General features: G+C 72.1%; 47 protein-coding genes, 1 tRNA gene and 2 pseudogenes. 15 read left to right on the top strand and 35 right to left on the bottom strand.

Annotated elements, in window-relative coordinates; all coding sequences use genetic code 11:
* The 6 genes and pseudogenes from MNZ29_RS10970 to MNZ29_RS10945 all read right to left on the bottom strand — a co-directional run.
* Nucleotides 1-273 (bottom strand): annotated as a pseudogene (locus tag MNZ29_RS10970) (penicillin-binding protein activator); the annotation flags it as partial.
* 208 nt (nucleotides 274-481) lie between these two features.
* Nucleotides 482-1612 carry a molecular chaperone DnaJ gene (dnaJ, locus tag MNZ29_RS10965; protein ID WP_242334227.1) on the bottom strand — a complete coding sequence of 377 codons (1131 nt, stop codon included), beginning with the start codon at nucleotides 1610-1612 and terminating at the stop codon, nucleotides 482-484.
* Nucleotides 1613-1770: 158 nt separating this feature from the next.
* Nucleotides 1771-3597, bottom strand: a complete 1827-nt coding sequence (dnaK, locus tag MNZ29_RS10960) for a molecular chaperone DnaK (protein ID WP_242334224.1) — start codon at nucleotides 3595-3597, stop codon at nucleotides 1771-1773.
* 7 nt (nucleotides 3598-3604) lie between these two features.
* Nucleotides 3605-4276 (bottom strand): nucleotide exchange factor GrpE, encoded by a 672-nt coding sequence (locus MNZ29_RS10955; protein ID WP_242355188.1) that lies wholly within the window; start codon nucleotides 4274-4276, stop codon nucleotides 3605-3607.
* A gap of 158 nt (nucleotides 4277-4434) precedes the next feature.
* Nucleotides 4435-5496, bottom strand: coding sequence for a heat-inducible transcriptional repressor HrcA (gene hrcA, locus MNZ29_RS10950; protein ID WP_242334218.1), 1062 nt, complete (start codon nucleotides 5494-5496; stop codon nucleotides 4435-4437).
* A gap of 10 nt (nucleotides 5497-5506) precedes the next feature.
* The gene (locus tag MNZ29_RS10945) at nucleotides 5507-6217 is read right to left on the bottom strand and encodes a tetratricopeptide repeat protein (RefSeq protein WP_242355186.1); all 711 of its coding nucleotides are present in this window, start codon (nucleotides 6215-6217) and stop codon (nucleotides 5507-5509) included.
* Between the two features lie 325 nt (nucleotides 6218-6542).
* Between MNZ29_RS10945 and MNZ29_RS10940 the strand changes: the two genes are divergently transcribed.
* The 5 genes from MNZ29_RS10940 to pdxA all read left to right on the top strand — a co-directional run bounded on the left by MNZ29_RS10940 (nucleotide 6543) and on the right by pdxA (nucleotide 14745).
* Entirely contained in the window at nucleotides 6543-10382 is a 3840-nt protein-coding gene (locus tag MNZ29_RS10940; RefSeq protein WP_242355184.1) for a transcription-repair coupling factor, read from the top strand.
* A gap of 268 nt (nucleotides 10383-10650) precedes the next feature.
* The gene (locus MNZ29_RS10935; RefSeq protein ID WP_242355182.1) at nucleotides 10651-11655 is read left to right on the top strand and encodes a peptidyl-prolyl cis-trans isomerase; all 1005 of its coding nucleotides are present in this window, start codon (nucleotides 10651-10653) and stop codon (nucleotides 11653-11655) included.
* A 2-nt stretch (nucleotides 11656-11657) separates the two neighbouring features.
* On the top strand, nucleotides 11658-12611 hold the full coding sequence (locus MNZ29_RS10930) for a peptidyl-prolyl cis-trans isomerase (RefSeq protein ID WP_242355180.1): 954 nt from the start codon (nucleotides 11658-11660) through the stop codon (nucleotides 12609-12611).
* Entirely contained in the window at nucleotides 12608-13627 is a 1020-nt protein-coding gene (locus MNZ29_RS10925) for a peptidylprolyl isomerase (RefSeq protein WP_242355179.1), read from the top strand. The genes MNZ29_RS10930 and MNZ29_RS10925 overlap by 4 nt, the downstream gene beginning before the upstream one ends.
* A 134-nt stretch (nucleotides 13628-13761) precedes the next feature.
* A complete protein-coding gene (gene pdxA, locus MNZ29_RS10920; RefSeq protein WP_242355177.1) occupies nucleotides 13762-14745 on the top strand; it encodes a 4-hydroxythreonine-4-phosphate dehydrogenase PdxA in 984 nt (327 codons plus the stop codon).
* Here pdxA and ychF read toward each other — a convergent pair whose 3' ends face one another.
* The 15 genes from ychF to atpH all read right to left on the bottom strand — a co-directional run bounded on the left by ychF (nucleotide 14746) and on the right by atpH (nucleotide 29862).
* Nucleotides 14746-15858 carry a redox-regulated ATPase YchF gene (gene ychF, locus MNZ29_RS10915; protein ID WP_242334198.1) on the bottom strand — a complete coding sequence of 371 codons (1113 nt, stop codon included), beginning with the start codon at nucleotides 15856-15858 and terminating at the stop codon, nucleotides 14746-14748.
* 85 nt (nucleotides 15859-15943) lie between these two features.
* Entirely contained in the window at nucleotides 15944-16477 is a 534-nt protein-coding gene (gene atpF / locus MNZ29_RS10910) for a F0F1 ATP synthase subunit B (protein WP_242355175.1), read from the bottom strand.
* Between the two features lie 53 nt (nucleotides 16478-16530).
* A complete protein-coding gene (gene atpE / locus MNZ29_RS10905; RefSeq protein WP_242334192.1) occupies nucleotides 16531-16761 on the bottom strand; it encodes an ATP synthase F0 subunit C in 231 nt (76 codons plus the stop codon).
* 73 nt (nucleotides 16762-16834) lie between these two features.
* The gene (atpB, locus tag MNZ29_RS10900; RefSeq protein WP_242334190.1) at nucleotides 16835-17929 is read right to left on the bottom strand and encodes a F0F1 ATP synthase subunit A; all 1095 of its coding nucleotides are present in this window, start codon (nucleotides 17927-17929) and stop codon (nucleotides 16835-16837) included.
* Entirely contained in the window at nucleotides 17926-18294 is a 369-nt protein-coding gene (locus MNZ29_RS10895) for a hypothetical protein (RefSeq protein WP_242334187.1), read from the bottom strand. The genes atpB and MNZ29_RS10895 overlap by 4 nt, the downstream gene beginning before the upstream one ends.
* Nucleotides 18291-18554 (bottom strand): AtpZ/AtpI family protein, encoded by a 264-nt coding sequence (locus MNZ29_RS10890; RefSeq protein ID WP_242355173.1) that lies wholly within the window; start codon nucleotides 18552-18554, stop codon nucleotides 18291-18293. The genes MNZ29_RS10895 and MNZ29_RS10890 overlap by 4 nt, the downstream gene beginning before the upstream one ends.
* Nucleotides 18555-18703: 149 nt before the next feature.
* Nucleotides 18704-19834: an aminotransferase class V-fold PLP-dependent enzyme gene (locus MNZ29_RS10885; RefSeq protein ID WP_242355172.1), complete on the bottom strand. Its 1131-nt coding sequence runs from the start codon at nucleotides 19832-19834 to the stop codon at nucleotides 18704-18706.
* The gene (hemL, locus tag MNZ29_RS10880; protein ID WP_242355170.1) at nucleotides 19835-21124 is read right to left on the bottom strand and encodes a glutamate-1-semialdehyde 2,1-aminomutase; all 1290 of its coding nucleotides are present in this window, start codon (nucleotides 21122-21124) and stop codon (nucleotides 19835-19837) included.
* A 17-nt stretch (nucleotides 21125-21141) separates the two neighbouring features.
* Nucleotides 21142-21981, bottom strand: a complete 840-nt coding sequence (locus MNZ29_RS10875; protein WP_242334175.1) for a tetratricopeptide repeat protein — start codon at nucleotides 21979-21981, stop codon at nucleotides 21142-21144.
* Nucleotides 21978-24686 carry a DNA gyrase subunit A gene (gene gyrA / locus MNZ29_RS10870; RefSeq protein ID WP_255821338.1) on the bottom strand — a complete coding sequence of 903 codons (2709 nt, stop codon included), beginning with the start codon at nucleotides 24684-24686 and terminating at the stop codon, nucleotides 21978-21980. The genes MNZ29_RS10875 and gyrA overlap by 4 nt, the downstream gene beginning before the upstream one ends.
* 295 nt (nucleotides 24687-24981) lie before the next feature.
* Entirely contained in the window at nucleotides 24982-25380 is a 399-nt protein-coding gene (locus MNZ29_RS10865) for a F0F1 ATP synthase subunit epsilon (protein WP_242334172.1), read from the bottom strand.
* Nucleotides 25381-25383: 3 nt separating this feature from the next.
* Nucleotides 25384-26832, bottom strand: coding sequence for a F0F1 ATP synthase subunit beta (gene atpD, locus MNZ29_RS10860; protein ID WP_242334169.1), 1449 nt, complete (start codon nucleotides 26830-26832; stop codon nucleotides 25384-25386).
* Nucleotides 26833-26849: 17 nt separating this feature from the next.
* Nucleotides 26850-27725: an ATP synthase F1 subunit gamma gene (gene atpG / locus MNZ29_RS10855; protein ID WP_242334167.1), complete on the bottom strand. Its 876-nt coding sequence runs from the start codon at nucleotides 27723-27725 to the stop codon at nucleotides 26850-26852.
* Between the two features lie 21 nt (nucleotides 27726-27746).
* Nucleotides 27747-29282, bottom strand: a complete 1536-nt coding sequence (atpA, locus tag MNZ29_RS10850; RefSeq protein WP_242334164.1) for a F0F1 ATP synthase subunit alpha — start codon at nucleotides 29280-29282, stop codon at nucleotides 27747-27749.
* Between the two features lie 40 nt (nucleotides 29283-29322).
* On the bottom strand, nucleotides 29323-29862 hold the full coding sequence (gene atpH, locus MNZ29_RS10845) for an ATP synthase F1 subunit delta (protein WP_242355168.1): 540 nt from the start codon (nucleotides 29860-29862) through the stop codon (nucleotides 29323-29325).
* A 148-nt stretch (nucleotides 29863-30010) separates the two neighbouring features.
* On the opposite strand from atpH, the gene MNZ29_RS10840 reads away from it, so the two are divergent.
* Entirely contained in the window at nucleotides 30011-30448 is a 438-nt protein-coding gene (locus MNZ29_RS10840; RefSeq protein WP_242355166.1) for an Hsp20/alpha crystallin family protein, read from the top strand.
* Between the two features lie 107 nt (nucleotides 30449-30555).
* Here MNZ29_RS10840 and MNZ29_RS10835 read toward each other — a convergent pair whose 3' ends face one another.
* The 4 genes from MNZ29_RS10835 to MNZ29_RS10820 all read right to left on the bottom strand — a co-directional run bounded on the left by MNZ29_RS10835 (nucleotide 30556) and on the right by MNZ29_RS10820 (nucleotide 33783).
* Entirely contained in the window at nucleotides 30556-30981 is a 426-nt protein-coding gene (locus MNZ29_RS10835; protein ID WP_242334236.1) for a polymer-forming cytoskeletal protein, read from the bottom strand.
* A 174-nt stretch (nucleotides 30982-31155) separates the two neighbouring features.
* Nucleotides 31156-32058, bottom strand: a complete 903-nt coding sequence (locus tag MNZ29_RS10830) for a ParB/RepB/Spo0J family partition protein (RefSeq protein WP_242355164.1) — start codon at nucleotides 32056-32058, stop codon at nucleotides 31156-31158.
* Entirely contained in the window at nucleotides 32055-32834 is a 780-nt protein-coding gene (locus MNZ29_RS10825) for a ParA family protein (RefSeq protein ID WP_242334152.1), read from the bottom strand. The genes MNZ29_RS10830 and MNZ29_RS10825 overlap by 4 nt, the downstream gene beginning before the upstream one ends.
* Nucleotides 32835-33546: 712 nt before the next feature.
* Nucleotides 33547-33783, bottom strand: a complete 237-nt coding sequence (locus tag MNZ29_RS10820) for a hypothetical protein (RefSeq protein ID WP_242355162.1) — start codon at nucleotides 33781-33783, stop codon at nucleotides 33547-33549.
* A 1635-nt stretch (nucleotides 33784-35418) separates the two neighbouring features.
* On the opposite strand from MNZ29_RS10820, the gene MNZ29_RS10815 reads away from it, so the two are divergent.
* Complete coding sequence (locus MNZ29_RS10815) at nucleotides 35419-35715, top strand: GYD domain-containing protein (protein WP_242355160.1); 297 nt, start codon at nucleotides 35419-35421, stop codon at nucleotides 35713-35715.
* Between the two features lie 206 nt (nucleotides 35716-35921).
* On the opposite strand, the gene rsmG is transcribed toward MNZ29_RS10815, so the two are convergent.
* The 7 genes from rsmG to rpmH are packed head-to-tail and all read right to left on the bottom strand — an operon-like array spanning nucleotide 35922 to nucleotide 39675.
* On the bottom strand, nucleotides 35922-36569 hold the full coding sequence (gene rsmG, locus MNZ29_RS10810) for a 16S rRNA (guanine(527)-N(7))-methyltransferase RsmG (protein WP_242334146.1): 648 nt from the start codon (nucleotides 36567-36569) through the stop codon (nucleotides 35922-35924).
* A gap of 7 nt (nucleotides 36570-36576) precedes the next feature.
* On the bottom strand, nucleotides 36577-36798 hold the full coding sequence (locus tag MNZ29_RS10805) for a hypothetical protein (protein ID WP_242334143.1): 222 nt from the start codon (nucleotides 36796-36798) through the stop codon (nucleotides 36577-36579).
* Entirely contained in the window at nucleotides 36798-37301 is a 504-nt protein-coding gene (locus MNZ29_RS10800; RefSeq protein ID WP_242355158.1) for a R3H domain-containing nucleic acid-binding protein, read from the bottom strand. The genes MNZ29_RS10805 and MNZ29_RS10800 overlap by 1 nt, the downstream gene beginning before the upstream one ends.
* 13 nt (nucleotides 37302-37314) lie before the next feature.
* A complete protein-coding gene (gene yidC / locus MNZ29_RS10795) occupies nucleotides 37315-38949 on the bottom strand; it encodes a membrane protein insertase YidC (protein ID WP_242355157.1) in 1635 nt (544 codons plus the stop codon).
* Nucleotides 38950-38951: 2 nt separating this feature from the next.
* Nucleotides 38952-39176: a membrane protein insertion efficiency factor YidD gene (yidD, locus tag MNZ29_RS10790; protein ID WP_242334134.1), complete on the bottom strand. Its 225-nt coding sequence runs from the start codon at nucleotides 39174-39176 to the stop codon at nucleotides 38952-38954.
* Nucleotides 39173-39517 (bottom strand): ribonuclease P protein component, encoded by a 345-nt coding sequence (gene rnpA, locus MNZ29_RS10785; RefSeq protein WP_242334131.1) that lies wholly within the window; start codon nucleotides 39515-39517, stop codon nucleotides 39173-39175. Before rnpA ends, yidD begins: the two co-directional genes overlap by 4 nt.
* Nucleotides 39518-39525: 8 nt before the next feature.
* Entirely contained in the window at nucleotides 39526-39675 is a 150-nt protein-coding gene (gene rpmH / locus MNZ29_RS10780; RefSeq protein WP_242334129.1) for a 50S ribosomal protein L34, read from the bottom strand.
* A gap of 293 nt (nucleotides 39676-39968) precedes the next feature.
* On the opposite strand from rpmH, the gene dnaA reads away from it, so the two are divergent.
* From dnaA to MNZ29_RS10740, 8 genes are all read left to right on the top strand, one after another.
* Nucleotides 39969-41351 carry a chromosomal replication initiator protein DnaA gene (gene dnaA / locus MNZ29_RS10775; protein ID WP_242355156.1) on the top strand — a complete coding sequence of 461 codons (1383 nt, stop codon included), beginning with the start codon at nucleotides 39969-39971 and terminating at the stop codon, nucleotides 41349-41351.
* A gap of 344 nt (nucleotides 41352-41695) precedes the next feature.
* Complete coding sequence (dnaN, locus tag MNZ29_RS10770) at nucleotides 41696-42826, top strand: DNA polymerase III subunit beta (protein ID WP_242355154.1); 1131 nt, start codon at nucleotides 41696-41698, stop codon at nucleotides 42824-42826.
* An 8-nt stretch (nucleotides 42827-42834) separates the two neighbouring features.
* The gene (gene recF, locus MNZ29_RS10765) at nucleotides 42835-43944 is read left to right on the top strand and encodes a DNA replication/repair protein RecF (RefSeq protein WP_242355152.1); all 1110 of its coding nucleotides are present in this window, start codon (nucleotides 42835-42837) and stop codon (nucleotides 43942-43944) included.
* 187 nt (nucleotides 43945-44131) lie between these two features.
* Nucleotides 44132-46519: a DNA topoisomerase (ATP-hydrolyzing) subunit B gene (gene gyrB / locus MNZ29_RS10760; protein WP_242334233.1), complete on the top strand. Its 2388-nt coding sequence runs from the start codon at nucleotides 44132-44134 to the stop codon at nucleotides 46517-46519.
* 68 nt (nucleotides 46520-46587) lie between these two features.
* Complete coding sequence (locus MNZ29_RS10755) at nucleotides 46588-47583, top strand: 3-oxoacyl-ACP synthase III family protein (protein ID WP_242355150.1); 996 nt, start codon at nucleotides 46588-46590, stop codon at nucleotides 47581-47583.
* 100 nt (nucleotides 47584-47683) lie between these two features.
* A tRNA-Gln gene (locus MNZ29_RS10750) sits at nucleotides 47684-47757 on the top strand.
* 62 nt (nucleotides 47758-47819) lie between these two features.
* Nucleotides 47820-48329 carry an archaemetzincin gene (locus tag MNZ29_RS10745; protein ID WP_242355148.1) on the top strand — a complete coding sequence of 170 codons (510 nt, stop codon included), beginning with the start codon at nucleotides 47820-47822 and terminating at the stop codon, nucleotides 48327-48329.
* Between the two features lie 7 nt (nucleotides 48330-48336).
* The gene (locus tag MNZ29_RS10740) at nucleotides 48337-49137 is read left to right on the top strand and encodes a hypothetical protein (RefSeq protein WP_242355146.1); all 801 of its coding nucleotides are present in this window, start codon (nucleotides 48337-48339) and stop codon (nucleotides 49135-49137) included.
* A gap of 70 nt (nucleotides 49138-49207) precedes the next feature.
* Here the strand turns inward: MNZ29_RS10740 and MNZ29_RS10735 are convergent, their stop codons facing one another.
* The 3 genes and pseudogenes from MNZ29_RS10735 to MNZ29_RS10725 form a co-directional block, all read right to left on the bottom strand.
* Complete coding sequence (locus MNZ29_RS10735; RefSeq protein ID WP_242355144.1) at nucleotides 49208-50122, bottom strand: alpha/beta fold hydrolase; 915 nt, start codon at nucleotides 50120-50122, stop codon at nucleotides 49208-49210.
* 7 nt (nucleotides 50123-50129) lie between these two features.
* Nucleotides 50130-52166, bottom strand: a complete 2037-nt coding sequence (locus MNZ29_RS10730; protein WP_242355142.1) for a heterodisulfide reductase-related iron-sulfur binding cluster — start codon at nucleotides 52164-52166, stop codon at nucleotides 50130-50132.
* Nucleotides 52167-52317: 151 nt separating this feature from the next.
* A pseudogene (locus MNZ29_RS10725) lies at nucleotides 52318-52586 on the bottom strand (hypothetical protein); the annotation flags it as partial.

Below are 52586 nucleotides of genomic sequence, written 5' to 3'. Positions count from 1 at the left end.
CTCGCCCGCCGCGCGCCGCAGCTCGGCGGCCTCGTGCAGCGCGTCGCCCCCGGCCGGCACGCCGCGGTAGCGCGCCGCGAACGCCTCCAGCCGCGCGGCGGCCTCGGCGGGCGGCAGCCCCTTCCCCTCGGCGCGCACGCCCTCGAGGTCGCGGCGCGCGAGCGTGTCCGCGTCCTCGACCGACATCTCCTGCCCGTTCACCACCACCCGCTTCGGGCAGGCAGCGAGGGCGAGGAACAGGAAAGCGAGCACCTTCCGGGCGACGAAGCGCATGGGAACCCCGATCTACTGCGGAACCCGCAGGGTGGGAACAGATTCCCCCGGCTCGGCGCACGATCCCGGGCCTGCGGCGGGCGTCCTCGCTCCTTGCGCCTGCGGCGCACTGCCAGGCGCCGCTGGGCGCGGCTCCCGTCGGAGGAGCGCCTAGGCGCGCGTCGCTGCGGGTACCCGCCTCGGCTCCGGGCTCGTGCGCCTTGGAAAGTTACCCCTTCGCGTCGCGCAGGAGATCGCCGACCTTCTGCCAGAAGCTGCGCGCCTGGGGGTGCGTGTCCTCGCCCGAGATCGCGGCGAAGCGCTCGAGCAGCTCGCGCTGCTCCTTGGTGAGGTGGGTCGGGGTCTCGACGAGGAGCCGCACGTGCTCGTCGCCGCGCCCGCCGCCGGACAGGGCGGGGATCCCCTTCCCCTTCAGGCGGAACACCTTCCCGCTCTGCGTGCCGGCCGGGACCTTGAGCTTCGCCGGCCCGTCGAGGGTGGGGACGTCGATGGTCGCGCCGAGCGCCGCCTGCGTGAAGGAGATCGGCATCTCGCAGAGGACCTCGGTGTCCTCGCGCGAGAAGATCGGGTGATCGCGCACCTGCAGCACGACGTAGAGATCGCCGGGGCTGCCGCCCGCGACCGGCGCGGGCTCGCCCTCGCCGGAGAGCTTGAGGCGCGTGCCGGTGTCCACGCCCGGCGGGACCTTCACCTCGACGGTCGCCTCCTCGCGCAGCGCGCCCTGCCCGGCGCAGGCCGGGCACTTGTCGACGATGACGCGGCCCGAGCCCTGGCAGTGGTGGCAGGTGCGGGCGATAGAGAAGAAGCCCTGGGTGAGGCGGATCTCGCCGGCGCCGCCGCAGGTCGGGCAGGTCTTCGGGCCGGTGCCCGGCTTCGCGCCGGAGCCGTGGCAGGTCTCGCACGCCTTCGGGCGCGGGATGGTGATGCGGGCGACCGTGCCGAACGCCGCCTCCTCGAAGCCGATCTCGAGGTGGTAGCGGAGGTCCGAGCCCCGGGTGCGCTGGCGCTGCCGCCGCCCGCCCGCGCCCCCGCCGAACATCTCCCCGAAGATGTCGCCGAAGATGTCGTTGATGCTGGCGCCGCCGCCGAAGGGGAACCCCTCCGCGCCGGGCATGCCGCCGTTCGTGTGCCCGAACCGGTCGTAGCGGGCCCGCTTGTCGGGATCCGAGAGGACCGAGTAGGCCTCGGACGCCTCCTTGAACTGCTCCTCGGCGTGCTTGTCGCCCGGGTTCTTGTCCGGGTGGAGCTTGTGGGCGAGCCTCCGGTACGCGGTCTTGATCGCCTGCTCGTCCGCGGCGCGCTCGACGCCGAGGACATCGTAGTAGTCTCGCTTATCCACGTGTTTTCGCGCCCTTCCGCAGCGGACCACCCGCGCCGGCGGCAATATAACGCACGCGGCGGGGCTGACAATTCGGCCCGGCCGATCTCGCCCGCCGGCGCGCTACGGGGCGCGCCGCCTCGCGTCCCGGGGGCTCCGGGCGACGCTCGGCGGAGCGGCTAGCTGCCGCCCCCCTGCTGCGCGTAGATCGCGTCCGCGATGCGGTAGGCGCTGCCCTCGAGCCGGCCGAGCGCCTCCTTCACGGCGGCGGCGTCGCCGCCCTCGAGCGTCGCCTTGAGCGCGTCGAGGTCGGCGCGGATCTCGGCGAGGTCGCCCTCGGCGAGGGCGCTCGCGTACTCCTCGAGGCTCTTCTCGGTCGTGTAGATGAGCCCCTCGGCGTTGTTCTTTAGGTCCGCGAGCTCCTTCTTCACCACGTCGTCCGCGCGGTTCGCCTCGGCGTCGCGGATCATCCGCTGGATCTCCTCCTCGCTGAGGCCGGAGGAGCCGGTGATGCGGATCTGCTGCTGCTTGCCGGTGCCGAGGTCCTTCGCCGATACGTGCACGATCCCGTTCGCGTCGATGTCGAAGGTGACCTCGATCTGCGGCACGCCGCGGGGCGCGGGCGGGATGCCCACGAGCTCGAAGCGCGCGAGGGTCTTGTCGTCGGCGGCCATGCCGCGCTCGCCCTGCAGCACGTGGACGGAGACGAGGGGCTGGTTGTCGACCGCGGTGGAGAACACCTGCGACTTCTTGCAGGGGACGGTGGTGTTCTTGTCGATGATCTTCGTGAACACGCCGCCGGCGGTCTCGACGCCGAGCGAGAGCGGCGTCACGTCGAGGAGGAGGACGTCCTTCACCTCGCCCTTGAGGACGCCGCCCTGGATCGCCGCCCCGACCGCGACGACCTCGTCCGGGTTCACGCCCTTGTGCGGCTCCTTGCCGAAGAAGCGCTTCACGACCTCCTGCACCTTCGGCATGCGGGTCATGCCGCCGACCAGGATGACCGTGTCGATCTGCTGGACGGTGACGCCCGCGTCCTTGAGGGCGGTGCGGCACGGCTCGAGCGTCCGCTCGATGAGATCGCCGCACAGCTCCTCGAGCGTGGCGCGGTCGAGGGTCTCGGCGAGGTGCTTCGGGCCGCTCGCGTCGGCGGTGATGAACGGGAGGTTCACCTCCGTCTCGGTCGCGCTCGAGAGCTCGTGCTTCGCCCGCTCCGCGGCCTCCTTGAGGCGCTGCAGCGCCATCCGGTCGCGCGTGAGGTCGATGCCGGTCTGCTCGCGGAAGCGCCGCGAGAGCCAGTCGATGAGCCGCTGGTCGAAGTCCTCGCCGCCGAGGAAGGTGTCGCCGTTCGTCGCCTTCACCTCGAACACGCCGAGGTTGAGCTCGAGGACGGTGATGTCGAAGGTGCCGCCGCCGAGGTCGTACACCGCCACCCGCTCGGTGGCGCCCGCCTTCTGCTTGTCGATGCCGTAGGCGAGGGCGGCGGCGGTGGGCTCGTTGATGATGCGGAGCACGTCGAGGCCCGCGATGCGGCCGCCGTCCTTCGTGGCCTGGCGCTGGGCGTCGTTGAAGTAGGCCGGGCAGGTGACGATCGCCTCGGTGACCGCCTCGCCGAGGTAGTCCTCCGCGGTCTGCTTCATCTTCGCGAGGACCATCGCGGAGATCTCGGCGGGCGAGAAGGACCTGCCGCTCGCCTCCACCCAGGCGTCGCCGTTGCCGGCCGCCACGATCCGGTACGGCACGAGCCCCGCCGAGCGCGCCACCTCGGGATCCTGGAACTTGCGGCCGATGAGCCGCTTCACGACGTACACCGTCGACTCGGGGTTGGTGATGGCCTGCCGCTTCGCGATCTGGCCGACGAGCCGCTCGCCGCCCTCCGTGAACGCGACCATCGACGGCGTCGTGCGCGAGCCCTCGCTGTTCGGGATGACGACGGCGTCGCCGCCCTCCATCACCGCGACGCAGGAGTTCGTCGTGCCGAGGTCGATGCCGATCACCTTCCCCATCGATCGATCACCCTTCCTTCGGACCCGCGGCCGGGGGCGGCGCGGCGATCGCCACGCCCACCATGGCCGGCCGGACGAGCCGGTCGTGGAGCTTGAAGCCGCGCGCGTGCTCGAGGACCACCGTCCCCGGCGGCGAGGCGTCGGTGGGCACCTGCAGCAGCGCCTCGTGCACGGCCGGATCGAAGCGCTCGCCCATGGCGCTGAAGGCGCTCACGCCGTGCCTCGCGAGCGCCTGCTCGAAGCTGGTCCGCACGAGCCGCACGCCCTTGGCGAGCGCGTCGTCCTCCGTCGCCGCGGCGAGCGCGCGGTCGAGCCCGTCGAGCACGGGCAGCACGTCCTTCACCACCCGCTCGATCCCGAAGCGCTGCACCTCGTCGCGCTCCCGCGCCGCGCGCTTCTTGTAGTTCTCGAGGTCGGCGGCGGCGCGGAGCAGCTTCTCGTGCTCGGCCCGGAGCTTGTCGAGCACCTCCCGCCCCTTCGCCTGGGAGAGCTCGAGCTCGGCCCGGAGCCGCTCGACCTCGCCCGGCTCGGCGGCGGCGGGCGCGCCCTCCACCTCGAGCGGCACCGCCTCGGCCTGGGGCTCGCCGCCCGAGATCCGCTCGACGGAGCGGAGCGCCTCCTCGACCGCGTCGAGGGGGATGTCCGCCCGGAAGGCACCTTTGTCGTGGGTGTCGGCCATCGCTCGCGATCGGGGGTTCGAAGGGGCGAGCGACGCCGCGGCACGCCTCGCGCCGCGCGCGCGCGCTCGCGGCCATCATGGCACGGGCCCGACGGGCGGAACAAGGATCGCGCGGCGACGGAGCGCGCCCGGCCCGCGGTCCGTGTACGCCGCTCCCGCTACCCGTCCGACAGGGCCGCGAGGGCGCGCGAGATGTGGCGCGCGGTGAGATCCACGAGCGGTATGACGCGCGCGTAGTTCATGCGCGTGGGGCCCACCACCGCGAGCGTGCCGAGCACGTGATCGCCGCGCCCGTAGGGCGCCGCGATGACCGAGACGTCCGGCACCGCCGCGAACTCGCTCTCCGCGCCGATGAAGATCTGCACCTCCTGCGAGGTGAGCACGCGGTCGAGCACCCGCAGGATGCGGTCCTTCTCGGCGAACGCCTTGAGCAGCGCCCGCGCCTTGCGCACGTTCGCGAACTCCGGCGCGTCGAGGAAGCTCTCCTCGCCGTCGACGAGCACCCGCTCCTCGTTCGGCGCGAAGGACTGCTCCGCGAGCGAGAGCGCCTTCTGGAGGAGGTCGTGCAGCGCGCTCTGGTCGGCGCGCATGTCGGAGAGGATCTGCTCGCGCACCGCCGGGAGCGTCTCCGCCGCGGCCGCGAGCGCCTGGATCTTCTCGTTCAGGTAGTGCGCGGCGCGCTCGAGGTCCGCCGCCGCCATGGGGAACTCGAGCTGCACGAGCTTGTTCGTGACGATCCCCGCCTCGGAGACGAACACGGCGAGCACCCGGTTCTCGCGCAGCCGCACGAACTCCACCTGGCGGACGGGATCGACCCGAGGCCGCGGCGTCGTGACCACGCCGGCGTGGTGCGAGAGCGAGTGGAGCAGGTCGGCGGTGCTCTCGAGGAGCTGGCCCACGTCGTTCGCGGCGTGGGCGAGCCGCTCGATGCGGTCGCGGTCCTGCGCCGAGGGCGGGCGCATCTTGAGGAGCGAGTCGACGTAGAGCCGGTAGCCGCGCTCGGTGGGGATCCGCCCGGAGGAGGCGTGCGGCTTCTCGAGGAAGCCGAGCTCCTCGAGATCGCCCATCACCGACCGCACCGTGGCGGGAGAGCAGTCGAGCTCGTGGCGTGCGAGGAGCGGCTGGCTCGCGACCGGCTCGCCGGTCTGGATGTAGTCCTGGACCAGCGCGCGGAGGATCTCGCGCTCGCGTTTGTCCAGCTCGCCTGTGGGCCCCGGCATCGGTCTCCGCCTACTCGCCGGCGAGGTGCCTCTCCGCCGCCGCGGCGAGGGCCGCGAAGCGGCTCCCGGAGAGCTCCCGCCAGCGCGCGCCCGCGAGCGCTCGATCGCCCGACGCCTGGGCGACGAGCGCCTCGAGGTGAACGCGCTCCTCGGGGTAGACGTAAGCGAACGCTGCCCGCGCCGCACCCCCGTCGTCGAGCCGCAGGGCCTCGGCGAGGGCGGCGCGCGTGGCGTCCTGCTCGCCGCGTCCGTCGGCGAGCAGCGCGAGCGCGTACCAGGGCTCGGGGCGCGCCGGATCGATGGCGCGCGCGGTCTCGAGGTAGGCCTCGGCGGCGGAGACGTACCCCTCGGCGGCGTAGAGCTCGCCGAGGTTCACGAGCGCCGCCTGCTGCTCCCGGGGCCTGCCGCTCGCGACCACCTCGTCGAGCAGCCGGCGCGCCGCGTCGGCGTGCCCCTCGAGCAGGTAGCTCACCGCGAGGTCGTTGAGCGCGGCCAGGCGATCGGGATCCTGGGCGAGCGACGCCTCGAAGGACGCGCGGGCGCCCGCGAGGTCGCCCGCCCGGACACGCTCAGAGCCGGCGCCCGGCGGGCTCGCGAGCGTGGCGAGAATGGGCGCCGCGTCCTCGCGAGCGGCCGGGCGAGGCTCCGCCCCGCCGCACGCAGCGAGGGCGAGCGACGCGAGGGCCGCAGCGATGGAGGAGCGGGGGATCGGTGGCCGCACGGGTGCCTCTACGGCGTTCCAGGGCTGGTCCGAGTGTAGCGGTGCCCCAGAGGCCGATCAAGGAAGCAGGTGGCGCAGCGGGCGCGGCGGGATGGGGGGAGTTAGGATCAGGGCGAGGCGTCGGGCACGGCGAGGATCGGCGTGAACGCTCCCCCGAAGTCGCGAACGCTCCCCACGGGGGCGAGCGACTGCGGCGGCGCGAGCACGGCGAAGGTCGTCCGTTGAGCCCGGCGCCTCTTCTTTTCGACCGCGTCCCGAGCGGGCATGAAACGCGCGCGCCCCCAGGCGGCGTCGCAAGTAAGATGCCGCCCCCGAGCCGATCGCCGTGATCACGACGAAGCCTTCCTCAGACGAGACTGCCCCGACCGACGCGCGCGCCCGCGTTCGCCGCGCCCTCGAGACCCAGCGGCGCGCCGACGTGGTGGGCGTCGCCGGCGCCGCCCGCGGATACCTCGTGCGGGAGCTCCTCGCGCCGGGCCCCGCCCGGGCGCGCGCGGTCCTCGCGGTCGCACCCGATGAGGAGGACGCGGACGGGCTCGCGCGGGACCTCGCCTTCTTCCTCGGGCGGGACGCCGTCGTGCGCGTCCCGTCCGACGCGGTGCTGCCCTACGACGATCTGTCGCCGGACCGCGGCGTGGAGATGGAGCGGCTCTCCGCGCTCGCGCGTCTGCATCTCTTTGGTGCTGGGGGGCTCGATGAAGCCGCGCCCCCCAGACCCCCGCTCGCTCCGGGGCAGCCTCAGCCGGCTGCCCCTGCGCTCGCCTTCGCGCCGATCCGAGCGGTGGTGGTCTCGGCGCGCGCGCTCGCGCGGCGCATGGTGCCGCGGCGCGTGTTCGAGGCGGGGGCGGACCTCCTCGGCAAGGGCGTCTCGATCGAGCGCGAGGCGCTCGCCGCGAAGCTCGTGCTGCTCGGCTTCACCCGCACGCCCCTCGTCGAGGATCCCGGCACGTTCGCCGTCCGCGGCGGCATCGTCGACCTGTGGAGCCCGGCCGACGCGGCGCCCGTGCGGCTCGAGTTCTTCGGCGACGAGATCGAGAGCTGCCGCGCCTTCGACCCGCAGACCCAGCGCAGCGAGGGCGACGTGGCGGAGGTGCTCCTCTCCCCGGCGCGCGAGGCGCTCTTCTCCGACGAGGGGAAGGAGGCGGCCAAGGCGGCGGTGCGCGAGGCGGCCGAGCGCGTGAACCGCCCCACCTCGCGGGTGCGCGAGGTGCTCGACGCGATCGACGCCGGCACCCCGTTCTTCGGCATGGAGGCGCTCCTCCCCGGCTTCCACGCCGGGGGGCTCGGCACGCTCCTCGACTACCTACCCCCGGGCACCCTCGCCTACGTGGACGACGCGGCCGGCGTGGAGGAGGCGCTGCAGGAGCTCGACGCGGAGCTCGCCCGCGAGCACGAGGCCGCGCTGCGCCGCGAGGAGCTGGCCCTCCCGCCAGAGGCGCACTTCGTCCCCGCCGCCGAGGCGCTCGCCGCGCTCGCGGCGCGGCCGGTGGTGCGCCGCCACGGGGTGTGGCTCGGGACGGCGGAGCCCGTCCGCTTCTCGCTCTCGGACACCCACGCCATCCGCGGGGAGATCGAGGCCGCCCACGGCGACGAGGGCGCGCTCGCCCCGCTCACCCGCCGCCTCGACGAGTGGCGCCGGCGGGGCATCGCGGCCGTGGTCGCCTGCGGCTCGCCCTCCACCGCGGACCGGCTCCGCCGGCTCCTCGAGGATCGGCGCCAGGCATTGCGCGCGCACGAGGGCCCTCCCGGCGATCCGCGCGCGATCTTCGACCCCGCCATCCACGCCCACGTGTTCCAGGGCGAGATCTCGCAGGGCTTCGTGGACGGCGAGGCGGGGCTCGCGGTCGTCGCCGACGAGGAGATCTTCGGCCGGCGGGTGCGCAAGAAGGCGCGGCGCACCAAGGAGGAGAACGCCTTCGCGGCGGCCTTCCGCGAGCTCAACGATGGCGACCTCGTCGTCCACGTCGAGCACGGCATCGCCCGCTACCTCGGCCTCACCAAGATGCAGATCCGCGGGGTGGAGGGCGACTTCCTCGTCCTCGCCTACGACGGCGCGGACCGGCTCTACCTGCCGGTCGCGAAGCTGCGCCAGGTGCAGAAGTTCACCGGCGCCTCGCCGGAGACGGTCCGCCTCGACCGGCTCGGCGGGCAGTCCTTCGCGCTCCGCAAGGCGCGGGTGAAGGAGCAGCTCCTCAAGATGGCGGCGGAGCTGCTCGACATCTACGCCGCACGCGCGGCGCACCCGGGCTTCCAGTTCGCCCAGCCGGACGGGATCTTCCGCGAGTTCGAGGCGGAGTTCCCCTGGGAGGAGACGCCCGACCAGGCGAAGGCGATCGCCGACGTGATCACCGACATGACGAAGGGTTCCCGTCTGCGAGCGAAGGGGCAGTCGGCTGAGGCTGCCCCGGAGCGAGCGGGGGGACCGGGGGGGGGAGCCTCATCCGCCCCCCCAGTTCCCATGGACCGGCTCGTCTGCGGCGACGTCGGCTACGGCAAGACCGAGGTGGCGATGCGCGCCGCCATGCTCGCGGTGCTCTCGAAGAAGCAGGTGGCGGTGCTCGTCCCGACCACCGTGCTCGCCTCGCAGCACGAGCGGACCTTCCGGGAGCGCTTCAAGGGCTACCCGGTGCGCATCGAGGCGGTCTCCCGGATGAAGACCTCCGAGGAGGTGAAGCGGATCCTGAAGGACGCCGCCCAGGGGAAGGTCGACATCGTCGTCGGCACGCACCGGCTCCTCGCCGCGGACGTCTCCTTCAAGGAGCTCGGCCTCGTGGTGGTGGACGAGGAGCAGCGCTTCGGCGTCGCGCACAAGGAGCGCCTGAAGAAGCTCCGCAAGCTCGTGGACGTCTTGACGCTCACCGCGACGCCCATCCCGCGCACGCTGCACATGAGCCTCGCCGGCGTGCGGGACCTCTCCATCATCGCCACGCCGCCGGAGGATCGGCGCGCCATCCGCACCTTCGTCATGAAGTTCGACCCGCAGGTGGTCAAGGAGGCGATCGAGACCGAGCTGAAGCGCGGCGGGCAGGTGTACTTCGTCCACAACCGCGTCCGCTCCATCAACGCGATGCAGAAGTTCCTCGCCGAGATCGCGCCCGAGGCGCGGGTGGGCGTCGCCCACGGGCAGATGGGCGAGGGCAAGCTCGAGGAGGTGATGAGCCGCTTCGTCCGCAAGGAGCTCGACGTGCTCCTCGCGACGTCGATCATCGAGAGCGGCCTCGACATCCCGAGCGCGAACACCATCATCGTGAACCGCGCCGACCACTTCGGCCTCGCGCAGCTCTACCAGATCCGCGGCCGCGTCGGCCGCAGCCGCGAGCGCGCCTACGCGTACCTGCTCGTGCCCGCGAGGCGCCCCGTGACGAAGGACGCCCAGAAGCGCCTCGAGGTCCTGCAGCGCTTCAGCGAGCTCGGCGCCGGCTTCAAGATCGCGAGCCACGACCTCGAGATCCGCGGGGCGGGGAACCTGCTCGGCAAGGACCAGTCCGGCCAGATCGAGGCGGTCGGCTTCGAGCTCTACTCCGAGCTCCTCGACGAGGCGGTGCGCGAGCTCAAGGGCGAGCCGCCGCGCGAGGACATCGATCCCGACGTGCAGCTCCCGGTGCCGGCCTTCATCCCCGACCCGTACATGCCGGACGTCCACCAGCGGCTCTACTTCTACAAGCGGCTGGCCCAGGCGACGACCGACGAGGAGCTCGACGAGGTGCGGGCGGAGATCATCGACCGCTGCGGCGATCCGCCGGAGGAGCTCGACGCACTCTGCGACGTGATGGCGGTGAAGGTGCGGCTGCGCGCGCTGCGCATCCGCGCCATCGAGGCCGGCCCCGGCCGGCTCGTCCTCACCCTCGGCGAGACGGCCGCGCTCGACCCGTTCCTGCTCGCGAAGCACGTGGCGGCCTCGGGCGGCGCGCTGCGCCTCACCCCGGACATGAAGCTCGTCTCGGCGCTCCCCGGCGCGAAGCCTCCGCCGGCGAAGGCCCCGCCCGGCAAGCCTGCCAGGATCGTGAAGGGCAAGGCGGCCCCGCGCCCTGCGCCGGTGGCCGTCCGGACGGCGGCGGTCGGGCTCGTGCCGTCGCCGGCCATGGAGCTCTCGACCGGGCGCGAGCTGCTCGGCGCCGCCCGCCAGCTCCTCGCCGGCCTCGCCCGCTGCGCGCGGCCCGAGTGAACCGGCCGCGGCGCCTGGCCGCGCTTCGCGTCGGATCGCGCCCCTCGAGCGGGCGCCGGGACAGGGCTTTGGGAGCCGGGGGCGCGACCTGGCGCGCGAGGGACGGCGGGCCACCCGACGGGGGGACCTCGTCCTTGATCCCCCCCTCGTTCCGTGCTCTTTTCAGCCGCTCCAAGCCAGCGCCCGAACCCCCGGCGGGGAAGAACGGGGCGTGGTCCTGCGTTGGCTGACCGGCCTTTACCGCACGTCTTCCCGAAGGAGCACCCGCATGCTGCGCCGTTCCCTCGTCATCGGCCTCTGCGCGCTCGCCGCCGCCTGCCAGTCGCCGAAGGACAAGAAGTCGGGCCCCGTGATCGCGAAGGGTAACGGGGTCACCATCACCGCCGACGAGTTCAAGGCCCGCCTCGACGAGCAGTCGCCGTTCATCCGGGCGCGCTACTCGACGCTCGAGAGGAAGAAGGAGTTCCTCGACAACCTCATCCGCTTCGAGGTGCTCGCGCGGGAGGCCGAGAAGCAGGGCCTCGCGACGGATCCCGACGTGCAGCTGACCCTGAAGAAGATCATGGTCCAGAAGCTCGTCCAGAAGAACTTCCAGGACCTCGAGCGCGCGAAGGAGGTCCCCGAGCCCGAGCTCCAGAAGTACTACGACGAGCACAAGACGGACTACTTCCGGCCGAAGCGCGTGCGCGTCGCCGCGGTGGTGTTCGAGGCGCCTGCCGGCTCGCCCGAGCGCGCGAAGAAGCTCTCCGCCGCGAAGGCCGCGCTCGCCAAGATCAAGGCCGACGAGCAGAAGAACCCGCTCGCCTTCACGCAGGCGGTCTCGCAGTACTCCGAGGACGCCGCCACGAAGAACGCCGGCGGTGACCTGCAGTACAAGTCGCACGAGGAGCTCACGGCGGCCTACTCGAAGGAGCTCGCCGACGCCGCCTTCGCGCTCTCCGCCGGGCAGACCTCCGGCGTCGTCGAGACGCCGAAGGGCTTCTACCTCCTCAAGCTCACCGCCCAGCAGGAGGAGCTGAACCGCTCCTTCGACCAGGTGAAGGCGCAGATCCAGAACAAGCTCTACCGCGAGAAGAAGACGAAGGAGTTCGACGAGTGGCTGAAGCGCCTCAAGGACGAGGCGAAGATCTCCGTCGACGAGAAGGCCCTCGAGGCGGTGGAGGTCAGCGCCGCCGCGCCGGGCGCCATGCCCGGGATGCCCGGCACCGGGATGACGGGGGTCATGCCCCACGGCCCGATGCCGAGCGCGACCCCCGCCCCGCCGGCGAAGTAGGCGTGCGCGCGAGGCTCCTCATCCCGCTCGCGGCCCTCGGCGTGCTCGCCGGGGGCTGCGGCCGGTGCGGCGGCGAGAAGAAGGACGCGCCGCCCGCGCCGCGCGCCGTGGCGCTCGTGAACGGCGAGCCCATCGGCGCCGACGTCCTCGCGCGCGAGCTGCGCGAGACGCGCGCCGGCGAGGCCCAGGCCGACGGCGGGGGCGACACGCTCCGCCGCGGCCTCCTCGACGAGCTCGTGGATCGGGCGCTCCTCCTCCAGGAGGCGCGCGCCCGGTCCATCGTGGTGGGCCAGGACCAGGTCGAGCGCGCGTTCCTGCGGGTGCGCGCCGAGTACCCCGGCTCGAACTTCGACGACCTCCTCGCCCAGCAGCGCCTCGGCCAGGCGGACCTCAAGGGGCGGCTCAAGGACCAGCTCACCATCGAGCGGCTCTTCGAGGAGCAGGTGTTCCCGCAGGTGCAGGTCGCCGACGGGGAGATCCAGCGCTACTACGCGGACCACGCGGCGGAGTTCGAGGAGCCGGAGCGGGTGCACGTGCTCCAGGTCGTGGTGTCGACCAAGGAGGAGGCGCTCGCGATCCGCGACCGCCTCCGCAGGAACCCGCAGACCTTCGCGGAGGTCGCGCGCAAGTCGTCGATCGCCCCGGAGGGCAAGGCCGGCGGCGACCTCGGCTTCATCGGGCGCGGCGCGGGGTTCCCCGAGGTCTTCGACGTCACCTTCTCCCTGCCCCTCAACAAGGTGAGCGACGTCACCCCCTCACCGTACGGCTTCCACGTCTTCAAGGTGATCGACCGGCGCGCCGCGGCCCGGCGCTCGCTCGACCAGGCGCGGCCCGAAATCGCCGAGAAGCTCACCCGCGAGAAGCGCGCGCGGGCCCAGGACGATTATCTCAAGGCCTTGCGCGAGCGCGCCCGCATCGAGATCGACGAGAAGGCCCTCGCCGGAGTGAATCCGTGACCCCTGCCGCCCTCCCCCTGCTCGTCCTCCTCGCCGCCGCCCCTGCCGCCCCCGCGGCCCCTGCGGCGCCCGCGACGCCTCCCCCGGCGGCCGCCCCTCACCAGGTCGTCGACCGCGTCGCCGCGCTCGTGAACGGCGAGGTGGTGACGCTCTCCGAGCTCGCCGACCGCGCCGGCCCCGCGCTGCTCAAGGCGGAGCAGCTCAGCCCGGGGCCCGAGCGCGACCAGGCCCAGGCCGCCGCGCTGAAGCGCGCCCTCGACGACGTGATCGCCGAGCGGCTCCTCCAGGCGAAGGCGGCGGAGCTGCAGCTCGAGGCGACCGAGCAGCAGATCGACGAGGCGGTCGCGGACATCAAGAAGCGCAACGACTTCGACGACGCGGCGCTCGAGCGCGCGCTCAAGGAGCAGGGGCTCGACCGGGCCGCCTTCCGCGCCAACGTGAAGCGCGAGTACGACGCCTTCCTCGTCCTCCAGTACGAGGTGCGCTCCAAGGTGAAGGTCTCGGACGACGACCTGCGCAACTACTACCAGTCCCACCCGCAGGAGTTCGGCGGCGAGGACGAGGTGAAGGTCCGCCACATCTTCCTGCCCCTGCCGGACGGCGCCACGAAGGCGCAGCAGGAGAAGGTGCAGGAGCAGATGACCCGCATCCTGCAGCGGCTCAAGACCGGCGAGGACTTCTCGGCGGTGGCGCGCGAGGTGTCGAAGGGCCCCTCCGCCGCCGAGGGCGGCGACCTCGGCTGGCTCCGCCGCGGCACCATCGAGAAGGCCCTCGAGGACGCGGCGTTCGCCCTCAAGCCGGGCGAGCTCTCGCCGCCCGTGCGCGCCGGCCCCGGCCTGCACGTCTTCAAGGTCGAGGAGCGCCGGGCGTCGGGGACGAAGTCGTTCGAGGACGCGAAGGAGGAGATCCGCGCCCACCTCGTCGACCAGCAGGCGGGCACCTACCGCCAGCAGCTCATCGCCGAGCTGCGCCGCGACGCGCTCGTCGAGACCAAGCTGCCCGAGCTGCAGAAGTGAGCGTCCGCGCGCGCGGGCACGCGGTCGCCGTCGCGCCGCGACCCAGCGCCTCCTCGCCCCGGGCGCCGAGGCGCCGCGCCGCCGCGAGCGCGCGGCCGGAGCGCGCCCGGGTCCCCGCGCTTCCGCGCATCGCCGTGAGCCTCGGCGACCCCTCGGGCGTGGGCGCCGAGGTGACCGCCAAGGCGCTCGCGGCGCTGCGGGGCGCCCTCGTGCCCTACGTCTTCGGCGACGCGCGCGTGCTCGCCCGCGAGCTCGCCTCGAGCGGGCTCCCGCTCGTCGTCCCCGGCGCGCCGCTCCCGCCGGAGGGCGCGCTCGTCACGGTCACCCGGCTCCCCGCGGGCGCGGTGCGCCCCGGCCGCCCCGATCCCCGCGCCGGCGAGGCCCAGCTCGCCGCCCTGGAGGCCGCCTTCGACGCCGTGCGGCGCGGGGACGCCGACGCGCTCACCACCGCCCCGGTGTCGAAGGCCCAGGTCGCCCGCGCGCTGCCCGGCTTCGTGGGCCACACCGAGTGGCTCGAGGCCCGCTGCGGGGTGCGCCGCTCGGTGATGATGCTCGCCGGCGAGAAGCTCAAGATCGCGCTCGTCACGAACCACGTCGCCTTCGCGAAGCTCAGGCGCGCGCTCACCGTCGAGCGCATCGCCGAGACGCTCGTCATCACCCACCGGGCGCTGCGCGAGGACCTGGGCCTCGCGCGCCCGCGCCTCGCCCTCGCCGCGCTCAACCCGCACGCCGGCGAGGAGGGCGCGTTCGGCGACGAGGAGAAGACGCTCCGCCCCGCCGCGCTCGCCCGGGCGGCGCGCGCCGGCGCCCGCGCGCGCGGGCCGTTCCCCGCGGACTCGGTGTTCTTCCGCGCCGCGCTCGGCGAGTTCGACGCGGTGGTCGCCCTCTACCACGACCAGGGGCTCATCCCGGTGAAGCTCCTCGACGCGGTGGGCGGGGACCCGGCGGTGAACGTGACGCTCGGGCTCCCCATCGTGCGCACGAGCCCGGATCACGGGGTCGCCTACGACATCGCCGGCAGCGGGGTGGCGAACCCGGCCTCGATGATCGCCGCGCTCCGCCTCGCCGCGCGCATCGCGGGGGTCAGGGCGCAGGCCCGCCCGACCCGCGGCCGCTGATCACACATTAAACCTAAAGTGCATCACGTCGCCGTCCTGGACGACGTACTCCTTGCCCTCGATGCGCAGCTTGCCCTTCTCGCGGGCGGCGGACTCGCTCTTCAGCTCGAGGAGATCCTCGATGCGGATCACCTCCGCCTTGATGAAGCCCTTCTCGAAGTCGGAGTGGATGACGCCCGCCGCCTGGGGGGCGCGCGAGCCCGCCTTCACGGTCCAGGCGCGGCACTCGTCCTCGCCGGCCGTGAAGTAGGTGATGAGGCCGAGCAGCCGGTAGCCCGCGTGGACGAGCCGGTCGAGGCCGGGCTCCTCCAGGCCGAGCGAGGCGAGGTACTCCTCCCGCTCGCCGGGGGCGAGCGCGGCGAGCTCGGACTCGACCTTGCCGGAGATCTCCACCATGGGCGCGCCCTCGGCGTCGGCGAGCGCCTTCACGGCCAGGATGCTCGGATCGGTCGCCTCCTTGCCGAGCTGCGACTCGTCCACGTTGGCGATGTAGAGCACCGGCTTCGAGGTGAGGAGGAAGAGGTCGGCGAGCAGCGCGCGGTCGTCCTCGGAGAGCTTCTGCGCGCGGACGGGGGTGCCCGCCTCGAGGCCGGCCTTGGCGCGGTCGAGCGCGGCGAGCTCCGCCTTGGCGAGCTCGCCGGGCTTCCCCGGTGCCTTGGCGTTCTTCATGGCCCGCTCGCGCCGCTTCTCGACCGACTCGAGGTCCTTCAGCATGAGCTCGGTCTCGACGACCTCCCGGTCGCCGCGCGGATCGACCTTGCCCGCGACGTGCACGACGTCGGGGTCCTCGAAGCAGCGCAGCACGTGGGCGATCGCGTCGACCTGGCGGATGTTGCCGAGGAACTGGTTGCCGAGCCCCTCGCCCTTGGAGGCGCCGGCCACGAGGCCGGCGATGTCCACGAACTCGAGGGTGGTGGGGGTGGTCTTCTTCGGCTTGAAGAGCGCCGCCAGCCGCTCGAGCCGCCGATCGGGCACCGGCACGACCCCCACGTTCGGCTCGATGGTGCAGAACGGGTAGTTCGCGGCCGCGGCCTGCGCCGCGCCGAGGAGCGCGTTGAAGAGGGTGGACTTCCCCACGTTGGGGAGGCCGACGATGCCGATCGAGAGACCCATGCGACCCTTGAATCTAGCCCGCGGAAAATGGAAACGCTCCGGCGGACGCGGGGCCCGCCGGAGCGTCTAGACCGGTCCGGCCGCGCTAGGCGGCGCGGTTCGCCGGGAGCTGCGCGATGTAGTCCTCGACGAGCTTCCGCTGCGAGGCGTCGTCGAGGTTCGCCTTCACGAGGCGAGAGGCCGCGTCGATGGCGAGGTCCGCGACCTGCGCGCGGAGCTCCGACATCGCCTTGGTCTTCTCCTCGTCGATCTGCCTGCGGGCGGAGGAGACGAGCTCGTCCGCCTCCTTGCGGGCGCGGGCGGTCAGCTCCTGGCGGAGCACCTCGACCTCCTGCTGGTTGCGCCGCGCGAGCTCGGCGGCCTCGCGCTGCGCGTGGGCGAGCGAGGCCTTCTGCTCGGCGAGCATCCGCTCCGCCTCGGCGCGCTCCTTCTTGGCCGCCTCGATCGCCTCGCGGATGGTCCGCTCCCGCTCGTCGAGCATCTTGACGATGGGCCCCCACGCGAACTTGGAGAGGACCACGAGCAGGAACAGGAACGTGATGGCCGCCCAGAGGGTGAGGCCGGGGTTCAGGTCCGTGAGCCCTCCGGCTGCGAGGGGCAGGGACGCGAGGGAGGCCATGCGCGACTCCGTGGGTGAAGAGGAGGTGAAGGTTCGACGAGCCGGATGTGCCCCTACGCCTTGATGGCGAGGAGCACGCAGACGACGATCGCGAAGAGCGTCACGCCCTCGATGAGGGCGGCGGCGATGATCATCGAGGTGCGGATGTCGCCGGCGACGGTCGGCTGGCGGGCGGAGCCCTCCATGGCGGCGGCGGCGAGCTTGCCGATGCCGAGGCCGGCGCCGAGGACGGCGAGGCCGGCGCCGAAGCCGGCGGAGAGGAACGCGAGGGCGGTGGAGGTCATGGTCGTCTGCCTTGTCTTTCAGAGGTGCGGGATTACCGGGCCGCGTGATTCCCGTGGCGCGTGGAGCGCTCGACTACCCATGGCCGGGGGACGCCCCCGCCACGTGAGAAGCGTGGTTGCCGTGATCGACCGAGCCCATGCCCGGCTCGGCGTGGCCGTGCTCGCCGTGCTCCTCGTCGTGGCCGTGGTGCGCGAGGCCCTGACCGATGAAGAGCGACGAGAGCATGGTGAAGATGTAGGCCTGCACGAACGCGACGAAGAGCTCGAGCAGGTAGATGCCGAGCGCCATCGGCACCGAGCCGAACGCCACGCCCCAGTGGCCGAGGGCGAAGATGAGGCCGATGAGCGAGAAGATGACGATGTGGCCCGCCACCATGTTGGCGAAGAGACGGACGGTGAGAGCGAAGGGCTTCGTGAAGAGGCCCAGGATCTCGACCGGGATCATGATGGGCCACAGCCACGGGGCGACGCCGCCCGTCAGGTGCTTCAGCCAGCCGCCGAGCCCCATCGCCTTGATGGCCGCGTACTGCGTGATGACGAAGGTGAACAGGGCCAGGGCGACCGTGACGGACAGGTTGCCGGTCGCGGTGGCGGACCAGGGCAAGAGGCCGAACAGGTTGACGAAGAGGATGAAGAAGAAGGCGGTGACGAGGTACGGGACGAAGCGGTCGCCGTCGTGCTCGCCGATGTTCTTGCGGGCGATCTCGTTCCGCACGAACTGCACGAGCATCTCGAGGAAGTTGTAGAGGCCGCGGGGGACGAGCCCCTTCCTGCGCACCGCCGAGACGAAGGCGACGATGAGCACGAGCGAGGCGATCCACATCATCACCGCGTGCTTCGTCGGCGTCATGTCGAGCGAGCCGAAGACGAGCGGGCCCGACGCCTTGCCGGTGGCGTGATCGCGGTGCGTGCCGAACACGTGGTCGAGGTCGACCTCGCAGTTCCAGGCGAAGCCGCCCTCGCAGTAGCCCGGGTACTCGAGCGTGTGACCGTCGGTCACGTGGTGCATGAGCGACTCGGAGAGGCCGCCGCCGTGCCCGCCCGCCTCGCCGTGGCCGCCCTCGGCGGCGGGCGCGGCGACCTCGGGCGTCTCGTGCGCCGGCGCCTCATGCGCGGCGGGCGCCTGAGCGAGGGAAAGCGTGAGCGCGAGGGTCAGGATGGCGGTCATGCGGCCCTTCCCGTGAAGCGGCGAAGCGAGTGGAGGTAGACGCCCTCGACGGCGCTGAAGGCGAAGTACGGCACGAAGAAGGCGACGACGAAGGCGAAGACGTTCTCGCCGGCGCGCGCCACGAACACGGTGCCGAGCGCGACGAGGAGGATGCGGGCGAGGAACGCGACGGTCATGACGAGCAGCGCCGGCTTGAGGGGCTTCTCGGCGTTCTTCACCGAGCGGGCGAGCACGAGCATCGACAGGAGGGCGGTGAAGCTGCAGGCCGTCGCGCCCACGAGCGCCGCGCGCCGGTACTGCCCCGCGGCGAGCGCGAGGCCGACGAAGGCGAGCGAGAGGGCGACGGTGATGACCTGATGCTTCACTTCTTTCCCTTGAGGACCTGCCTGAAGAAGCTGATGAAGCCGCCCGTCATGCCGAGCACCGCCCCCAGCATCGTGAGCCAGGGGACCTCGTTCCCGAGCTTCCGGTCGGCGAGGTAGCCGAGGAACGTGAACACGCCGACCGCGCCGACGAGGCTCGAGGAGGCCGCCATGTACGGCGCGGCCTTCCGGTACCCCTCCGCGAGCCCGGAGAGCCCCTTGTCCTCGTTGGACCCGCGATTTCGATCCTCGGGATCCGCCAAAGACCCTCCGCTGCCGGCCTCTCCGCAACCCCGGAGAAGCGGGATTCCCCAATGCTTCCGCGGGCGGAAAGGCACGCCCGTATAGCAGGGGCGTGGCGCACACGTCAATGGTCTCGCACCCCGCCGGGAGCGCTCCCACCCCGATCTGCTCAGGCGAGCGCGGCGAGCAGCCGGTCGACGTCCTCCTCGGTGCTGTAAAGGTGCGGCGACACTCGGATCCGGTCGCCGCGCAGCGACGCCCAGATCTTGGCCGCGCGGAGCCGCTCGTACGCGGCGAGGGTGGCGGCGGAGGACTGGGCGCGCAGGCAGAGGAGGTGGCTCCGCGCGGCCGGCTCGAGGGGGCTCGCCGGGACGAAGCTTTGCGGCAGGCGCGCGAGGAGGCGGTCGCCGAGCGCACGGGCGTGCGCCTGGACCGCGGCGGGCGTCGCCTCGAGGAGGAGGCGCAGCGACTCGGCGAGCGGGAGCAGGTTGAAGAACGCCGCCGTCTCGTGCGCGTCGTAGCGCTGCGCGCCGGGCCGAAGCTCGATGTCGGCGGGCAGGTTGCCGTAGTCCTCCGCGCCCTTCACCGCCCACCAGTTCAGATCCCCCACCGCGAGCCGGTCGAGCACCTGCGCCGAGAAGAGCCCGAGCCCGCAGCCATACGGGCCGAGCAGGTGCTTGTAGGCGGAGGCGGCGTAGACGTCGACGCCGGAGCCGCCGAAGTCGAACGGCAGCGCGCCCGCCGCCTGGCTCCCGTCCACCACCGTGATCGCCCCGAAGCGCCGCGCCGCCTCGACCACCGGCCCGGGCTCGAGCCGCCCGCCGTGGAGGTACGAGACGTGGGCGAACGCGACGACGCGGGTCCGCGGACCGACCCCCTCGGCGAGCCGCTCCGCCGAGACCGCGCCCGTCGGATGATCCGGCTCGACGACGCGGATCGCGACGCCGCGGCGGGCGAGCCAGCGCCAGGGCAGGTCGTTCGAGGGGAACTCGTGCCGCGCGAGCACCACCTCGTCGCCCTCGCCGAGGTCGAGCCCGCGCGCGACGGCGTTCACCACCTGACCCGCCCCGGTGACGAGCGCCACCGCCTCCTCGCGCGCGCCGAGGAGGCGCGCCGCGAGGGCCCGCGCCTCGGAGACGGCCGAGACGTAGGTGGCCGCCGAGATGCGCCAGGGCCGCTCCTTGAGGGCGAGCGCCTCGCGCCCGGCGCGCGACGCCGCGAGCGGGATGGGGCCCTGGCTCGCGGCGTCGAGGTAGGCGACGCCCTCGAATGGCGCGAAGCGCTCCGCCCAGCCGGGCATCTAGACCTTCGCGGCCTCGGCGAACGCCGCCTCGGCCGCGAGGAGCGTGTGCTCGACGTCGCCTTCGGAGTGCGCGGTCGAGAGGAACGCCGCCTCGAACTGCGAGGGCGGGAGGTAGGCGCCGCCCTCCAGCATGCGGTGGAAGAAGGCGCCGAAGCGCTTCGTCGAGGAGAGCCGCGCGCTCGCGGCGTCGAACACCGGCTTCTCCGAGAAGAACACCGTGAGCATGGAGCCGACCCGGTTCACCTGCACCGGCACCTTGGCGGCGGCGGCGCGGGCGCGGAGCCCGTCCGCGAGCTTCGCGGCGAGGTTCTCGAGCTTCTCGTAGGCGGCGGGGGTCATGAGCCGCAGGGTGGCGGTCCCGGCCGCCATCGCCATGGGGTTCCCGGAGAGCGTGCCCGCCTGGTAGATGGGCCCCGCCGGCGCGACCCGATCCATGACGTCGGCGCGCCCGCCGAAGGCGCCCACCGGCAGCCCGCCCCCGATGACCTTGCCGAAGGTGACGAGGTCCGGCCGGAGGCCGAAGAGCCCGCAGGCGCCGCCCGACGACACGCGGAAGCCGGTCATCACCTCGTCCACGATGAGGAGCGCGCCGTGCTTGCGGCACAGGGTGAGCAGGCCCTCGAGGTAGCCCGCCCTGGGGACGAGCACGCCCATGTTGCCGACCACCGGCTCGATGATGACGCCGGCGAGGCGGTCGCCCCGCTCGGCGAAGAGCCGCTCGGCGGCGGCGAGGTCGTTGTACGGCAGCGTGAGCGTGTGCTTCGCGAGGTCCGCCGGCACGCCCGGGGAGTCGGGCAGCCCGAGCGTCTCGACGCCGGAGCCCGCCTTCACGAGGAGCGGATCGCCCGCGCCGTGGTAGCAGCCCTCGAACTTGAGGATGTCGTCGCGCCCCGTGAAGCCGCGCGCCACGCGAATGGCGGCGGTGGTGGCCTCGGTGCCCGAGGAGCAGAAGCGCATCTTCTCGATCCAGGGCATCCGCTCGCGCACGAGCTCCGCGAGGGTGATCTCGCGCGGCGAGGGGGCGCCGAACGAGGCGCCCTCCTTCATGGCGTCCTGCACCTCGCGCATCACCTCCGGGTGGGCGTGCCCGACGATCATCGGACCCCAGGAGAGCACGTAGTCGACGTAGTCGTTGCCGTCGACGTCGACGAGGTGGCTGCCCCTGCCGCGCGCGATGAACCGGGGCGTCCCGCCCACGCCGCGGAACGCGCGCACCGGCGAGTTCACGCCGCCGGGGAACAGGGTCTGCGCCTTCGCGAACAGCTTCTCCGACAGCTCGGTCTTCATGGCTTTCCTCTCGGTGACTAGCGGAAGGCGGCGGCGCGATCGCCCGGCAGCGTCGCGGGCTTCGCCCGCTCGCGGCGCTCGGTGACCGCCTCGATGTTGGTCCGGATCGCGTCCGGGTTCGGGTGGATGGGCAGCGCGAGCGCGTACAGCTCGAGCGCGCGGTCGAAGCGCCCCGCCTGCGCGTGGATGAGGGCCTGCCCCTCGAGCGCGCGGGCCGCGAGCTCCGGGCGCGGCTTGCTGTCGATGAGCGCCTGGAAGGCGGAGAGCGCCTCGTCGTCGCGCTTCTCGAGCGACCACGCCTGGGCGGTGAGGAGCTGCGCCTCGTCGGCGAGCTCGTGATCGGGCCACTTCTCCCGCAGGATGCGGGCCTCGGTGCGCGCCTGCGACCAGTTCTTGAGCTCGAGGTAGGCGCGGGCGACCTCGAGCTGGTAGCGCGGCGCCTCCGGCGCGCTCGAGGCGGCGACGTCCGCGTACTGGGCGATCGCGGCGAGCGGGTCGCGGAAGCGCTCGCGGTAGATGTCGCCGATCTGGACGCGCGCCTCGCGCGCCTCCTTGCCGCCCGGGTAGAGCGCCACGATGCGCCGGTAGTAGGAGATCGCGCCGGTGTAGTCGCCGAGCTCGAGGTACGAGACGTCCCCCGCGAAGCGCAGCGCCTTGCAGCGCACCGCCGCCTCGTCGGGCGAGAGCGTCGCGTCGCCGAGCTCGGCGAGCACCGCCTTGTAGCCCTGGAGCGCGCCCTTCGGGTCGCCCGCGTGGCGCTTCCCGTTCGCCTCCTCGAGCCGCTTCGCCGGCGAGGCGCAGGCGAGCGCGAGCGCCGCCGCGAGCGCGGCGGCGAAGGGGCCCGACCGCCGCCTCACGCGCCTGCCTCCGGCTCCCCGCCGCCCTGGTCCTCCGGCCCGCCCTCGGGCGGCTCCTCGCCCTCCGCCGCCTCGGCGACCCCGGCCGCCGCCGCCTCGGGCGTGGTCTCGGCGACGCGCGCGAGGCCCACCACCTGCTCGGACTTGGACTCGAGGGTGATGAGGCGGACGCCCTGGGTGTTCCGCCCGATGAGGCTGATCCCGCGCGAGGGCATGCGGATGAGCATGCCGCCGTTCGTGATGAGCATCACCTCCTCGGCGTCGGACACGAGCGCCGCGGCGACCACCGGGCCGTTCCGCTCGGTGGTCTTGATGGTGATGATGCCCTTCCCGCCGCGGCTCTGGATGCGGTACTCGGCGAGCTCGGTGCGCTTGCCGTAGCCGTTCTGCGTGACGGTGAGGATGGTCGGCGCGGGCTCGCCCTCCGGCGGCGCCGCCGGGATCGACTCGGCCGAGACGACCGCGTCCTCCGCCTCGAGGGTGATGCCCTTCACGCCGTAGGCGGTCCGCCCCATGGCGCGCACGTCGGACTCCTCGAAGCGGATGGCCATCCCCTGCGCGGTCGAGAGGAGCACGTGGCTCTTGCCGTCGATGAGCCGCGCGGCGATGAGCTCGTCGCCCTCCTCGATGCCGAGCGCGATGATGCCGGCCGCGCGCGGCCTCGCGAACTGCTCGAGGCGGGTCTTCTTGATGAGCCCCCGGCGCGTGGCCATGAACACGAACTGTCCGGGCTCGGCGGCGACCGCGCCGTTCGCCTTCTCGGCGGGCTCCGCGGCCTCGGCCTCGCCCGGCTCGGCGGCGATCTCGGCCGCATCCTCGGCGCCGGCGGGCTCCGGGAGCCGCCGCACCGGCAGGATCGCGGCGACCTTCTCGCCCGGCGAGAGCTGCACGAGGTTCACGATGGGCTTGCCGCGCGCGGCGCGCCCGGCCGGCGGGATCTCGTGGACCTTGAGCCAGTAGACCTTGCCCTTGTCCGAGAAGACGAGCAGGTAGCTGTGCGTCGAGGCGACGAAGATCGCCTCGAGGAAGTCCTCGTCCCGCGTGGCCGCGCCGGTCTTGCCGCGCCCGCCGCGCCGCTGGGCGCGATAGAGCGACACCGGGTTCCGCTTCACGTAGCCGGCGTGGGAGACGGTGACGACCATCTCCTCCTCGGCGATGAGGTCCTCCGTGGAGTAGTCGGTCGCCTCGCCCAGGATCTCGGTGCGCCGCTCGTCGGCGAAGAGCTGCCGCACCTCCTTCAGCTCCGAGACGATGACCTCCATGAGGACGGCCTCGGAGGCGAGGATCTCCTTCAGGCGGCCGATGAGCTTCTGCACCTCGGCGAGCTCGTCCAGGATCTTCTGGCGCTCGAGGCCGGTGAGGCGCTGCAGCTGCATCTCGAGGATGGCCTTCGCCTGGAGCTCCGAGAGGGCGAAGCCGGTCATGAGCCCGTCGCGGGCCGCGTCGCGGTCGGGCGCCTTGCGGATGAGCTCGATGATCTCGTCGAGGTGGTCGAGCGCGATCTGCAGGCCGAGCAGGATGTGCTCGCGCTCGCGCGCCTTGCGCAGCTCGAAGCGCGTGCGGCGGGTGACCACGTCGCGGCGGTGGGCGACGAAGCGCTCGAGCAGCTCCTTCAGGTTGAGGATGCGCGGCTGGCCGCCGTCGATGGCGAGGAGCGTCACGCCGAAGCCGGTCTGCATCTGCGTGTGGGCGTACAGGTTGTTCAGCACCACCTGCGCGACCGCGTCACGCTTCAGCTCGATGACGATGCGCATGCCCTCGCGGCTGGACTCGTCGCGGAGGTCGCTGATCCCCTCGAGGCGCTTGTCGCGCACGAGCTCGGCGATGTGCTCGACGAGCTTCGCCTTGTTCACCTGGTAGGGGATCTCGGTGACGACGATCGCCTCGCGCTCGGTCTTGGGGTGGACCTCGACCGACGCGCGCGCGCGCACCTGGATGGTGCCGCGCCCCTTCTCGTAGGCGGCGCGGATGCCGTCGCGCCCCTGGATGATCCCGGCGGTCGGGAAGTCCGGCCCGGGGATGAAGCGCATGAGCTCCGGGACGGACGCCTTGGGATTCGAGATGAGGTGCGCCACCGCGTCGAGCACCTCGCCCATGTTGTGGGGCGGGATGTTCGTCGCCATGCCGACCGCGATGCCGGCCGAGCCGTTGACGAGCAGGTTGGGGAAGCGGGTGGGGAGGACGAGCGGCTCGACGGTCGAGTCGTCGAAGTTCGGCCCCCAGTCGACCGTCTCCTTGTCGATGTCGGCGAGGAGGAAGTCGGCGAGCCGCTCGAGGCGGGACTCGGTGTACCGGTAGGCCGCGGCGGGATCGCCGTCGACCGAGCCGAAGTTGCCCTGGCCGTCGATGAGCGGGTAGCGGAGGTTCCAGTCCTGGGCGAGCCGGACGAGGGCGTCGTAGACCGAGGAGTCGCCGTGGGGGTGGTACTTCTTCAGCACCTCGCCGACGACGCCGGCGCACTTCGAGTAGCGCTTGTTGTGGTGCAGCCCCTCGGTGTGCATCGCGTACATCACGCGGCGGTGCACGGGCTTCAGGCCGTCGCGCACGTCCGGCAGCGCGCGGCCGATGATGACCGACATCGAGTAGTCGAGATACGACTTGCGCATCTCGTCTTCGATCGCGACCTGGGCGCGCTGCCCGTCTCCGGGCGGCGGCGCCCCGGGGGCGGCGGCGGGCGGGCTCGGCGGGAGGTTCTCTTCGGCCATCGGAGCTCTTCCCTCCCGGGCCATAGGCGCGCGAGGGGGTTCGAGCGCGCGGGCACCTGGGAGAAGGGGGTGTTTTAGCCGGTTTCCCTCGGAGATTCAACGCTTTTGCCCGTCCCGGGGCGGGCCTTCGGGGCGTCCGCCGGGCCCGCGCGGCGGACCCCTCCGCGCGCCCCCGAGCGCCGCGCTCGTCCTTCACGATCCGTCCCGCCCGGACGCCCCCGCCGGCCCGAAAAAAGAGAGCGGGGAGGCGCGCCGTGCGCCTCCCCGCCCTGGGTCCACGAGTGGAGCGAGACGCCTAGCGCCCGGCCACCGAGAGCCGCGCCGCGGCCCGGCGCACGCGCGCCGACTCCTCGCCGTAGTGGCCGTCCTGCTCGGTGAGGCGGAGCAGCCGATCCTGCGCGTCGTCGAAGGCGCGCTTCGCCCGCTCGACGTCGATGTCGGCGGCCGCCTCGGCGGTGTCGGCCAGCACGATGACCCGGTTGTCGGCGACCTGCAGGAAGCCGCCGCCCACCGCGTAGTGGTGCTCCCGGCCCCCCTCGACGTACGTGAGCCGACCGGGCTCCAGCGCCGTCATGAAGGGCTCGTGGTTCAGGCGGATGCCGAAGCCGCCCGCGACGCCCGGCGCGCGGACCTCGTCGACGGTGACCGAGAGGACGCGCCGCTCCGGCGTGACGATGTCGAGGGTGAGCGCCATCGGTTACCCCGCGGCCAGCTTCTTCGCCTTCTCGACCGCCTCGTCGATGCCGCCCACCATGTAGAACGCCTGCTCCGGCAGGTCGTCGTGCTTGCCGTCCACGATCTCCTTGAAGCCGCGGATCGTGTCGGCGAGCTCGACGTACTTGCCCGGGTTGCCGGTGAACTGCTCGGCGACGTGGAACGGCTGCGAGAGGAAGCGCTGGACCTTGCGGGCGCGCGCCACGGTGAGCTTGTCGTCCTCGGAGAGCTCGTCCATGCCGAGGATGGCGATGATGTCCTGGAGGTCCTTGTAGCGCTGCAGCGTCTCCTGGACGACGCGGGCGACCTGGTAGTGCTCCTGGCCGACGACGAGCGGGTCGAGGATTCGCGAGGTCGAGTCGAGCGGATCGACGGCCGGGTAGATGCCGATCTCGGTCAGCTTGCGGCTGAGCACCGTCGTCGCGTCGAGGTGGGCGAACGCGGTCGCCGGGGCCGGGTCGGTGAGGTCGTCGGCGGGGACGTAGATGGCCTGCACCGAGGTGATGGCGCCGTTCTTCGTGGAGGTGATGCGCTCCTGGAGCTCGCCCATCTCGGTGGAGAGCGTCGGCTGGTAACCGACGGCCGAGGGGATGCGGCCGAGGAGCGCCGACACCTCGGAGCCCGCCTGCGTGAAGCGGAAGATGTTGTCGATGAAGAGCAGCATGTCCCGGTTCTCTTCGTCGCGGAAGTACTCCGCGATGGCGAGCGCCGAGAGCGCCACCCGGGCGCGCGCGCCGGGCGGCTCGTTCATCTGCCCGTACACGAGCACGCACTGGCTCTTCGAGAGGTCGTCCTTGTTGATGACGCCCGACTCGATCATCTCGTGGTAGAGGTCGTTCCCCTCGCGGGTGCGCTCGCCCACGCCGGCGAACACCGAGAAGCCGCCGCGCTTCTTCGCGACGTTGTTCACGAGCTCCATGAGGAGCACGGTCTTGCCGACGCCGGCGCCGCCGAAGAGGCCGATCTTGCCGCCGCGGAGGTACGGGGCGAGGAGGTCGATGACCTTGATGCCGGTCTCGAACGCCTCGATCTTCACGTTCTGCTCGACGAGGGTCGGCGCCGGGCGGTGGATGGGGAACTTGCGCACCGACGCCACGGGCCCGCGCTCGTCGACCGGCTCGCCGACGACGTTGAGGATGCGGCCGAGCACCTCCTTGCCGACCGGCACGGAGATGGGGGCGCCGGTGGTGCGCACGCCCATGCCGCGCACGAGGCCTTCGGTCGAGTCCATCGCGATGCAGCGGGCGGTGTTCTCGCCGAGGTGCTGGGCGACCTCGATGACGAGGTTGTCGGCGCGCGCGTCGAGCGCGGGGTTCGTCACCGAGAGCGCGGTGTAGATGTCCGGCAGCGCTCCGGGCGGGAACTCCACGTCCACGACCGGGCCGATGACCTGGGTGATCCTGCCGCTCTGAACGTTCGTCGGGGTGGTCATGTCTTCCTTTCCCAAATCTACTTGAGCGCCTCGGCGCCGCTCACGATCTCCATCAGCTCCTTCGTGACGTAGGCCTGGCGCGCGCGGTTGTACTGAAGGGTGAGCGAGGCGATCATCTCCTCGGCGTTCTTGGTCGCGCTCTCCATCGCGCTCATGCGCGCGCCGTGCTCGCTGGCGGCGGACTCGAGCAGCGCGCGCCACACCTGCATCGCGATGTGGCGGGGGAGCAGGTCGCGCAGGAGCCCCTCGCGCGACGGCTCGTACTTGAAGTCGATGGCGGCGCCGCTCGCGTCGGCGCCGGGCGCCGTCTCGATGGGCAGGAGCTGGAACACCACCGGCTTCTGGGAGATGGCGCTCTTGAACTCGTTGTAGGCGAGGAAGACCGCGTCCACCTCGCCGGAGAGGTAGCGCTCCGTGTACTCGCGGGCGAGGTCCTCGGCCTTCTCGTAGGTGAGGGCCGCGTTCACCCCGGTGAAGTCCTTGCGGACCTCCACCTTGCGCGCCCGGAAGAAGTCGCGCCCCTTGCGGCCGACGGTGGCGAGCTGGATGCGCTCGAACCGGTCGCCGTTCTCGACGAGGAAGCGCTGCGTGAAGCGGGCGATGTTCGAGTTGAAGCCGCCGGCGAGGCCGCGGTCGCTCGTGATGACCACCACCTCGGCGGTGTGCTGGGCGCGCGGGGCGAGGAGCGGGTGGGCCACCACCTCGTCCGCGGCCGCGCGCGCCGCCACCCGCGCGAGCGTCTGCTCGAGGAGCTGCGCGTACGGGCGCGTCTTCAGGATGGCGTCCTGGGCCCGGCGCAGCTTGGCCGCCGAGACCATCTTCATCGCCTTCGTGATCTGCCGCGTCGACTTGACCGAGCCGATGCGGTTCCGGATGTCGCGCAGTGAGGGCACGGGGGCTCGTCCTCGGAGGGCCTACTGGCCCTCGATCTGGAACACGCCGCGGAACTCGCGGAGCGCCGCGTCGAGCTGGGCCTTGATGCCGTCGTCGAGCGCCTTCTTCTCGGCGATGGCGCGGGCGACCTCCGGGTGGCGGCCGTCGAGGAACTCGATGAGCTCCTGCATGTAGCGGCCGATCTGCTCGACCGGCACCGCGCGGATCCAGCCCTGGCCGTTCTCGTCGCGCATGGTCGCCGCGTAGATCTGGATGACCTGCTTCTCGACCGGCATCGGCAGGTACTGGCCCTGCTTCAGCACCTCCACGAGCCGCTCGCCGCGGGCGAGGGTCTCCTGGGTGGCCTTGTCGAGGTCGGAGCCGAACTGGGCGAACGCGGCGAGCTCGCGGTACTGGGCGAGCTCGAGCTTGAGCGAGCCGGCGACCTGCTTCATCGCCTTGATCTGCGCGGAGCCGCCGACGCGGGACACCGAGATGCCGACGTTAATGGCCGGCCGGACGCCCTGATAGAAGAGGTTCGACTCGAGGAAGATCTGGCCGTCGGTGATGGAGATGACGTTCGTCGGGATGTACGCCGACACGTCGCCGGCCTGCGTCTCGATGATGGGGAGCGCGGTGAGCGACCCGCCGCCCTCCTTGTCGGAGAGCTTCGCGGCGCGCTCGAGCAGGCGGCTGTGGAGGTAGAACACGTCGCCCGGGTACGCCTCGCGGCCCGGCGGGCGGCGCAGCAGCAGCGAGAGCTGGCGGTACGCCACGGCCTGCTTCGAGAGGTCGTCGTAGATGATGAGCGCGTGGCGGCCGGAGTCGCGGAAGTACTCCGCCATGGTCACGCCGGTGTACGGCGCGAGGTACTGCATCGGGGCGGGGTCGGACGCGTTCGCCGCGACGACCGTCGTGTATTCCATCGCGCCGTGCTTCTTGAGCGTGTCGACGACGCGGGCCACCGTCGACTGCTTCTGGCCGATGGCCACGTAGAAGCAGTGGAGGTTGTTCCCCTTGTTGTTGATGATCGTGTCGATCGCGACCGCGGTCTTGCCCGTCTGGCGGTCGCCGAGGATGAGCTCGCGCTGCCCGCGGCCGACCGGGACCAGGGCGTCGATCGCCTTGAGGCCGGTCTGCATCGGCTCGTGCACCGACTTGCGCTTCACGATGCCGGGGGCCTTGATCTCGATCTTGCGGGTCTGCTTCGCGTTGATCGGGCCGCGGCCGTCGATGGGGTTGCCGAGGCCGTCGACCACGCGGCCGAGCAGCTCCTCGCCCACCGGCACCTCGGCGATCTTCCCGGTGCGCTTCACCGGGTCGCCCTCGCGGATGTGCTCGTAGGCGCCCATGATGGCGGCGCCGACGTTGTCCTCCTCGAGGTTGAGGACGAGGCCGGAGACGCCGCCCGGGAACTCGAGCAGCTCGCCGGCGGCGGCGCCGGCGAGGCCGTAGATGCGGGCGACGCCGTCCGCCTGGCTGAGGACGGTGCCGGTCTCGGCGACGTCGACCTTCTTGCCGTAGTCCTTGATCTGCTCGCGGATGATGCGGCTGATCTCGTCGGCGCGGATATCCATCGTGAGGCTCTCCGGAGGATGAACTGACAGTTAAAGATCGCTACTGCTTCAGCTGGCGCCGCAGATCCTCGAGCTGGGTGCGGACCGAGCCGTCGTAGACGACGCTGCCGACCTGCGCGACGACGCCGCCGAGCAGGGCGGGGTCGACCTCGCGATCGAGGAGGACGGTGGCCTTCGTCGCCTGCGAGAGCCGGTCGGCGATGGCCTTCGCGGCGGCGGCGTCGAGGGGGACCGCGCTCGTCACCTTGGCCCGGACCCGGCCGAGGTGCGCGTCGGCGAGGGCCCGGAAGTGCTCGACGATGTTGCCCAGGTAGGCGAGGCGGTTCCGGTCGCCGAGGAGGAGGAGCAGGTTCGCGGGCTCGGCTTCGAGCCTGAACGCGGCCGCGAGCTTCTCCACGATGGCCCGCCGCTGCTCGCGCGAGTACACCGGGTTGGACAGAACGTCGCGGAGATCGTCAGAGCCCTCGACAGCCTCCTTGAGGGACTGGAGGCTCTCGCTCCAGGGCTCTACTCGACCCATCTCCGCAGCCAGGCTGAAGAGCGCCCGCGCGTACCGCCGGGCAATGGAACCCATGATCATAAGGGACGCGCTCCGTAGCACGGTGTGGGTGCGACGGTCAAGCACGAATCTCCCGGCAGTACTTGGACTTAGGCTCGGTCGAAGCCCTCCCGTTTGACAGCCCGCGACCTCGCTTTACGTTCGCGTTGCCAAAAGGAGGATGAAAATCATGGCGATGCCGACGAGATGGGAGCCCTTCCGTGACCTCGCTCGTCTCCAGGACGAGATGAACCGACTTTTCGACGATCGCGCCTACAAGACCAGCGAGTCGGTCGGCTGGACTCCGCCCTGCGACATCTTCGAGGACGACGACGAGCTGGCGCTCCGCTTCGACCTCGCGGGGGTTGACCCGAAGGACGTAGACATCCGGTTCGAGAACGGGGTCCTCACGCTCAAGGGCGAGCGGAAGCTCGAGAACGAGGCGCGGCGCGACAGCTATCACCGCATCGAGCTGGCCTACGGGACGTTCACGCGCTCGTTCTCGCTGCCGGCCACGGTCGACGCCGAGAAGATCCGCGCCGAGGCGAGGAACGGTTTACTCACCGTCCACCTGCCGAAGCGTGCCGAGACGAAGCCCCGCGCCATCCAGGTGAAGGTCGGCGTGTAGCGCCGAGGCGAGGCTCGGGCGCCCCGCGCGCCGAGACGAGAAGAGCGGGCCCGGTTCTCCCGGAGCCCGCTCTCTTCGTCTCTACGGCTGGAGTGCGTCCGGGAGCGCTACGACTTCACGGCGGCGACGGGGCCGGGAGCGGTGGCCGGCTTCGCGCCGCCCTTCTCCACGCCCTCCATCTTCGTCTGGCCCTCGAAGATCACGCCCTTCTCGATCATGAGGGACGGCGACTCGATGTTGCCGCGCATGCGCGCCGGGTGGTGCAGCTCGATCGCGCTCTTGGCCCGAACGTTCCCGTTGATCTCCCCGTGCACGATGATCGTGCCGCAGGTGATCTCGGCGTTGACCTTCGCGCCCTCGCCCACGACGAGCACGTCGTTCGTCACGATCGTCCCGGTGAACTTGCCGTCGATGCGGACGGTGCCCTCGAAGGTGAGCTTGCCCTCGAACTCGGACCCGCGCCCGAGCAGGGCGTTGAGGTCGCCGGTGGGGGTGGGAACGGACGACAGCTCATCGCGCTTCAGCATGGCCATGTTTCTCGGCTCCTCGTTGAGTGACTTCGCGGGCGTGGGCGCTCCGGGTGCGTCCGCGCCGACCGCCGGCGACGTCGCCTCCTCCCGCAGCTTTGTCCAGAAGGACATCCGTCCTCGCTGTGGTTGCTCCCCGAACATCGGGGCTGCCGCCCCCTCGGGCGGCGGTACAGGGAACTACGCTCCAATCTTCCCGAGTATTCCATCCAGCTCGTCGAGCGAGGAGTATTCAATCTCCAGGCGCCCGGCGACTGCAGACTTGGGCACGACCCTACACCTGGCCCCCAGCCGGCGCTGCAGGCGCTGGCCCAGCGCCTTGACGGCCGGGCTCTCGGAACCACCGGAGGGACGGTCGCTTTCCTTCCGCCCGAGCGAGCGGACGAGCGCCTCGGTCGCCCGGACGGAGAGCCCCTCCCGGATGGCCTTTTGGGCCGCCCGCTTGATGGCCTCGGCGTCGTCGATGGCGAGCAGCGCGCGGGCGTGGCCCATGTCGAGCTGACCCTGTCGGACCGAGTCGCGCACCTCCTCGGGGAGCTTCAGGAGGCGCAGGGCGTTCGCCACGGTGGAGCGCTCCTTGCCGACGCGCTTTGCGATCTCGTCCTGCTTGAGGCCGTGATCGCTCGCGAGCACCTCGTAGGCCTCGGCCTCCTCGATCGCGTTCAGGTCGGCGCGCTGGAGGTTCTCGATGAGCGCGATCTCGAAGGCCTCGCGGTCGCTCGTCTCGCGGACGATGGCGGGGATCTCGCGGATCCCGGCGCGCTGCGAGGCGCGCCAGCGCCGCTCGCCCGCGACGATGCGGTACTTGCCGCCCTCCTTGCGCACGAGGATCGGCTCCACCACGCCGTGCTCGCGGATGGAGGCGGCGAGCTCCTCGAGCTTCGCCTCGTCGAAGCGCTTGCGCGGCTGTTCCGGGTTCCGCTCGATCGCCTCGAGGGGCAGCGCGAGGAGCCCGCGCCCTGGCGCCACCGCCGCGCCGGCCGGCGCCGCGGCGGGCGCGACGCTCGCCGGTGGCGGCGCGTTCGAGAGCAGGGCGGCCATGCCGCGGCCGAGGGCGGGGCGGCGCTTGTCGGCGAGGCTCACGCGACACCTCCGAGCTGGCTGAAGCGGCCCGTCACCTCGCGCGCGAGCTCGAGGTAGCTCTGGCAGCCCTTCGAGGTCACGTCGTAGAGCAGGATGGGCTTGCCGTGGCTGGGCGCCTCGGAGAGCCGCACGTTGCGCGGGATGACGGTCTTGAAGACCTGGTCCGAGAACGTGCGGCGGATCTCCTCCGCCACCTGGTTGGAGAGGTTGTTGGGCGAGAACATGGTGAGGACGATGCCGTCCACGGTGAGCGCCGGGTTCGCGCTCGAGCGGACGAGCTCGATCGTCTTCAGCACGTCGGCGAGCCCCTCGAGCGCGTAGTACTCGCACTGGAGGGGGATGACGACGCCCTGGGCCGCGACGAGCCCGTTGAGCGTGAGGAGCCCGAGCGACGGCGGGCAGTCGATCACCACGTACTCGTACGAGCCCGCGACCTCGTCCACCGCGCGCTTCAGGCGCGACTCCCGCGACTCCAGCTCCGCGAGCTCGAGCTCGGCGCCCACGAGGTGCCGGGAGGCCGGGACGAGGTCGAGGAACTTGAGCTCCGTCTTGCGAACGGCGCTCGCCATCGGCACGCCGTCCACGAGCACCTCGTAGATGGAGCACTCCGACTCGTCACGCCGGATGCCGAGGGCGCTGCCCGCGTTCCCCTGGGGATCGACGTCCACGAGGAGGGTGCGCCGCTCGGCGGCGGCGAGCGAGGCGGCGAGGTTCACGGCCGTCGTGGTCTTGCCGACGCCGCCCTTCTGGTTCGCGATGGTGAGGATCCGGGCCATGGCCTGAGCATCCGTCTGCGGGGCGCGCGCCCCTTCCGTCGTGTTCGCCAACTCGGGACCTCTCGGTTGTTTCGCGCGACCCCCTGGCCGCGCCGGCGCGCACTTTGACCGATCGATCTGACACGACGCGGCGTCCGAACGCCTCCGGCGCCTCCGCTTTCCGCCCATCGTCGCCCTCGCTCCTCGCGCTGTTCCACGTGGAACGTCGGTCCGGGAGGGCAGCGGCAGCCGCTCGGCCGGGCACGACGTTTCACGTGGAACATCGCCAGCGGGAGACCGCTTCCCGCGGGCGGGCGAGGCCAGTGGGTAACCCTCGTCCAGCACCGTTCCCGTGGTCCTCGTCGCTGGCGGGCGAGGCGAGGCGGAGTTCCCCGTCTGCGGGAGCGGAGGGCCATCGGGCGGGCGCGGGAAGGGCGGTTCGGACCCGGAGGTCGGCGTGAGGGTGGGGTTGCACCGCGACGGCGGGGGGAGGCGGGAGGAGCTACGCGCAGCCGAGCAGCGAGCGGATGGTGATGCGTCGCCGTCAGGCCGCGCTCGACCCTCCCTGACGCCTCGGGCGCGGACGATGCGCATGCCACCCGCGAACGCGAAAGCTCGGGCGTGCCCTGCCGAGGGCCCGAGGCCCGTCGAGCGGCAGGTCCTCAGCCGGAACCGGCGCCCCGCACACCGGGGCCAGCCGCCCCGCCACGACCAAGGTGAGGAGAAGCACGCCCTACGCGACGCGCGCCCGGGCTGCCTCCACCACCCGATCGTCGAAGCGGTTCATCTCGTCCTGGAGACGAGCGAGATCACGGGAACGGCGTCTTCCCGTCGGCTCGGCCGGGCCGTGCTCGCGCTCGCGCTTTTGCAGATCCCGCATCACCAGGGTTCCCGGCATCCTCGCGCGCTGCGTCCGCTGGGTCGAACCGAGCCGCGGCGTGGATCGAGTCCCGTCTTCCGCGAGCGCCACGCCTTCCACCAGCGTTCCACGTGGAACAGCAGGACGCCGATTCGCCGCGCGTGAGTGGGCCGGGGTTCGGCGCCCGTGAGCTGCGCCGCCCGCACACGTGTCGACGACGCCCATCGGGCATCGTCCACGTCCGGGAACGACCGCCCCTGAGCCCGCGCTTGCGCCAGGGCGCTCCGAGCCGCTCCCGCGGTCCTCCTGCGCACATTCCGGACGGACCGCCGCCATGGTGCGTGACCTCGGAACACCCCAAGCCCCACGCGCGCCAGCACCCCGGCCGCTCGCGCGGCGCATCGGATGGGGGGAGCGACCTGCGGCGTAGACGGCATTCCCTCCGCCACGACCACGCCCACCACCAGCGTTCCACGTGGAACAGCAGGACGTTCGCGGCGCGTGAGTGGGGGCCGACCAGAGGTGCCCCGGGCGTCGGGATCACCTCCTCGCGCTTCCGCCACCCGTCTGAACCGCGCCGAGCGCCTCGGTGTCGACGACGACCCTTGGTGCATCGTTCACGTCTTCTGGACGTTGCTAACGACCGCCCGCCAGGAGTCAGTGCCGGCCGCTGGGCGCTTCCGCGCCGCCGCCCGAGATCCGCCGAAGCGCGGCGGCGCGCGAACCCGCTTGGACCCAGCCGTCAGGAGAGCGCGAGCCTGCGGCGCCGCGAGGCGGCGTTCCACGTGAAACATCGCGGTCCGTGGTGACTCACGCCCGACGGCGTTCAGCTCGTGAACGGAACTCCTGGAGAGCCATGCTCGCGACTGTTCACGCCGTCGCTCTCGCTTCCTCCCGAGCGGAGTCGACGTCCGCGTCGACTCGACCGAGGCGTCCGGGGTGCTCGACCTCCTCGCCAGGCGCGCCGAGGGCCGGCCACCGACCGACGCCGACCTTGCGCGGCTCTACGCGACGGACGCCTACGTCCGCCTCGAGCGGCGCGAGACGGAGATGAAGCGAGCGTTCACGCCGAGTTCCGCGCGTTCGTCACGTCCGATGCGCTGCTCGACCGGCGGGCCGCGCTCCAGCGGTGCTTCGCAGCATGGCAGCAGGCGGATCTCCAGGCGGCCGCAGAGCGAGCGCGCCGGAATCTCCCCACCGGCGCCCGGCTGCGCGCGACCGTCTACCTCGTGGTGAAGCCGAAGCCGAACAGCTTCGTGTTCGAGCTCGCCACGAACCCCGCCATCTTCTTCGCCGTGGGCGCGGACGCTCGCGGTCCAGCCTGGTCGGGACGCGCTCGGCGAGCGGGAAGCGGTGCCCGTCCGTCGCGACCAGGCGGAGCCCGGACGGCGGGTCGCGACGTATCACCCATAGTGATGTTTTACCATCCGTAATCTCTCGCAAGACCGCGACTCTCGTCCGTCCCCCTGCCACCGGCCAGGCGGCGACGCGCCCCTTCTCCCGCTCGCCGCTGCCTGGAGCGAGGGGTAGCGCGGTCGCTCATGCGCTCCTCCTCACCCCGCCGCTCCGTGCCGGAGCGTGTCTCGTCGCGGCGCTGCTCGCCTGCGGCCGTGCTGATCGCGGGTCCGCACGGACGCGGCGGAGGGAGCGCCCGTCGTGGGGGACCCATCGGACGTCGCGCCGGAACCTCTCACGCGCGGGACCCTTCGGCTCGCGGGCTCGGGCCCGCGAAGAGCGGAGGGAGCGATGGCCTCGTATCTGATGCAGTTCAGCTTCACCGCGCAGGGCATCCAGCAGATCAAGGACAGCCCGGCGCGCGTCGAGGCGGCGAAGCAGACGGTCCGCGCCATGGGCGGTGAGGTGCGGGAGTTCTACGCGATCCTCGGCAGCGCCCACGACACGCTGTTCATCCTCGAGGCCCCGGACGACGCGGCGGTCGCGCGCATGGTCCTCGCCATCGGCTCGCGCGGCTACGTGCGCACCGAGACCCATCGCCTCTTCACCGAGGAAGAGTACGGGACGGTCATCCGCTCGCTTCCCTGAGACGACGCGGGAGCGCACCCCGCCGCCCGATGCGGCGCACGCGCCTGCGCGCAGGCCCGGCGCGCGACCCGCCGCGCGCGCCACCTGCGACCACCGGGATCTCCGCCGTGGAGGAGACGCCGAGGCTGAAGCGGCGCGAGGTGGCCGAGCGGCACGCCGCGCCGCCGCCGAAGAGGAGGAGACCCGCGGGGTCTTTGCCGGCGCCGCTACTGCGCGCGCCAGCGCGCGATGGCGCGCGCGGAGCGCGAGAGCGGCAGCTCGAAGCGCGAGACGTCCACGAGCGTGAGGCCGGCCGCCTCGCCGACGGCGGCGAGCCCCGCCGCGTCCGCGTCGCGCCCGAGCATGGCGAACAGCGTCCCGCCCGGCGCGAGGTAGCGGACGCCGAGCGGCACCCAGCGCTCGGGATCGGCGAGCGCGCGCGAGACCACCGCCTCGGCGCGCGGGAGCTTCTCCCGCTCGGGGTCGCCGTCGGCGCGGACCGCGAAGGCGCGGACCGCGAGGTCGAGCTCCGCGGAGACCGCCTTCACGAACGCGACCTTCTTCGCCACCGAGTCGCAGCAGGTGACCTCGAGCTCCGGCCGCGCGCAGGCAAGCGGCACGCCCGGCAGCCCCGCGCCGGCGCCCACGTCGAGGAGCGTGCGCGCGCCGCCGAGGAGGGGGAGCAGGAGCAGGCTGTCGACGAGGTGCTTCTCGGCGACCTCGGCGGGATCGGTGATGGTGGTGAGGTTCACCTTCCGGTTCCAGGCGAGGAGCCGGTCGGCGAAGCGCTCGAGGCGGGGGAGCGCCTCGGCGGAGACCGGCAGCCCGAAGGCCTCGATGCCGCGCCGCAGCGCCTCGTGGAAGGCGGCGTCCATGGCGTCGCTACTTCTTCTTCGCGCCGCGCCGGCCGATGGCCGCCTCGACCTCGCCCCGGTGCTCCGCGAGGTAGGCGTCGACCTCGGCGTCGTCGAGCTCGAGGTCGCGCAGCACGCCCTCGTACACGAAGCGGAACCCGGCGGCGTACTCGCGGTCCTGGAGCTCGAACGAGCGCCGCACCACCGCGGCCGAGAAGAGCCGCTCCGCCTTCGTGCGGGGACGCGCCACTACCGCTCGCCCCGCCCGCCCGGGATCACGAGCAGCTGGCGGAAGATGCCCTCGCCTTCGCTGCGGGTGGTGACGCCCTCGTGCTCGACGAGGGCGAGGTGGATCTGGCGCCGCTCGCGGGCGCTGATGGGCGCCACGGCGAGCACCTTGCCGGTGCGGATGGCGGCCGCGGCGAGCCGCTCCGCCATGGCCTTCACCGCGGGATCGCCCTCCTGGGCGAACCCACCCACCTCGAGGTTCACCCACTTGCGCCCCTCGGAGCGCGGGTTCACCACGCGGTTCACGAGGTACTGGACCGCCTCGACGAGCGCCGAGGAGAGCTCGACGGCGTTCCCGGCGCGCGGGTTCAGGGCGACGCCGATCTGCTCGGCCGTCTCCTTCACCTCGACGTCCACGGCCGCGCCGAGCCGCTCGAGGAGCCCGGCGCAGAACTCCCGCGCCCGGGCGACCTTCTCCGGCGCCTCGGCCGGCGGCGGGCTCGGGGTTCCCTTGGTCTCGTCCATGGCTCCCCCCGGACTACTTGGCCTTCGCGGGCGCCGGCACGGCCGGCATGCGCCGCATCATCCACTGCTGCTGCGCGATGGACAGGAGGTTGTTCACGAAGATGTAGAGGGTGAGGCCCGCCGGCACGCTCAGCATGAGGAACGTGAAGAAGCCCGGCATGAAGTAGAGCATCATCTTCGCCTGCGCGTTGTCGGCGGGCTGCGGCGACAGGCGCTGCATGATGAACTGCGAGAGGCCCATCGCGATCGGCAGGACGAAGAACGGGTCCTTGATCGTGAGGTCGTGGATCCAGAGGAACGGCTCCCGGTAGAGCTCGACCGAGGTCTGCAGCGTCGCGTAGAGGGCGAACCAGATCGGCAGCTGGATGAGCATCGGCAGGCAGCCGCCGAGGGGGTTCACCTTGTGCTGCTGGTAGAGCTGCATCGTCGCGAGGTTCAGCTTCTCGCGGTCGTTGCCGTGCTTGGCCTTGAGCTTCTCGATCTCCGGCTGCAGCTTCCGCATCTCGTTCATCGACTGCATCGACTTCGCGGTGAGCGGGTAGAGCAGGAGCTTCACGAGCAGCGTGAGGAGGATGATCGCGACGCCCCAGTTCCCCACCAGCCGCTCGAACCAGCGCATCACGTAGAGGAGCAGGCGGGCGAAGAACGCGAACGGGCGGGCCATCGTGCCGTAGTCGATGGCGCTCTCGAAGTTGCGGCCGTAGGCGCGCAGGTGATCGAGGTCCTTCGGGCCCGAGTACACGGTGAGCGCGTACTTGCGGGAGCCGCCCTCGAACGGCAGGCGGAGCGCGGCGAGCGCGCTGCCCTTCTCCGTGCCCTTCGCGAAGACGCAGCTCCCGGCCGGCTCGGCGGGGAAGATCGCCGAGACGAAGTAGCCCTGGTCGAGCCCGACCCAGGCCGCCGTGCCCTCCACCTTCTCGATGGCCTGGTCGCCGTCGACCTTGAAGCGCTCGGTCGTGTCCGCCGCCCGGCACACCGGGCGGATGAACTCGACCGGCGGCCCGGAGAAGAAGCCGCCGGACTTCGTCTTGGGCGGCATGTAGCCGGGGTAGAGGACGACGATCCCCGCGCCCGGCGCGGCGGCGCCCTGGACCTCGAGATCGAGGGCGAGCTCGTGGAACTTGCCGGTGAGGCGGAAGGTCTTCCGGACGGTGACGTTGCCGGCGCGGCCCTCGAAGGTCACCGAGCGCGCGTCCTTCGCGACCACCCGCATCGGCGCGCGCGCCGACGGATCGCTCGCCGCGTCCTGCGCGCCGCCCAGCTCCGGCGAGGCCACGACCGCGAGCGGGTAGGGCTGATCCTTCGCCACCCGCACGAGGTCGATCTGCACCGGCTTCCCCTCGTGGTCGCGGCGGTACTTCTCGCCCTCGAGCACGACCTCCTTGAGCGCGCCGCCGTGGCTCGTGAGCACCGCCTCGAAGCCGTCGCCCGCGAGCTTCACGAGCTCCTCGGGGGTGTTCTCCGGGACGGCAGGCGCCGCCGGCGCCACCGGGGCAGGGGCGGGCGCCGCCGGCGCGGTCTGGGCCGCCTCGGGACGCTTCTGCGCGCCGGGCTTCGGCTTCGGCGAGGGGAAGACGAACTGCCAGACGATGAGGACCGCCACGGAGAGGACGGTGGCGATGAGGACACGACGGTTCTCGGGACCCAAGGTTACCTCTCGGACTCCGGCACCGGATCGATGCCGCCGGGATGGAAGGGATGGCACTTGAGAAGCCGCCGCGCCGCGAGCGCCGACCCCTTGAGCGCGCCGTGGCGCTCGAGGGCCGTCACCGCGTAGGCGGAGCAGCTCGGATAGAAGCGGCAGGCGGGCGGAAGCAGCGGCGACACGAGCCGCTGGTAGAGGCGCACGAGGAGCACGAGGGCGCCCCGGATCACGCGCTCCCCCTCGGGGCGAGCCGCGTCCGCGCGGCCGCGAGCGCGAGGCGGATCCCGTCCCTACCCGCGGCGAGCGCGCCCGCGCGAGCGATCACGACGAAATCCACCGCGGGCAGATCACCCTGCATCGCGCGGAACTCCTCCCGCACCCAGCGCTTCACCCGGTTGCGCTCGACCGCGTTCGCGATCTTGGACGACACCGTGATCCCGATGCGCGGCCGGGCTCCGCCGGAGTCGAGCGACAGGACGAGCACGTCTCCGGCGTAGAGCCGCGTACCGCGCTGCTGGACGAGGAGGAATTCGCGGCGGCGGCGCAGGCGCGCCGCCTTGGGTAGCTTCACCTGCAGTGCTACTTCTTCGGCGTGCTCGGCGTGAGGCGCTTGCGACCCTTCGCGCGGCGGCTCTTGATCACGTTCTGCCCGCCCGGAGAGCTCATGCGCTTCCTGAAACCGTGCGTGCGATTACGGCGCTGCTTCTTCGGCTGATATGTCCGCTTCATGGCGCGGCAACCTCCCCGATCAGTCGCGAGATGTCAAGGTTTCCAGAGACTTGGCCCGTTCCGCCGGACCCTCGCGCGATCCGTCACCGCCCCGTCACGCGAAAAGCTCGTCGTTTCGCGACCACGCACGACGCCCTTGATCCTCTCGGTGAACCTTGGCTAACTTCCGCCCCCACGCAACACGAGGCCGCCTGCACTCTCGCCCTACGAGCGCCGAGTGAGCCGTCGTCCGGAAGCCCGGGCGTCGGAGGGGGGATCCTCGTTCCGTTGCGCGCACCTCGGGGGACAGCAGCATGGACTCGCGCGCGAGCGCCAAGATGATCTCGCCGGCAGACGAGCTCTGGTCGCGCCTCGACGCGTTCCTGCGCTCCCGGCTGCGCCCTGACCTGTACGACCGCTGGTTCGCGCCGCTCCACCTCGTCTCGCTCGAGGGGAGCCGGCTGCAGATCGCCGCGCCCGACCGCTTCCACCGGGACTTCGTCGAGGACAACTACCGCTCCTTCTTCGAGGAGTTCGTGCCGGGCCTCGCCGGCCAGGCGGTCCAGATCACGTTCGTGGTGGACGCCGCGCCGCGCCTCGCGACGACGCCCCTGCCGCTCGCGGACGGCCCGGCGCTCACGCCGGTGCCCCGCGCGGCGGAGGCGGCGGACCCGCGCGACTCGCGGCCGAACCCGCGCTACACCTTCGACACCTTCGTGGTGGGCGAGTCGAACCGCTTCGCGTTCGCCGCCGCCCAGGCCGTGGCCGCGAACCCCGGCCACACCTGGAACCCGCTCTTCCTGCACGGCGACTCCGGGCTCGGCAAGACCCACCTCCTGCACGCCCTCGCCCACGCCATCCTCGACAAGCACCAGGGCGGGCGCGTCGCCATCGTCTCCTCGGAGCGCTACACGAACGACTTCGTCGCCGCGCTCTCGAAGGGCACGATGGACGAGTTCCGCCACAAGTACCGCGAGTGCGCCGCGCTGCTCGTCGACGACGTGCAGTTCCTCGCCGGGAAGGACAAGACGGCGGAGGAGTTCTTCCACACCTTCAACGAGCTCCACGATCACCACGTGCAGATCGTCCTCTCGAGCGATCGCAGCCCGAAGGAGCTGAAGGGGCTCGACGCCCGGCTCTGCTCGCGCTTCGAGTGGGGCATGCGCGTCCAGATCGAGGTGCCCGAGTTCGAGACGCGCGCCGCCATCCTCCAGAAGAAGGCGGAGGTCGAGTCGATCGACCTGCCCGGCGAGGTGACCCAGCTCCTCGCCAGCCACATCCGCTCGAACGTGCGCGAGCTCGAGGGCGCGCTCATGCGCCTCGCCGCCTTCGCCTCCTTGAAGAGCGAGCCCATCACCGTGCCGCTCGCGCGCGACGTGCTCGGCGACGTGATCCCGCCCGAGGGCTACAAGCCGCCCATCGAGCGCATCCAGGAGGCGGTGGCGGCGCACTACGGCCTCACCGTCGCGAAGCTCACGAGCGCCTCGCGCGAGCAGAAGATCGCGCAGCCGCGCCAGGTGGCGATGTACCTCTGCCGCGAGCTCGGCAAGGAGAAGTTCCAGTCCATCGCCGAGCGCTTCAACAAGAAGGACCACACCACCGTCATCGCCGCGGTGGAGCGGATCCGCTCGCTCATGGAGAGCGAGGAGACGGTCCGCACCGCCGTGCAGGTCCTCACCGCGAAGCTCGCGCCCTGAGCCGCGCGACGCCCTCGACCCCGCTCCCGTTCGCGCGCGGGCCGCTACAGGCGGCCTCGCGCGTCCTTGCGTCCGCTCGCCGGGCGCCCGCGACGGCTCGGCTCGCCTCCCGGGCTCGGCGCGAGGCTGTGGATCATCTGTGGATCCGGCACCGATCCTCGTGGGGACGGGGTGTGGACCGCTGTTGACACCGTTTCTCGGCCCGCGCTACACAAACTCGACCCAAAGGGATCCGGAGAGTTTTCCAGGCCGAAAGCTCCAGGAGTTTCGCGGGTTCCGAGCCCTTATCCACATCCACTCGGCCCCTGCTGTTACTTCTAGGATCACAAGAAGAGGATCTTCCCATGGAACTGAAGATCGGAGTCGCTGAGCTCTCGAAGGCGCTCGGGCGCTCCCAGGGCATCGTGGAAAAGAAGAGCACGATGCCGATCCTCTCCCACGTCCTCCTCGAGGCGAAGAAGGGTCAGCTCGTCGTCTCGGCGACCGACCTCGACCTCGCCGTCTCGTCCGAGCACGGCGAGAGCTGCGAGGTGCTGAAGGAAGGCGCCCTGGCCGTCTCGGCCCGCCACCTGTACGAGATCGTTCGCGCCCTGCCCGAGCAGCAGGTCACCCTAAAGCGCGCGAACAACAACTACCTCGAGGTGCGGAGCGGCCCCTCCGAGTTCCGCATCGTCGGCCTCCCCGCCGAGGACTTCCCGGCACTCCCCCGCTTCGAGAAGGTCACCTTCACGGACGTGAAGCCGGACGAGCTGCTCGAGATGATCGAGCGGACCTTCTTCGCCGTCTCGAACGACGAGACCCGCTACAACCTGAACGGCGTCTACTTCGAGCCGAGCCCCGAGGTGCTCCGCCTGGTCGCGACGGACGGGCACCGCCTGTCGCTCTCCGAGCGCCCCTCGAGCAGCACGTTCGGCCTGAAGCGCGGCGTGATCCTGCCGAAGAAGGGGCTCCAGGAGCTGCGCAAGCTCCTCGCCGAGGCCGTCGAGGGGGGCACGGAGGGCGGCGAGACGAAGCTCGGCTTCGTCGAGAACAGCGCCATCTTCCGCCGCCCGGGCGTGATCCTCTCGATGCGGCTCATCGAGGGGCTCTTCCCGGACTACCGGCAGGTCATCCCGAAGCAGGGCGAGAAGGTGGTCCGGGTCGGGCGGGACCGCCTCCTCGAGACGCTGCGGCGCATCTCGCTCCTCTCCACCGACAAGGCCCACGCGGTGAAGCTCGAGCTCGGGAAGGGCACGCTCCGGGTGCTCTCGCAGAACCCGGACCTCGGCGAGGCCAAGGAGGAGGTGCCGGTCGAGTACGAGGGCGAGCCGCTCAAGATCGGCTTCAACGCGCGCTACCTCATGGACGTGCTCGCGGTGGTGAAGAGCGCCGACGTGCAGCTCGAGCTCGCGGACGACCTCTCCCCGGGCGTGCTCCACGGCGGCGACGAGAAGGATCAGGGCTTCACCGCGGTGGTGATGCCGATGCGGATCTGACGTCCCGGGTGAAGCTCCTCTCCCTCGCCGTAAAGGACTTCCGCAACCTCGCCGAGGTCGTGCTCGCGCCCTCGCCGCGCGCGACGGTGCTCCTCGGCGAGAACGGCCAGGGGAAGACGAACCTCCTCGAGGCCATCTACTTCCTCACCACGCTGAAGCCGCTGCGGGCGGCGCGCCTCGTGGAGCTCGTCCGCCACGGCGCCGAGCGGGGTGAGGTCGCGGGCGACTTCGACGGCCCGGGCGGCGTGCGGCGGGTGGCGGTGCAGGTCGCCGCCGGGGGACGGGTGGCGCTCCTCGACGGAAAGCCACAGGAGCGGCTCGACGACTACTTCGAGGGGCTCGCCGCCGTCTGCTTCGCGCCCGACGACCTGTTGCTCGTGAAGGGCGGACCGGAGGGTCGCCGCCGCTTCCTCGACCGGGCCGCCTTCAACCGCTGGCCGGCTGTGCTCGGCGAGGCGCGCGACTACGTGCGGGCTCTGCGCGCCCGGAATGCCGCCCTGCGCGGCGGGGTCGCCGAGGTCGAGGCGAGCTTCCGCGCCCCGCTCGCGCGGGCCGGGGCGCGCCTCGTGCGCCGCCGGCAGGCCCTCGTCGACGAGCTGGCGCCGCGGGTGGGCGCCGCCTTCCGGGAGATCTCCGGCCCCGGCGCGCCGGACGCGCGCTTCGCGTACCGGCCCTCGGCCGGCCTCTCCGGCGAGGGCAGCGAGGCGGAGCTCGCCGCAGCGCTCGACGCGGCCCTCGGGGCGCGGCTCGAGCGCGATCGCGAGCGCGGCTTCACCTCCGCCGGCCCGCACATGGACGAGCTCGTCCTCGCGCTCGACGGCCGCGGCGCCCGCGCCTACGCGAGCCAGGGACAGCAGCGCGCCCTCGTGCTCGCCCTCAAGATCGCCGAGATCGAAAATCTTCGGGCGGCGCTCGGCCGGCCGCCTTTGCTCCTGCTCGACGACGTGTCGTCCGAGCTCGATCCCGCCAAGAACCGCTACCTGCTCGCCTACCTGGCTGCCCTGCCGGCGCAGGCGTTCCTCACCACCACCGACCGGCGGCTGCTCGAGCCCGCGGCCGGCCCGGATACGACCTTCTATAGGGTAGAGCGCGGGGTGGTCACGCCGCTCGTTTCCTGAGTAGATCCGATAAGTTGGGTTGACGAAGGGAACGTTGCCAGCAGCCGCCTTGCCTGCTATACCCCACTGTCTCGCCTAAGCTGCGGGAACCCTTCGGGGAAACGACGGAGGAACCCCCCTGGAAACCGCCGAGAAGAGCCTTCAGCCGACGAACGGCGTGGAGGAGTACGGAACCGACGCGATCAAGGTGCTCGAGGGCCTGGAGGCGGTCCGCAAGCGCCCGCACATGTACATCGGCGACGTGGGGGAGCGCGGGCTCCACCACCTCGTGTACGAGGTCGTCGACAACTCGGTCGACGAGGCGATGGCGGGGCGGGCGAACGAGATCAACGTCACCATCCACGCCGACCGCTCGATCACCATCGTCGACAACGGCTCCGGCATCCCCATCGGCCCTCATCCCACGGTGAAGGGGATGGACACGCTCGACGTGGTGCTCACGAAGCTCCACGCCGGCGGCAAGTTCGAGTCGAACGCGTACAAGGTGTCGGGCGGCCTCCACGGCGTCGGCGTCACCTGCGTGAACGCGCTCTCCGAGTGGCTCAAGGCCGAGGTCTACCGCGACGGCAAGGTCTGGCAGCAGCGCTACGAGCGCGGCACTCCTGCGGGCAAGGTCACGGCCGTCGGCGAGACGCAGCGGCGCGGCACGAAGATCACCTTCAAGCCGGACTCGACCATCTTCGAGGTGTTCGACTTCTCCTTCGAGACGCTCTCCGGCCGCCTGCGCGAGCTCGCCTTCCTGAACGCCGGCCTCAAGATCACCATCGACGACGAGCGGAGCGGCAAGAAGCACGAGTTCCTGTTCAAGGACGGCATCCGCGAGTTCGTGGCCTACCTGAACAAGAGCCGCGACGTGCTCTTCCAGCCCCCCATCTCGCTCCGCCAGGAGGTGGAGACCGAGCGCGGCGCCGCCGTCGTCGAGATCGCCCTGCAGTGGAACGACGGCTACGACGAGAAGGTCTTCGCCTTCGCGAACAACATCCACAACCACGAGGGCGGCACCCACCTCATCGGCTTCAAGACCGCCCTCACCCGCACCATCAACGCGTACGGGCAGAAGAACAACCTGTTCAAGGACCTGAAGGACGAGCTGCCCTCCGGCGACGACATGCGCGAGGGGCTCGCGGCGGTGATCTCCATCCGGCTGCCCGGCGCGAGCTTCGAGGGTCAGACGAAGACGAAGCTCTCGAACACCGAGGCGAAGAGCATGGTCGAGACCATGCTCAACGAGCGGCTCGGCGCGTTCCTGGAGGAGAACCCCAACGTCGCGAAGCGCGTCTGCGGCAAGGTGGCGGAGGCGACCCGGGCGCGCATCGCCGCGCGCAAGGCGCGCGAGACGGTGCGCCGCAAGGGCGCGCTCGACGGCGCCTCGCTGCCGGGGAAGCTCGCCGACTGCCAGTCCAAGGACCCGCGTGAGTCCGAGCTCTTCCTAGTGGAGGGCGACTCCGCAGGCGGCTCGGCGAAGCAGGGCCGCGACCGGCGCATCCAGGCCATCCTCCCCCTGCGGGGCAAGATCCTGAACGTCGAGAAGGCGCGCTTCGACAAGATGCTCTCGTCCGCCGAGATCGCGACGATGATCACCGCGCTCGGGACCGGCATCGGGCCCGAGGAGTACGACGCCGGCAAGATCCGCTACCACAAGATCGTGATCATGACGGACGCGGACGTCGACGGCTCGCACATCCGGACGCTGCTCCTCACCTTCTTCTTCCGGCAGATGCCGGAGCTCGTCGAGAGGGGCTACCTCTACATCGCCCAGCCGCCGCTCTACCGCGTGCAGAAGGGCAAGAAGGAGAGCTACCTCAAGGACGAGCCGGCGCTCGACGAGTTCCTGCTCCACCTCGGCACGGACAAGGCGAAGCTGGTCTCCGGCGAGACCGTGGTGGGGGGGCACGACCTGAAGCGCCTCGCGCAGGAGGCGCTCGCCTACCGCGCGCTCCTCGCCCGCGTCGATCGGCGCCGCGACAGCCGCATCGTCGACGCGGCGGTCCAGCTCGGAGACCTCGACCTCGAGCTCCTGAAGCACCACGAGAAGGTGAAGGAGCAGGTCCAGAAGATCTACGACCGGGCGCAGAAGCTCCACCCCGAGCTCGAGGTGCGCCTCGCCAAGATCGAGCGCGACGAGGAGCACGGCTGCGACGCGCTGGTGTTCCAGACCACCATGTCGGGCGCCACCCGCACGACGCGCATCGACTTCGACTACCTCTCCGGCCCGGAGTGGGGCGAGCTCGCCGGCCTCTACGCGGCGGTGGCGGAGATCGGCCCCGGCCCGCACCGGCTCCAGACCGGCGAGGGCGAGGAGGAGGTCGACGACGTCTTCGCCGCGGTGGAGGCGCTCAAGAAGAGCGCCACGGCGGGCCAGACCATCCAGCGTTACAAGGGGCTCGGCGAGATGAACCCCGAGCAGCTCTGGGAGACGACGATGGACCCCACCCGCCGCACGCTCCTGCAAGTCCGCGTCGACGACACCGTCGAGGCGGACGAGGTCTTCAGCGTGCTCATGGGCGACGCGGTCGAGCCGCGCCGCGAGTTCATCGAGAAGCACGCCCTCGACGTGCAGAACCTCGACATCTGACAGCAGCCGCCCGCGCGCGAAGGGCTCCTCCCCTTTCGCGCGGGGCGCTCACCGCAAGGACCCAAGCGATGCCTCGCGCCGCCTTCGCCGCCCTCGGCACCTTCGTCCCCGACCGCGTCGTCACGAACGAGGAGCTCACCCGCCACATGGAGACCACCGACGCGTGGATCCAGGAGCGGACGGGGATCCGTGAGCGGCGCTGGGTGCGCGAGGGGACCGAGAACTCCGACCTCGCCTTCGAGGCCACGAAGCGCGCGCTCGACAAGGCCGTCTGGAAGGCGGGCGACATCGAGGCGATCATCTACGCCTCCCTCTCGCCCGACCACATGTTCCCGGGCGACGGCTGCTTCCTCAACGCGAAGCTGGGCATCCCCGGCGTGCCCGCGCTCGACATCCGCAACCAGTGCTCGGGCTTCCTGTACGGGCTCTCCGTCGCCGACGCCTGGATCCGCGCCGGCGTGTACCGCCGCATCCTGCTCGTCGGCTCGGAGATCCACTCCACCGGGCTCGACGTGTCGACCCGCGGCCGGGACGTGGCGGTGATCTTCGGCGACGGCGCCGGCGCGGCCCTCCTCGAGGCGACCGACGACCCGGGCCGCGGCGTGCTCTCGGTGCACCTCCACGCCGACGGCCGCTTCGCGAAGGATCTCTGGACCGACGCGCCGGGCTCCAAGTACCACCCGCGCGTGCAGGTCGCGCAGATGGAGTCGGGCGCGATCTACCCGCACATGGAGGGGCAGAAGGTCTTCAAGCACGCCATCTCCAAGATGCCGGAGGTGGTGCGGCGCGCCCTCGACCAGCACGGCCTGACCCCGAAGGACCTGAAGGTGCTCGTGCCGCACCAGGCGAACCTGCGCATCGCGCAGATGGTGCAGCGCAGCCTCGAGCTCGAGGACGCCCAGGTCTTCAACAACATCCAGAAGTACGGGAACACCACCGCGGGCTCCATCCCCATCGCGCTCGCCGAGGCCGTCGAGGAGCGCGGGGTCTCGCGCGGGGACCTCGTCGGGCTCTGTGCGTTCGGGGCGGGTTTCACCTGGGGGAGTGCCCTGGTACGCTGGTAGGTCGCTGCCGCGCGGGAGGATTCCCGCCCGCGCCGTCGAGAGGAAACCCGCGCCGGGGAAGCGCAGCGAGGAAAAGCAGGCCGCCCGTGCGTCGCAACGATGAGGCGTCGTCCAACGGCAGGACTGCGGACTTTGGATCCGCGTATGAAGGTTCGAATCCTTCCGCCTCAGCCAACTCCGGCCCGAGGCCGGGCAGCGCGCGCGCGGAGCTGAAGGCGCTGGCGCGCCCGAGCCACGTGCTCCTCGTGCCGCTCGGCGAGGTGAGCCCGAAGGTCGTCGCCGAGGCGGCCCAGGCGCTGCGCGAGGTGCTCGGGGTCGCCGCGAAGAACGGCCCCTCGCTCGATCGACCGCGCTACGCGTTCAACGAGGCGCGCGGCCAGTACCACGCCACCTCGATCCTCCGCCGCCTCGCCTCGCTGCGCACGGGCGGGAGCGGGCCGGTCCCGGTGGTGGGGATCACCGACGTCGATCTGTTCCTCCCCGACGCGCCCTACGTCATCGGCGACGCCGACCGCGACGCGGGGGCGGCGATCTTCTCGCTCGCGCGGCTCTCGCACGGGGCGCCCGCGGAGGTCCGGCGGCGCGCGCAGGTCGAGACCGTCCACGCGACCGGCCACCTCCTCGGCCTCTCGCACTGCGCGGACTACCGCTGCGCCATGTTCGTCTCCCGCGACGCCGCCGACTCGGACCGCAAGGGCCCCGGCCTGTGCTCGAGCTGCCGCGCCGCGCTCGGCTCGGAGGGGTGACGCCGCGGTGCGGCGGCTCTGCCAGACGGAGCGGTCGAGCTGCGGCGCGTGCTGCGGGCTCTACAACGGCCGCGACCTCTCCCGCGAGGGCCTGCGCGCGGAGCTCTCCCGGCGCAGCCGCGCACTCGCCCGCGTGCCGCGGACGCCCGCGGCGTTCCGCGCCGCCGCGGCGGCCATCGCCGCCGACTCGCCCGCGCCGCTGTTCCCGTCGGTGCGGATCTGCCCGCTGCTCGGCTTCCTCGACGCGGCGGAGACGCGCGTCGGCTGCCTCGCCCACCCGCTCGCGACCGGCGGCGCCGACCTGCGCGACTGCGGCGTCTACGACGTCACCACCTGCGACGCGTTCCTCTGCCCGAGCCACGCCTGGCTCACGGAGGAGGAGGCGGCGCTCCTCGACCGCGCCCTCGCGGACGACTTCCACCTCTACGGGCTCGTCGTGACGGACGTGCCGTTCCTGCGCGCGGCGCTCGCGGGCGTGTCGGCGCGCACCGGGGCGAGGGTGGAGCTCCGCCACCTCGAGCACGCGCCCTTCCGCTCCGCGCTGCGGCGGCTCTTCGCCCTCAAGGAGGAGCTCGCCCCCGGCTCGGAGGGGCTCTTCGGTGCGTTCCGGCCGGGCAGGGACGGGGAGCCGGTGCCGCGCCGCATCGACTACGAGGCCCTGGGCGCCGCGCCGTCGCCCTATGACGAGATCCTCACCTGCGTGGGCGCGGACCCGCGCTCCGGGAACGACCTCGAGCTGTTCGAGCGCGAGGTGACGCGCCGGCTCGACGCTGCGGCGGCGGCGTTCCCGCGCGCGGGCGGTCGCTAGCCGGCGGCGAGCTCCGCGCGACGCTCCCGCGACGCGAGGCCCGGCTGCACGGCCGCCCACGAGTCCGCGCTCAGCGCAGGAAGCCCGCGCGCCGCGCCACGTCCCGGATGGCGTCGGCGATGGGGCCCGGCGCCTCCTCCTGCGGGTAGTGGCCGGCGGAGAGGCGCGTCACGCGCGCCCGGGGCAGCGCCGAGGCGACGCCGCGGAGGGCGCGGCCGAGCACCGGATCGCGCTCGCCCCACACCACCGCGGCCGGGCCGTCGAAGGCGGTCGCGACGGCGAGCGCGCGCTCGAGGCCGGCGACGGAGGGGTGATCGGGGCGGAGCGGGACCATCCGCGCGAGGGCGAGGGGCGCCGTGCGATCGCGGAGCCGCCGCAGCGGCCAGCGGTAGGCGCGCGCGACGTCTCCGCGGATCGAGCGGCGATCGGCCTGCGCGAGGTGGAGCGCGTTCTGCGGGAAGCCGAGGAGCCGGAAGAGGAGCGCGGGGAGGACGGGTAGGTTCGCGAGGCGGTGGAAGGCGGTCTTGCGGGAGCCCGGGCGCGGGGGTCCGACGCCGGTGTTCGTGACGACGAGCCCGGCGAGCCGGCCCGGCCGATCGGCGAGGGCGGCGAGGCCGATGGGGCCGCCCCAGTCGTGCACGGCGAGGACGAAGCGGCCGGGGACGACCGCGTCGAGGAAGGCGCCCATCACGCGGGCGTGGTTCTCGAGCGTGTGGAAGCGCGGGTCGCGCGGCTTCTCGGAGAGGCCGAGGCCGGGGAGATCCGGCATGACGAGGCGGAGCGGCGCGTCGCGGAGCCCATGGGCCACCTCGCGCCAGAGGAAGCTCCAGGTCGGGTTCCCGTGGAGCAGCACGACCGCCGGCGCGCCGGCGGGACCCGCCTCCATGACGTGCAGGGCGAGGCCGCCGGCGACGACCACCGAGCGCTCGAACGGGAGCGCCCGGGAGAGGAACGGCGGGAGCGGCGGGGCGGGGAGCCGCTCCACGAATCCCCTACCCTTCGCGCGGCGCGCGCGCGGCCGGGAGCCCGAGCGCGACGATCTCGGCGACGTCCAGGACCTTCAGCTTCTCCTCGCGGCCGGTCTCGTTCACGCCGTCCTTCATCATGGTGAGGCAGAACGGGCAGCCGGTGGCGATGACGCCGCCGGTCTCGCCGAGCGTCCGGGCCGCCTCCTCCACCCGGTTCTGGTTCACCCGCGTGCCGAGCTTCTCCTCGAGCCAGAAGCGGCCGCCGCCGGCGCCGCAGCAGAAGCCCTGCCGGCGGTTGCGCTCCATCTCGACGAGCTTAACGCCCGCGACGGCGCCGAGCGCCTCGCGCGGCGCCTCGGTGACGCCGTTCCAGCGCGCGAGGTAGCACGGGTCGTGGAAGGTGACGGGCCCGAGCCCCTCGGCCGCGCCGGGCGTGAGCCTCCCGTCGGCCACGAGCTTCGCGATGAGCTCGGCGTGGTGCACGACCTCGTAGCGCCCGCCGAACTGCGGCAGCTCGTTCTTGATCGTGTTGAGGCAGTGCGGGCACTGGACGAGGATCTTCTTCACGCCGTAGCCGTTCAGCGTGTCCACGTTCGCCTGCGCCTGCAGCTGGAACAGGTACTCGTTGCCGAGGCGGCGGGCCGCCTCGCCGTTGCAGGTCTCCTCCTCGCCGAGGATGGCGAACGAGACCTTCGCCTCGCGGAGGATCCGCACGATGGCGCGCGAGACCTTCTTCTGGCGGTCGTCGAACGCGCCGGCGCAGCCCACGAAGAACAGGTACTCGAACGGCTCGCCGGCCGCGGCGCGCGGCACGTCGAGGTCCTCGCACCACTCGGTGCGCTTGTTCGAGCCGATGCCCCAGGGGTTCCCCTGCGTCTCGATGCCCTTGAACACCCGGGCCGCCTCGTCCGGGAAGGCCGACTCGACGAGCACCTGCTGGCGGCGCATGTCCACGAGGCGCGGGATGTTCTCGATGAGGACCGGGCAGGCCGTCTCGCACCAGCCGCAGGTGGTGCAGGCCCAGAACGTCTCCGGCGGGATGACCGAGGTGATGGGCGGGAGCCCGGCGAGCGCGGCGTCGCGCGCGGCAGGGTCCTTTGCCCGGGCCGCGGCGGTGAGCGCGGGGGCCACCTCCGCGAGGTGGTGCCGGATCGACCGGTTCACCTCCTTGTGCGAGAGGGGCTTGCCGGTGACGTAGGTCGGGCAGTGCGTCTGGCAGCGCCCGCACTCGGTGCAGCTGTAGACGTCCCAGGCCTCCTTCCACGACAGGTCCTTCACGGTCGCGGTCCCGAAGCTCGCGTCCTCCGCCTCGAGGTCGAGCTTGCGGAGCGCGACGGCGGGGGGGAGCCGCGCGAAGAAGACGTTCGGGAGGCCGGTGATGATGTGGAAGTGCTTCCCGAACGGGAGGACGTTCAGGAACACGAGGATGAGGGCGAGGTGCAGCCAGAAGGCGAGGACGCCGAGCGCGTGCGCCTGGCCCGCCGAAAGCGGCGCGAGGAGCGCGCGGCCGAGCGCGCCGGCCGGTCCCCACGCGGAGCCGGGCGCTCCGCGCGAGAGGAGCTCCGACCCCTCGAACACGAGGTCCGTCACCATGAGGCCGGCGATGAAGAGCAGGATCACGACGCCCTCGGTCGAGAGCGTCACCCGGTCCGGCTTCGTGACGAGCCGCCGCCAGAGGAACCCGGCCACGCCCACCAGCGCCGCGAGCAGGACGAGGTCCTTCACGAGGCCGTACACGCGGCCGAGCGGGGCCTCCGGCGCGAGGAGCGGCAGGTGGAACCCCTCCGAGAAGCCCATCCCGAACATCGTGATCGTGCGCAGCGCGAGCACGAGGAACGCCGCGAAGATGACGACGTGGAGGAGGCCCGGGCCGCGCTCCTCCGGATCGACGAGCCGCTTCTGGCCGAGGCCGAAGCGGAGGAGCGTCGCGAGCCGCTCGCCGGTCCGCGAGAGCCGGTCGTCGCGCCGGAGCGCGAGGAGCGGCGCGATCCTCTGGAGCATCGTGAACGCGAAGAACGCGAGCGCGAAGACGAGCATCGCGGCCGTGAGGAAGGGGCTCATGACGCGGCACGCTATCACCCCGCTCGGGCCCGGCAAGTCGCCGCAGCGGTCACGGCGGGGGGGCGAAAATGCCATGTCGGGAAGCGAAGAGGCCGCCCGCGGACGGGCGGCCTCCAGGCGTCTCGACCTTCACCCGGTGCTATGCCGGCTTTCAGCGCCGGCCGTTGCCCCGGCCGTCCTTCTCGTCGTCGTCGCCCTTCTTGTCCCCGCCCTGCCCGCGGCCGTTGCCATTGCCGTTGCCGCGGGGGCCGGCGCGGTCCGGACGGCCGCTCGGGGCGGGGGCGGGCGCGGCCTGGCCGGGCGGAGTGCCGCCGTGGCCCGGGGCGGCGCCACTGTTGCCGGGCGAGGACGGCGCCTGCGCGGGAGAGGCGGCGCGGCCGGGCGTCGAGCCGTGGTCGCGATCGTCGTCGCCGCGGCCCG

It is taken from the genome of Anaeromyxobacter sp. SG64 (assembly GCF_022690745.1).
GTDB classification, from domain to species: domain Bacteria; phylum Myxococcota; class Myxococcia; order Myxococcales; family Anaeromyxobacteraceae; genus Anaeromyxobacter; species Anaeromyxobacter soli.
This window is presented reverse-complemented; position numbering and strand designations above follow the sequence as displayed.

What these genes read in the sequence shown, in the direction of transcription:
- atpA (WP_242334164.1), bottom strand. Translation starts at nt 29,282, where the DNA reads ATGGATATCCGCGCCGACGAGATCAGCCGCATCATCCGCGAGCAGATC.
- gyrA (WP_255821338.1), bottom strand. Translation starts at nt 24,686, where the DNA reads ATGGCCGAAGAGAACCTCCCGCCGAGCCCGCCCGCCGCCGCCCCCGGG.
- atpD (WP_242334169.1), bottom strand. Translation starts at nt 26,832, where the DNA reads ATGACCACCCCGACGAACGTTCAGAGCGGCAGGATCACCCAGGTCATC.
- atpF (WP_242355175.1), bottom strand. Translation starts at nt 16,477, where the DNA reads ATGGCCTCCCTCGCGTCCCTGCCCCTCGCAGCCGGAGGGCTCACGGAC.
- MNZ29_RS10935 (WP_242355182.1), top strand. Translation starts at nt 10,651, where the DNA reads ATGCTGCGCCGTTCCCTCGTCATCGGCCTCTGCGCGCTCGCCGCCGCC.
- dnaA (WP_242355156.1), top strand. Translation starts at nt 39,969, where the DNA reads ATGGACTCGCGCGCGAGCGCCAAGATGATCTCGCCGGCAGACGAGCTC.
- MNZ29_RS10730 (WP_242355142.1), bottom strand. Translation starts at nt 52,166, where the DNA reads ATGAGCCCCTTCCTCACGGCCGCGATGCTCGTCTTCGCGCTCGCGTTC.
- MNZ29_RS10865 (WP_242334172.1), bottom strand. Translation starts at nt 25,380, where the DNA reads ATGGCGCTCACCCTCGACATCGTCACGCCGGAGCGGCGCGTCCTCTCG.
- atpE (WP_242334192.1), bottom strand. Translation starts at nt 16,761, where the DNA reads ATGACCTCCACCGCCCTCGCGTTCCTCTCCGCCGGCTTCGGCGCCGGC.
- MNZ29_RS10885 (WP_242355172.1), bottom strand. Translation starts at nt 19,834, where the DNA reads ATGCCCGGCTGGGCGGAGCGCTTCGCGCCATTCGAGGGCGTCGCCTAC.
- atpB (WP_242334190.1), bottom strand. Translation starts at nt 17,929, where the DNA reads ATGACCGCCATCCTGACCCTCGCGCTCACGCTTTCCCTCGCTCAGGCG.
- hrcA (WP_242334218.1), bottom strand. Translation starts at nt 5,496, where the DNA reads ATGCCGGGGCCCACAGGCGAGCTGGACAAACGCGAGCGCGAGATCCTC.
- MNZ29_RS10955 (WP_242355188.1), bottom strand. Translation starts at nt 4,276, where the DNA reads ATGGCCGACACCCACGACAAAGGTGCCTTCCGGGCGGACATCCCCCTC.
- hemL (WP_242355170.1), bottom strand. Translation starts at nt 21,124, where the DNA reads ATGAAGACCGAGCTGTCGGAGAAGCTGTTCGCGAAGGCGCAGACCCTG.
- MNZ29_RS10800 (WP_242355158.1), bottom strand. Translation starts at nt 37,301, where the DNA reads ATGGACGAGACCAAGGGAACCCCGAGCCCGCCGCCGGCCGAGGCGCCG.
- rpmH (WP_242334129.1), bottom strand. Translation starts at nt 39,675, where the DNA reads ATGAAGCGGACATATCAGCCGAAGAAGCAGCGCCGTAATCGCACGCAC.
- MNZ29_RS10840 (WP_242355166.1), top strand. Translation starts at nt 30,011, where the DNA reads ATGGCGATGCCGACGAGATGGGAGCCCTTCCGTGACCTCGCTCGTCTC.
- atpH (WP_242355168.1), bottom strand. Translation starts at nt 29,862, where the DNA reads ATGATCATGGGTTCCATTGCCCGGCGGTACGCGCGGGCGCTCTTCAGC.
- MNZ29_RS10815 (WP_242355160.1), top strand. Translation starts at nt 35,419, where the DNA reads ATGGCCTCGTATCTGATGCAGTTCAGCTTCACCGCGCAGGGCATCCAG.
- MNZ29_RS10835 (WP_242334236.1), bottom strand. Translation starts at nt 30,981, where the DNA reads ATGGCCATGCTGAAGCGCGATGAGCTGTCGTCCGTTCCCACCCCCACC.
- MNZ29_RS10825 (WP_242334152.1), bottom strand. Translation starts at nt 32,834, where the DNA reads ATGGCCCGGATCCTCACCATCGCGAACCAGAAGGGCGGCGTCGGCAAG.
- dnaN (WP_242355154.1), top strand. Translation starts at nt 41,696, where the DNA reads ATGGAACTGAAGATCGGAGTCGCTGAGCTCTCGAAGGCGCTCGGGCGC.
- dnaK (WP_242334224.1), bottom strand. Translation starts at nt 3,597, where the DNA reads ATGGGGAAGGTGATCGGCATCGACCTCGGCACGACGAACTCCTGCGTC.
- rsmG (WP_242334146.1), bottom strand. Translation starts at nt 36,569, where the DNA reads ATGGACGCCGCCTTCCACGAGGCGCTGCGGCGCGGCATCGAGGCCTTC.
- MNZ29_RS10755 (WP_242355150.1), top strand. Translation starts at nt 46,588, where the DNA reads ATGCCTCGCGCCGCCTTCGCCGCCCTCGGCACCTTCGTCCCCGACCGC.
- ychF (WP_242334198.1), bottom strand. Translation starts at nt 15,858, where the DNA reads ATGGGTCTCTCGATCGGCATCGTCGGCCTCCCCAACGTGGGGAAGTCC.